Here is a 56,963-nt window from a genome sequence, read left to right on the forward strand (position 1 = left end):
CCACTGCTGCAAGCCGCCCTCAATCGAATCTTTGTCGGTGAGGGCCTTTTTGCTGTGTTTAGCCACCAGTTTGAAGTAGCCGTGCTCGGCGGGCTCAATGCGCCACACCTGGTTGTTGCCGCTGTAGTAGGTCCACAGGTTCAGGGGGGCGCCGTTGTTGGTGGCGCTGCCCAGTACTTCCAACACCTTGTTGTTGCCCGGTACCACCAAGCGGTAGAAACCGTTGCCAATGCTTTCGATGCGCCACTGCGGGGCCGCGTTACGGGCGGTTTTCACCGGGGCGGCCCCCACTACGGGCTGGTACGCGCGGCTGTTAGGGCGGCTAGGGTCTACCACTTCCAGCGGCTTGCGCGAGCTGCGCGAGGTGAGAATGTACACCGCCGCCTGCGACTCGGCGGGCAGCTCCACGGGCTTGCCGGGGGCTTCTTCTACCGCCGCCTGGGCCGTCTCGGGTTCGGTGGCGGCGGGCGCGGGCGTTGGCGTGGCGGGAGCCGGTTGGGCAACCGGTGCCGGCTGGGCGGCTACGGACGTCGGTTCGGCCGGTTTGGCCGCTACCGCCTTCGCCTGCTCTGGCTTGGGCGTGGCAGGTTTGGGGGTTTTCTTGCGGGGTTCCGGCTTGGGAGCGGCAGGCTGAGGAGTCGCGGCCACGGCTTTGGCCGGCTCTGCCGGGGTGGGCGTTGCCGGAGCTACCGGCGCGGGCGCTGCCGGGGCCGGAGTGGGCGCCGGGGTAGCCGCCGCTACCGGAGCCGGCGTAGCCGGTGCGCCCAGCGGGAAGAGGTAAGTTGTGGGAATAAGCTGCGCCGCCTGTCCGGGGGGCACCCACATCAACTGAAGCTGGGCGTCGCCTTCGGCGTCGGTGTACTCCAGGCGGATGGAGGTTTTTTCGCCCGCGGCCAAACCTACGCTGCCGCCGGCTACAAAGCCGCCTTTGCTGCCCTGCCAGGTATCGAGCACCTTTTTGCCGTTAATCCAGAGGCGCACTTCGTCGCCGGACTGGGCAATGAAGCGGTAGCTGCCTGTGCTGGGCGCAGCCAGCTGGCCTTCCCAGCGCACGGAGAAGTTATCGGCAGGCAAGCCGGCGGCGGGGGCGCCTTGCCCCCATTGAAAGTCAATGGCGGCGTCGACGCGGCGCAGGGCCGGCGCACCGGCCAGTGAGCCATTCGTGAAATAGCTACCGGAGAGGCCGTTGCCGGGCGTTTGAACGGGCAACTTGGCAACCGATACGCCAGCGGCTACCCGGCTCAGGCGAGCCTCGACCGGCAGCAGGGAAACAACCGGGGCGGCATCGGCCAACGTAGTGCCACCGGCCCCAAGGCCAGCAAGCAACGAGTAGAGTAGGAAGCTACGCACGGGACAAAAATTCGAAGTGATAGACCAAACGGCGGGCTGAATTTACAGTTTCTCCGCTAGCCAACCCAACCTCTAGCCGGTCCGCTTTCGAACACCGACGTTTTACCCAAGCAGTTCTTGCTATAGCCCAATTCTATTGTCTCTCAAGCTCCTCCATAATGTTGGACTTATGCGGTGCACTGCGTAGTATTGAAGATTATTAAGCCGGCGGCATCCGGATACTTCGCTATCGAATGACATTTTACACCCCCGGGCTGCACGTGCTGGCAACTTTCTCGGCCCCGGTGCAGCACCTGACCGATGCGGCCGCGTGCCGGCTTTTTTTCGATGAGCAAATTCAATACTTGGGCTTGGCCAAAGTGGGCGAAGCTTACCACACCTTTCCCAACAGCGGCTTTACGGCGGTGGTGGCTTTAACCGAGTCGCACCTGAGTATTCATACCTGGCCCGAGTACGGTCTGGCCACGTTCGATGTCTTTCTTTCGAACTACCAGCGCGACAACTCTGCCACGGTGCAACAGCTGTACGCGGCCACGCTGCGGTTTTTCGAAGCCCAGGAGCAAAGCAAAACCGAAGTACGCCGATGAGTACTGCCGCTCAGCCAGCGTTCCGGTCGGCGCAGTTTTACTGCCCGAAATGCGATGCTCCCATCACGTACTACGACCTCGACAACAGCGCTTACTACGCTTGCCCCGACTGCCGTACGTACTTTCAAAACCAGCATACCAGGCCACCCAAGCTTTTCGGCGAGTATGCTAAAGGGCCAGATTTTGTCCCCCAGCTACTCTCGTTGGGCGCTACCGGCACCTTGCCCGACGGCTTAACCTACCGCGTCATCGGCTATTCGGCCCGGCACGAGGCCAAGTCGGCGGTATACAAATGGGGCGAGTACCTGCTTTTCAGCCCGCCGGCCAGCTACGCCCAGCTGGCGGTGTTCGAAGGCCATTGGCTGCTCATCAAACCCACCGAGCAGCCGAATAATGTACTCAAAGCCAACACCGTAAACGCGCACGTGATGGACGCGGGTGTGCGCTTCGACATTTACAACCGCTACTCCCCACGCGTGCCCTATGCCGTGGGCGAGTTCGACTGGGACCTGCGGGCCGATGAAAAGCTTGACGTGGCCGAATTCATTGCGCCGCCGCTGATGCTGATTCAGGAGTACAGCCAGAGCACCAAAACCACCGAGTGGTACCGAGGTGAACACCTGGAGCCCGCGCAGGTAGCCGCGGCCTTCGGCCTCGATACGGAAGCGCTGCCGACCCGCGAGGGCGTGGGCGCCGTGCAGCCTGCGCCCGGCGAGTCGTACTGGCGGCCGCTGCTCAATTTCACACTCTTCATGGCTTTGCTGGTGGTGGCGGCGCAGCTTTTCGTCGGACTAATGCGCCCCAGCCAGCAATTACTGGCCGATTCCTACCGCACCCAACACGAGTCAACAGGCACTCCGGCCGAGCAGGGCGCCGTTATTATAACTCCTTCGTTTACCGTGAGCGGCCCGGCGGCCCTGGAAGTCAGCCTCAGCGGCGACGTAGACAATAATTGGATGGAGCTGCCCGTGGCGCTGGTAAACGAAGGCCAGGGACCCAGCTTCGAGTTTACCAAGGCCCTGGAGTATTACCACGGCTACGAAGACGGCGGCAGTTGGTCGGAGGGCAGCCCTTCCGATGAGGCCATGCTAAGCCGGGTGCCTTCGGGCCGCTACCACCTGAACATTTACCCGATTTCCGAGCGCGGGTTGTCGCACCTCGTTTCGGTGCGCGTCACGCAAAACCCCGCGCTGGTTTCCAACACCCTGCTGCTGGTAACGCTGCTGTTTGCCTATCCCGTAGCGCTGTACGTGTGGCGGTACTTCCACGAGCAGCAACGTTGGCAAAACAGCGACTACGGCCCCAGCAACGAGTAAAGTCCATCCGCTCTATGTTCGAACACATCCGAAAATTCCGCCTGTTCGCCGCCGTGGCTTTGCTGGCCCTGGGCGGTTTCGTGTGGGCCGGCCTCACGGGCACGCGCCTGCTCGGCGACGACAACGAAAGCACCGAAAACCTTAACGGCTACGGCGGCGCCCGCTCGGGCGGCGGCTCGGGCGTCCGCTACTACCACAAGTAACTTCTGCTCCATGGAATACCTCAACGCCAAGCTCATCGCGGCCTCGCTCATTTACTCGCTGCTGGGCATTTTCATCCTGTTCGTGTGCTTCTTCGTGTTCGATAAGCTGGCCCCGCGCACGTTGCGCCGCGAAATTCTGGAAGAGCACAACACCGCCTTTGCCATTGTGGCCGCCTCCTTCGTGCTGGCCGTGGCCCTGATCATCAGCTCGGCCATTCATGGCTAACGGCCCCACGGTGGCCGAGCGCCGCCCGCCCGCACCCGTCCGCCAGCCCGACCACCTGCCGGCTCTGCTGCTGGGCTCGGTATTCGTTATTGCCACCTGCGGGCTGATTTACGAGCTGATTGCCGGCACGCTGGCCTCCTACCTGCTCGGCGACTCGGTCATGCAGTTTTCCACCATCATCGGGGCCTACCTGTTCTCGATGGGCATCGGCTCGTGGCTGTCGCGTTTTCTCGATGCCCCGCTGCTCAAGTGGTTTATCCGGCTCGAAATTCTGGTGGGCATTGTGGGCGGCATCTCGGCGCCGCTGCTATTCGTGCTCTTCGAGTACGTCACTTCGTTCCGCCTGATTCTCTACGGGCTGGTGGGCCTCACCGGCATTTTGGTGGGGCTGGAAATTCCGCTGCTCATGCGGATTCTGGAGAACCGCTACGAATTCAAAGACCTCGTTTCGCGGGTGTTCACCTTCGATTACATCGGGGCACTGTTGGCTTCCCTTATTTTCCCGTTGGTGCTGGTGCCGCAGCTGGGCCTGATTCGCACCTCCTTGTTTTTTGGGGCGCTGAACGTGGCCGTGGCCGGTATCGTGCTGTATCGGTTCCGCGAAACCCGCCCCTACCGCCGCCGCTTTGCCGGCGTTATTGCGGCTACGCTGCTGGTGTTGGGCGCGGGGTTTGTGTACGCCGAGCGCATTCAGACCTACACCGAAACCATGGCCTTTCAGGACCAGGTTATCTACAGCAAAAGCACGCCCTACCAACGCATCGTGCTTACCAAGAATAACCGCGAGCTGCGGCTGTTTTTGAACGGCAACCTGCAGTTTAGCTCGGCCGATGAGTACCGCTACCACGAAGCCCTGGTGCACCCGGCCATGCAGGCCTTGCCCCGCGCCCGCCGCGCCCTCGTGCTGGGCGGCGGCGACGGACTGGCCGTGCGCGAGCTGCTGAAATACCCGCAGCTCCGGCAAATCCGGCTCGTCGACCTCGACCCCGGCATGACGCGCATTTTTCAGCAAAACGAGCTGCTGCTGGCCCTCAACAACCGCGCGCTACTGCACCCCAAGGTGGAGGTTATCAACGGCGACGCCTACCGCTGGGTGCGCGAGGACACTACCCGCTACGATTTGCTGGTAGTGGATTTTCCCGACCCCTCCAGTTACTCCATTGGCAAGCTGTACAGCACGGCATTTTACCGCGAGCTGGACAAGCTGCTGGCTCCCGGTGGGCTACTGGTGGTACAAAGCACCTCGCCGTACGTGGCGCGCCGCTCGTTCTGGTGCATCAACCACACCCTGGCCGCGGCGGGTTTCCACACCATCCCCTACCACCTGTACGTGCCCTCGTTTGGCGAGTGGGGCTACGTGCTAGCAGGCCGCAACGGCCACTGGCGCGGCGACGGGCCGCTGCCCAAAGACCTGCGCTACATCACCCCGGAGGTTATTCGCCAGATGCTGGTTTTCCCACCCGATATGGCCGAGCTTCCGACCGAGGTCAATCAGCTCAACAACCAGGCCTTGGTGCATTACTTCGAAGAGGATTGGGGGCCTTACACGCATTGACCACGGGCAAACCATGAGTAACCAGGAACCGAGCAAGGCTGGACCGTTCCGGCTGGGCCGCCGGGAGTTTGTCGCCCGTACCGGGGTGGGGCTGGCCGGCTTGCTGCTGAGCCCCGGCCTGCTGCCCTCCTGCGCGCCGGCGGCCTCGCGGGCTGCTGTTCCGGGCGGCATGCGCGGCGCGAACCACGCCGTGGGGCACCTGCTGCGCCAGCCTAGTAAGTTGCCCACACCGGCGCACACCGTCCAAACTGAAGTGCTAATTATCGGTGGTGGCGTAACCGGGCTGTCGGCTAAGCGCTGGCTGCACCGCCACGGCATAACCGATGTGCTGTTGGTGGAGCTCGACGAGCAGGTGGGTGGTAACGCTTCTTCGGGCCGAAACGAGGTATCGGCTTATCCGTGGGGCGCTCATTACCTCCCCATCCCCGACACTCGCAACCACGAGCTACTGGAGTTTCTGACCGAGGCCGGCGTAATTACCGGTACCAGCGAAGCAGGCCTGCCGGTCTACAACGAGTACTACCTCTGCCACGACCCCGAGGAACGGCTGCACATTCACGGCCATTGGCAGCAAGGCTTAGTGCCCAACCTGGGCGTACCGCCCGCCGACCTAGCGCAAATCGCCCGGTTTCTGGCGTTGGCGGAGCAATTTCGCCAAGCCCGAGGTGCTGACGGCCGCGACGCTTTTGCCATTCCCCTCGACCGTTCCTCCGCCGATCCGCAGTTTCGGCAGCTCGACGCGCTGTCGTTTGCCGACTACCTCACGGCGCAGGGATTTACCTCGCCCTACTTGCGCTGGTACCTCGACTACTGCTGCCGCGACGACTACGGTGCCCCCGCCACCCAAGTCTCGGCCTGGGCCGGCATCCACTATTTTGCCGGCCGCAAGGGCCAGGCCCACAACGCTGCCGCGGCCGATGTGCTAACCTGGCCCGAAGGCAACGGCTTTTTGGTTAACCACTTGCGCCGGCAAACGGCTGCGGGTATAAAGGCCGGTACCTTGGCCTACGGCTTACGCGAAACCACTGCTGGCGTGGAAGTCCTGACCTACGACGTGGCAACGAAGCAAACCACCCGCATCGAAGCCAAACGCGTGCTGCTGGCCACGCCGCACTTTGTTACGCAGCGCCTGCTGGCTGACGCGTGGCCGGAGGCGCCCAAGCTTAACGTATACCACGCGCCCTGGCTGATTGCCAACCTCACGGTAGCCGGTTTGCCGCAAGGACCGGGCGTACCGCTCTGCTGGGACAACGTGCAGTACGGCAGCGCTTCGCTGGGGTACATCAATGCCAACCACCAGAACCTCGGTTCCGACCTGGGCTCCAAGGTGATAACCTTCTACTGGCCGCTTTCCGAAGAAGCCCCCGATTTAGCCCGTCGGCGCGCTTACCAGACTTCTTACGAGGATTGGATGACGCAAATCCTGAGCGAGTTAGAAACCGCTCACCCCGGTATTAGCGCCCACTTGCAGCACGCGGAGGCGTGGGTGTGGGGCCACGGCATGGTAGCGCCCACGCCGGGCTACCTGTGGAACTCCGAACGCTTCTCCGCGGCCCAGCCCAGGCACGGAAAGCTGTTTTTCGCGCACACCGACCTGAGCGGGGTATCCATTTTCGAAGAGGCCTTTTACCAGGGAATCAGGGCTGCAAACGAAATTCTTGGTCAGTCCGCATGAGCCAACCCTGGATTCGTTCGGCCCGCTACGACGGGCTCTTCATTCTGGCGCCGCCTTTTCTGGCGTTGCTTGTGGTCATGCTTCTGCCCGCCTCGTTCCGCTCGTCGGCCAGCATGCCGTTGCTTGGCTGGGTGATGCTGGTGCTGCTCATCGATGTGAGCCACGTGTACAGCACCTTGTTCCGCACCTACCTCGACCCGCAACGGCGCCGACAGCGGTGGCTGCTGTTCTGGGTAGTGCCCGCGCTGTGCTACGCCGCCGGCGTGGCCTTGTACCTGGCCGGGGGCGGCTTGCTTTTCTGGCGGGTGCTGGCCTACCTCGCCGTTTTCCATTTCATCCGACAGCAATACGGCTTTCTGCGCCTATACGCCCGGCAAGAAGCGTCCACTTTCCGCTGGCTCGATACGGCCATCATTTATTACGCCACCATTTACCCCTTGCTGTACTGGCACTTCTCGCCGCCGCGCAACTTTAACTGGTTTATTGATGGCGACTTTGTGCGCCACGACTGGTCCGTGGGCCGCTACGTAGCCACGGGGCTGTACGTGCTGGTGCTGCTGCTTTACTTAGGCAAAGAAATTCACCTGTGGCTGCTTACCCGCAACGTCAACTGGCCCCGCAACCTGCTGGTCGTTGGCACGCTGGTGTCGTGGTATTTCGGCATCGTGTACTTCAACGGTGACCTGGCGTTTACCCTGCTCAACGTGGTGTCGCACGGCATTCCGTACCTGGCGCTGGTGTGGAGCAGCGGCCCCCAACGGCAACCCAATGGCAAGGCCGCGCGCCGTGGCGTGTGGGCCGGCCGCTACGGCTTGATGGTGTTTCTGGGTTTGGTGGTGGTGCTTGCTTACCTAGAGGAAGGCCTCTGGGACGGGTTGGTGTGGCGTGAGCATGCCTCCGTGTTCAGCTTTTTTCAGCTCCTGCCGCACGTAGCCGACTCTACCCTGCTGGCGTTGCTGATACCGCTGCTGGCCCTGCCCCAAGCTACGCACTACGTCCTCGACGGATTTATCTGGCGGCGCGCCGGCCAGGAGGCTCAAAAAGCGGCTCTGTAGATTCGATTGCCGCGCAGCCTAAACGCACCGCGGCCCGCTCTGCACTAGCAAAGCGGGCCGCGGTGTTACACTTTAAACCGTTGCTTACGCTGCGTCGTCCTCGGCGTACGCGGCGCCGGTGCCGGCCACGATGTTCTTTTCTACGATTTCGCGCGCCAGGTTCAGGTAACTGATCGAGCCTTTGCTTTCGGCGTCGTGCAGGATAACCGGAATGCCAAAGCTCGGTGACTCCGACAGCTTCACGTTGCGCGGAATAATGGTATCGAATACGAGCTGCTGGAAGTGTGTTTTCACTTCCTCCACCACTTGGTTGGAGAGACGCAGACGCACGTCGTACATCGTCAGCAGAATGCCTTCAATATCGAGAGCCGTGTTCAAGCGGCTCTGAATGATCTTAATGGTATTCAGCAGCTTGCCCAATCCTTCCAAAGCGAAGTACTCGCACTGCACCGGAATGATTACCGAGTTAGCGGCCGTGAGGGCGTTAACGGTAATCAGGCCCAACGACGGCGAACAGTCGATGATGATGAAGTCGTACTGCTCGGCAATGGGCGCCAGAGCCAGCTTCATCTTTTCCTCGCGGTTCGGCAGGTTGATCATCTCCACCTCGGCCCCCACTAGGTCGATGTGCGAAGGCATCAGGTCGAGGTGGGGCAGAATGTTGGTTTGCAGGATGATGTCCTGGGCGTTGATGCCGTCGACCATGCACTCGTAGATGCTGTGCTGGATGTCCTTCGGATCGAAGCCCACGCCGGAGGTGGCGTTGGCCTGCGGATCGGCATCTACCAGCAGGGTGCGGTATTCCAGCGCCGCCAACGAGGCCGCAAGGTTAATGGACGAGGTGGTTTTGCCCACGCCGCCTTTCTGGTTAGCTACCGCAATGATTTTGCCCATGTAGTCGCAGCTTGCCGGCGGGGAAACAGCCGCCGGTAGCGGTAAAGTTAATTACAAAGAAAGCGTTTGCCCGATTTTCATCAACACGAGCTCCTTGCCGGCCAACATGGCTTGGTCCATGGCCTTATCGTCGTCGACGGCAATGGGCGGGAACGTGTCGTAGTGCATGCCAATGATGCGGAAGCAATTCAGCCAGCTGGCGGCGGTCAGCGCATCGGCCACGCCCATGGTAAAATGGTCGCCGATGGGCAGCAGGGCTACATCTACGCTGTGCTGTTCGCCGATGAGCTTCATGTCGTAGCTCAGGGCCGTGTCGCCGGCAAAGTACAAGGTCTTGCCTTCCGATTCGATGATGAAACCGCCGGCCACGCCGCCGTACGAGCCGTCGGGCATGGAGCTGGAGTGCGCCGCCGGCACCATTTTCACGGTACCGAAGGGCAGGGCCACTTTGCCGCCTAGGTTCATCTTCAGGTCGGCCTTCAAGCCTTTGGCTTCAAACCAAGCTAGTACTTCGAACATGCCCACGAGCTGAGCTCCGGTGCGCTTGCCTATTTCCTCGGCGTCGGCTACATGGTCGCCGTGGCCGTGGCTGAGCAGGATGTAGTCGGCCTCGATTTTCTCTACGTCGATGTCCTTCGCCAACGGGTTGGGCCGAATAAACGGGTCGAAGAGCAAACGACTGCCGCCGGTTTCGAGCAGGAAGCAGGAATGGCCGTAATACGTGAGTTTCATAGAGGGCACAAAGCGGGTAAGAAGCCGGCGGAAGGCCGCGGATTTAGCCGTACTTTGCTACAAATATACACCTCTTTTGCCTTCCGCATGCCCCGCTTTTTGGCCTGTTTCGGGCCGTTTCAGGGTTATTTTGAACGTAACTCCTTGGCGCTTTTCTACTCTAGTCCCGTTAGCATCAGTGCCCACATTAGGGGTTTTGTTGCTTCTTCGAGCCGGGCTTCGGCCGCTTTATTTCAGCTTGCCTTGCTGTGCATTGCGCTTGTAGCAACAAGTTGCGGCAGTGCTGAAAAGCCCGCCGATGTGCGCCGCGTATTCCGTTACAACCAGCCCGAGGCACTGACTTCGCTTGACCCGGCCTTTGCCAACAAGCAGGCCAATATCTGGGCCGTAACCCAGCTCTACAACGGCCTCATCGAGCTCGACGATTCGCTACGCCCCGCGCCGGCCCTGGCCCGCCGCTACGACATATCGCCCGACGGCCTGCGCTACACCTTCGTGCTGCGTCCCGGCGTGCGTTTCCACGATTCGGAGGTATTTCTCGGGGGTAAAGGCCGCGAAGTAAAAGCCCAGGACGTGGTGTATTCCTTCCGGCGCCTGCTCGACAAGCCCACGGCCAGCCCCGGCGGCTGGATTTTCCGCGGCAAAGTCATCGAAAACGCTGCCGGCGAGCCAGCCGATACCGCCTTTGTGGCCGCCAACGACTCCACGGTGCGCATTTACCTCAAGGAGCCGTTTATTCCTTTCCTCGGAATTCTGACGATGCCCTACGCCTACGTGGTGCCGCGCGAAGCCGTGCAGCGTTACGGCAAGGACTTCCGCGAGCATCCGGTGGGCACCGGGCCTTTCGTGTTCAAGCGTTGGGACGAGGGCTCGGCCATTGTGTACCACCGCAACCCCGGCTACTGGCGCCGCGACGCCCAGGGCCAGCCCTTGCCCTACCTCGACGCGGTACTCATCAGCTTTATTACCGACCGCAAAACCGAGTTTTTGACCTTCCAGCAGGGCAAGCTCGATTTCCTCTCGGGCGTGCGCGAAGGCTCCCGCGACCTGATCATGAACCCCGATGGCACCGTGCGCGAAGACTTCGCGGGCCGGTTTCAGCTGCAGAAAGTACCGTACCTGAACACCGAATACCTCGGTTTCCAGCTCGACCCCAAGAACCTGCGCGGTGAGGCCAACCAGCCCGCTCTGCGTGATGTGCGGGTGCGGCAGGCGCTGAGCTACGGCGTAAACCGGGCCGAGTTACTGGCTTATTTCATCAATAACGTAGGCCGGCCGGGTACCTCCGGTTTCGTGCCGTCGTCTTTGCCTTCGTTCAGTGCCGAAGCGGTGCCGGGCTACACCTACCAGCCGGCCAAAGCCCGAGCCCTGCTGCGCGAAGCCGGTTACGGCCCAGGTAGTAAGCCGCTACGCCTGCGCCTGAGCACCGTGGCCGAGCGCAAGGAAATTTGCGAGTACCTGCAGAAAAAATGGGCTGAATTAGGCATTGAAGTGGCCATCGACGTGAACCAGGCCGCCGCGCACCAAGAGTTGGTAGATAACGGCCGTGCCGCCTTCTTCACCAAGTCGTGGCTCGGTGACTACCCCGATGCCGAGAACTACCTGGCCTTGTTTTACAGCCCGAACTTCAGCCCCGCCGGCCCCAATAAAACGCATTTCCGCAACGCTGCTTACGACAAGCTCTACGAACAGGCCAAGCTGGAGCGCAACGACCAACGCCGCTGGCAGCTGTACCAGGCCATGGACCGCTTGGTGGTAGCCGAGTCGCCCGTTATTTCGCTGTATTACGATGAAGTAGTGCGCCTCACCCAAAACAACGTGCGCGGCCTTACCCCCAACCCCATGAACCAGCTGGTGCTGGAACGCGTGCGCAAAGAGTAGTTTAGCCTAATTCATAAAACGCCAAACGGGCCGAAAGCAGCTGCTTTCGGCCCGTTTGGCGTTTACGGTGGTGGCAATGCCAGCCCTATTCTTTCGGCCCGCCACTCACGCGGGCTATTTCAAAGTCTATGAAGTTCAGCAAGCCCACTAGCTCGTCGGGGGCGCCATGCTCCACCTGCACGGTTTTGGCTTTGCGGCCGGCGCGGCTGATGGTCAAGATGGTAGAGGGCATATCGGTAGCGCCGTTCACGTACTGCGGAGCCATTTTACTGAAACCTATTTCGTCGACCTGACGCAGGATTTCAGCTACCGTAGCGGCCGGAATGCGCAGCTCGTGGGTGCCTTCCTTGGCTACGTTACGGTTGCCCACGTAGCGCACCCGGCCATCGGCCCAAATGGTGGCCTCATAATCGGGGCAGGGACCCAGGCAAGGCGTTTTGCGAAACACAATAACCGGTTCGTTGGAAACAGCTTCGCCTGCGGTTTCCAGGTTGGTGTTTTCTTCGGCCCGTACGCGGCCGGTGCGCATCGGTTTAATACCGCCGGTTACAAACGTCGCTGGCTGGGGCGAAGTATCCACCGCGCCGCCCATGGTCTGCTCGGCGTTCTTGATTACCTGGTCGCCTTTGATAACCTCCTTTACTCGGGGCGGTTCGGGCTTGTGCCCACCGGTTTCGTACTTCACTTCGCCGGATGAAGTACCCATTCCGCTACCGTTAGCTGGCTGGCCGTTGGTCCCGCTGGGGCCTTCGGCCGGGGTTTCCTGCTTTACCACCCGCACCGTACGCACCGGTGGCTCCGGTTTGTGCCCACCCGTTTCGTAGGTATCCTTGGGGGGCTTAATGCCGCCGGTGGGGTTTTGCCGAATGGGCGGCTCCGGCTTGTGTCCGCCGGTCTCGTAGGTATCCTTAGGAGGCTTTACGCCCCCGGTTTCCAGCGTGGGGTTTTGTTTGATGCCGCCAGTAGGGTTTTGCCGAATGGGCGGCTCGGGTTTGTGTCCACCCGTTTCGTAAACCGGTGGCTTGGTGGGGCCCGAGCCGGTGGGCGTTTCGGTGGGGAGCCGGGTACCGCCGTTGCCGGTGGGCGTACCCGACGGCGGACGGACGCCGCCCGTGCCCGTGGGCGCCTGACGAATGGGGCCGGAGGGCCCGTTACCAGGGCCTTGCTGCCAGCCGCCGTTGCCGGAGGTCCAGTCGCCACCGTAGCTGGGGCGCGGGCGGCGGGGCCCGTCGCCGGTAACGTAATAGTTCACGGTACAGGCCGAGAGCGAAGCGCCAAGCAGCGCGGCAGTCAGCAGAGAGGGTAAGTTTAGTCGCATGGCCGTAGGGAGAGAAGAGTCTGGCTCAGCAATTTCCAAAAAGCGGACCAATACCGCGAAAAGCAAATATTCTAGAACCAAAAAGCCTCCCGATGCGTGCACCGGGAGGCTTTAACTTACTGATCTTCAGACAAAAATTTATTTTTTCTTGGACTTCGGCTTAGCATCGGGTTGCTTCTTGGCTTCTACCTCGCGTTCCTGGGCCGCTTTCATGGCTTCGGCGAGGCGGGCCTGGAAACCGCCGGGTTTCTTGTCCTTGTTTTTCTCTTTGTTGGCCTGCAGCTGGGCGTGCAGCTTGTCTTCGTCGACGAAGGTGCGGGTAATGGCCTGCTGGGCAAAGGTCACGATGTTCGAGACGAAGTAGTACCAGGTCAGACCAGCCGGGTAATCGTTCAGCACGAAGAAGAAAATCAGCGGCATGAGGTAGCTGTAGAACTTCATCGGGCCCTGCATGGCGGCCGGGTTCATTTGGTTGCTCTGCCAGGTCATGAGCAGCGTGGAGGCCGTCATGAGCACCGTCATCAGGCTGATGTGGCTGCCCAGATACGGCACCGCAAACGGCAGGTGAATGGGCGAATCGTAGGTGCTCAGGTCTTTCGCCCACAGAAACGACTCGCCGCGCAGCTCAATGGCATTCGGGAAGAACTGGAACAAAGCCAGCAGCACCGGAATGGTAGCCAACATGGGAATACAGCCGGCCAGGGGGCTGGAGCCGGTGCTTTGGTAGAGCTTCATGGTTTCGCTCTGCACCTTCATCTGGTCGTCGCCGTACTTTTCCTTGATGGCATCTACCTCAGGTTTCAGCACCCGCATTTTGGCCTGGGCGAGGTACGATTTGTACACCAGCGGCCAGAACAGCAGCTTAATGAGGATTACCAGAATAACGATGATAATACCGTACGAGCTGATGAACTGCTCCAGAAACGAGAAGACCGGAATAACCAGAAACTGGTTTACGTAGCGGAACACGCCCCAGCCCAGGAACACGTTGCGTTCAAAGTTGGGCGCTACGTTCTTCAGCACCGAGAATTTGTTCGGGCCGAAGTAGTACTGCATCTGCATGCCGGTGGCCGATTGCGCTTCGGCCGTTGGGATTTGCACGGTGCTTTGCAGGGTCTTGATGAACGTGCTGTCTTCCAGACTTACGTTCGAGTTGAACTTGCCCTTGGTGAATTCCTTGCCGGCAATGAGGCCGGCCGTAAAGAAGTCGTGCTTGTGGCCAACCCATTTCACGGCGCCGGGCGCAATCTGCTCCTCGGGTTTGTCGCTGGCTTCGGCAATCGAGCCCAGGTCGTCCTCGGCTAGGTAATAGTTAATGGTCGAATGGTCGCGGTTCTGCTTGAAGCTCTGCTCGGTCTGGCGCACGCGGTCCAGCCAGTTCAAGGTGAGCGGCTCCTGGCCATTTACCAAGCCACTGAGGCCCACCAGCTTCAGGTTGTAGTCGATCTGGTAGCTGTTATCGAGCAGCGTGTAGGTCTGCTGGATTTGCTGACCGGGGGCCAGCTCGGCGGTGAAAGCCACACGCTGACCTTTCTTCTCGCCTTCGGCGACCGGCTGCACGCCCGACGAACGGAAGTTCAGGTCGGAGAGCTTCACCCGGCGACCGTCCTGCGCGGGCAGCAGCACATCGATGTGGCCGCTTTGCTTATCGAGCAGGTAAAACGGCTGGCCGAAAAACGTCTTCTCCTTGTTCAGCAACACCGCTTCGGGGCGGCCGCCGCGCGAAGACAGCGTAACGGTCAGGTTGTCGTTGCGCAGCTGCACGGTTTCGGCGGTGCCCTGGGCCGCGGCGGCAAACGCGCCCAGGTTGCGGGCCTGGGTGGCCGAATCGAGCGGAGCGGGCGTGGCCGCAGCGGCCGGCTTGGTAGCGGCAGCCGTGGTGGCGGGCTTAGCGGCTTGCTCTTTGGGCGGCTCCGGCTTAAAGAAAAACAGGTACGCCAGCAGCAGCGCCGAAATGAGCATTAGGCCCGTGGCCTGGTTCTTATCCATGAATGGATGGGTATTGAGTAAAAGGCAGTTAGAACCGCTCAGCGGATCGGCGCTGCCAAAACGAGGCGCAAAAGTACGTGGCAATCAGCCAACTGCCTACAACCGTTTTGAAGAGGCCTGAGGTTCCGCCTGTTACAACAACCGGGCGCACTCGGGTGGGTCTGTCAAATTGGCCGGGGCCGCGTTGTGCCTCCCCCACCCGGCCCCTACACCGCCGTTAGCTGTTTGTGGTGCTGAATAGCCGCCCGCACGAAGCGCACGAACAGCGGATGCGGGTTCTGCACGGTGCTTTTTAGCTCGGGGTGAAACTGGCCGGCCACAAACCACGGGTGGTTGGTCAGCTCAATCATTTCCACCAGGCCGGTGTCGGGGTTCACGCCCGAGGCCAGCATGCCGGCGTCCTCGAACTGCTTCAGGAACTCGTTGTTGAACTCGTAGCGGTGGCGGTGGCGCTCCTCAATGTGGTTGCGGCCGTAGGCTTTGGCCGCCTTGGAGCCCTTGCGCAGCTCGCAGGCGTAGGCCCCCAGGCGCATGGTGCCGCCCTTTTGGGTAATGCCCTTCTGCTCGGCCATCAGCCCAATAACCGGGTGCGGCGTTTGCGGGTCCATTTCGGTGGAGTTAGCGCCCTCCATGTGCAGCACGTTGCGGGCAAATTCCACCACGGCGCACTGCATGCCCAGGCAAATACCGAAGAAAGGAACGCCCTCTTCGCGCACGTACCGGATGGCGGCCAGCTTGCCCTCGAAGCCCCGCTCGCCGAAGCCGGGCGCTACCAGCACGCCATCGACGCCGTGCAGCAGCTGCCCCACATTTTCGGGCGAAATATGCTCCGACTGTATCATGCGCACCGACACCTTACACTCGTTCTGGGCCCCGGCATGTACGAAAGCTTCCAGAATGGACTTGTAGGCGTCGGGCAGCTCCACGTACTTGCCCACCAGGGCCACGGTCACTTCCTCGGTGGGGTTTTTCAGGCGGCCGAGGAAATCCTTCCAGGTTTCCAGGTCGGGAGCTGTACCGCCGCCGGTAAGCTTCATTTTCTTGATAACCCGCTCGTCCAAATGCTCTTTGAGCATGAGCAGCGGCACCGAGTAAATGCTGTCGGCATCGAGCGCCTCGATAACCGAATTCACCTTCACGTTGCAGAACAGCGCGATTTTGCGGCGCATATCGGCTGGGATGGGGTGCTCGGAGCGGCACACCAGAATGTCGGGCTGCAGGCCGGCCTCGCGCAGGTCGCGCACCGAGTGCTGGGTGGGCTTGGTTTTGAGTTCCTTGGCGGCGGCCAGGTAGGGCAGCAGCGTGAGGTGAATCACGAGCGAGTCATTCGGCGGCAGTTCCCAGCGCAGCTGGCGCACGGCCTCCACAAAGGGCAGGCTCTCGATGTCGCCAATACAGCCGCCGATTTCGGTGATGACCACGTCGAACTCGTCGTTCTGGCCCAGCAGCAGCATGCGCCGCTTGATTTCGTCGGTGATGTGGGGCACCACCTGCACCGTTTTGCCGAGGTAGGCGCCCTCGCGCTCCTTCCGAATCACGGCATCGTAGATGCGGCCGGTGGTTACGTTGTTGGCCTGCGAGGTGGGCACGTTCAGGAACCGCTCGTAGTGGCCCAGGTCGAGGTCGGTTTCGGCGCCGTCGTCGGTTACATAACACTCGCCGTGCTCGTAGGGATTGAGCGTGCCAGGGTCGATGTTGATGTAGGGGTCGAACTTCTGGATGGTGACCCGGAAGCCGCGGGCTTGCAAGAGCTTGGCCAGGGAGGCCGAAATGATGCCCTTGCCCAGCGAGGAGGTAACTCCGCCGGTAACAAAAATGAACTTGGCCGTTGCAGCCGGGGGGGTGAGGTTTCGGTCTGGCATAACGGGAAACAAAGGTAGGAGAAAAGGCGGGGGCGCCCGCTCCTTTTTCTGTTGCCCCGCAGGTTTTGGTAGTGCCGTTGCGTGGCTTGACGCTACGCAGGTTGCTGGGTAGCAGTAGCGACAATACAGCCAACGGTAGCTAGATTGCCGCTACTCACTTGCATACTAAGGACGGATTGTCGCTACTCCGCGCAGCTTATTGAGTAGCGACAATACGGATGTTACCAGTAATTGTATGACGACACGAACATTAATAATCATATCGACATTGACTGTTTTGTTTTTCAGTTCTTGCAAGTCGACACCAGACTTGACAGAGGACGAAGTTTATACTATCATAAACGAAATTATTGCAGACGACAGTTTATACATAGATAGAGTGTGCTGGAAATTTCAAGACTTGCAATTGACTGACGAATACAAGAAAGAATTCACACAAGACGACATTTCATTTATTACTGGACAAAGTTCGCAATTCAAGAACTTAAAGGTAAAACCCAATAAATTAAAGTGGTATAAAAGACGCAGCAAGACATTTGAATTTACAACAGTTGACACAGTTTGCGACCAAGGAATTTTACACCATATTTCTTTCCCTCTTATTTCAGCGGACAGACAAAAAGTAATAATAGAATTTCAAGAAGACTGCAATTGTATGTTAGGTGGACAAGGTGGTAAAGACTTATACGAGAAACAAAATGGACATTGGGTTCGGACAAAAGGGTTTGACCATTGGATAAGCGAAAACAAAAAATGGAAAGACGAAAAACAACTACTGGTAACAGCACATTTGCAATAGGCGGGGTTTCGTTCTCCGCAGAAAGTTTTGTGGTTACAGAAAGTTTTTATCTTCGAATAAAGTTTTGTGGTGAAAAGCCCGCCCATCGCAAATCTGCAAACCGTTAGCGGTAATTATAATGAAACTTCAACCTTGTATATTTTTATCTATGGCTTTAGGCGTTTTTAGTTGCAATTATAAAAGTAACTCGACGGACAATCCCAAGCCCAAAATGAAAATCCTATTTGAGGTTATACCAGAAGACTATGAAAGAAACTTGTATTCTGTCGAGTGGAAAGATACTTTAGGGCAATCAGAAGGTTATCAGAAAAGCAACCTAATCAAGCGACCCAAAGAAGTTTGGTGTGTGATAACCAATGACCGTAAAGACACCTTAGGTTATTATCAAGGACTTAGCACGGCACAGACATTCGCGAGCTTTCAATCCAAGGACACAATTGTGACTTTAAATTTTATGACTGGATTGAATTTCTTTACAGACAAATTTGCCAACGAACAAAGTATGGTAGACTATGAGAAAACAGCCCGTGACTATTCAATGGATAATAAATTACCAATCCATTTTGAACCGATTCAAATAAATTTAAAGAGTGACTTGCGAAAAAAAATTGACATAGAACTTAAAGAGAAATAACTACCGCTAACATTGCATTGGCAATATGGCGGGGTGAAGAATATATTCTCAGCTTTTTGTTCGCTTTTGAGCTTTGGTTTCGGCAGACAGATAACGCTGAGCATTAGAATAAACAATGAGCTTCTGTATCTTTAATCAGCAGCGGCAACCGGCTGACTGAATACAGAATACCGCCACATCGCCAATGCTTCAACGTTAGGCATAATAGTAAGACACCCGAAATTATGAGAGATATTCTAAATCAACTTGAACATTTAATGTATGGATATAATTATCAAGTGACATTTGGAATTGACATTTTTGAAAATTGTACCAACCTTGACGAATTTCAAATCAACCTGAAAAAAAGATTTCCTGACTCTAGACCAGAAATTGCAAATCTTATTCCGTTTAATGTTGAAGAATTCTGGGACGAAATAAATTTTGGTCTAAGCTACAGAGGCGACAGCACCGCTGGTTTGACACTGGACGAAAAGAAAAATGAGAAGTTGGAAAAATTACAACTTGCTTACAAAGACTTTCTTAGACAATTCATCAATGAAAATACAAAAATCTTTAGCTACCCTGACGAAGAAGGAATACCAGGCTATCCTGTATATTGGGATTATAGATTTGTAATGCAAACTGACAACGACAAATGCTTATTTATTTATGGTTCATCCTCAGACTGACAGAACCACTATGCCTAACAGCACATTTGCAATAGGCGGGGTTTTGTGCTCCGCAGACAGTTTAGTGGTAGCCGAAAGTTTTGTGCTCCGTATCAACATTAGTGGTAAAAAGCCCGCCCATCGCAAATCTGCCAAACGCTATCCGCTACTTTTGATAATAATGCAATGGCGCGAGTTCTTCGCAGCGTAACTCGTGCCTATTCTCTGATACTGTTCCAACGGCAACCAGACACCGTGCCGCACAAGTGCCATCGTTTGAGCCGGCCATAAGAGCCGCACGGCCTGACACGAGTAACATTATGCCCGTGCCACGCTCTACTAAACCATTTACAGATTACCATTCCGTTTTGTAGACTACCCCGTTTGCACAGCAATCAAAGTCTACACATATTGTAGACTTCACGAAAGCATCAGCAAAATAAGTCTACACTGTGCCGCGCCCTCCCCTATCCTCCGATACCGCCGTAGCGGCCCTGCGGGACTACTTTGGCTTCACGCAGCTTGACGTAGCCGCTTGGCTGGGTGTCAGCAAAGCCCAGGCCGGCCACCTGGAAACCGGCCGGCGCGGCCTCAGCGAAGCCGCCGCCAAAGCCCTGGCCCCGCTGCTGCGGCACTTGCCACCGGCCCAGCCCGCCGCCTCGCCCCCGCCCGCCGCCGCCGGGCCCGCGCTGGCTCTGGCACCGCCCGAGGCCGCCCCGCTCGCGGCCCGCCTCGACTATTGCCAGCACCACGCCCGCCGCCTGCGCCGCGCCTTGCGCCCCCTGCAAGCCCAGGCCACCCTGGCCGCCCGTTGGGCCGCGCTGCTACCGGCCATCCGGGCCGAGCTACCGCCCGACCCCGGCCCCGCCGCCGCGCCCAACCCGGCCACCCACTGGCCGGCGTGGCTCAGCTGGCAGCGCCACCGCTGGCTAGCCCAGCGCCCCACCGCCCTGCCGCCCCACCTGAGCGCCCGTTACCACCTGCTGCGCCTGCAAGCCGAAGCCCTGGAAACCGAAGCCGCCGCGTTGCGGGCCCTGCTGCCGCCCACGGCCTCTTGAAGCGGGCGGGCAGCGAGCCGAGCCCGTGAGGCCGCTCCTGCTCCGCCATCCCCGCCTCGCAAAAAAGGTGCGGCGGGCAGCACGGCGCATAATATTCATTCTATCCTATACGTTCTGGGTCCACTCTTTATTATCCACCATTTATCCCCGTTTGTCCATCATGGCATACGACGTTAACACCCTCAAAGACCGGGCGCAGTGCCTGGAAGCCAAAGCCAGTCTGGAAGCCGAAATCGACGGCTACCAGAACCGCGACCAGAACCTGGCCTACCAGGACCGCCGCGAAGACCGCGCCGGCGCCTCGGCCGCCTCGCGCCTGGCCACGGCCACCGACCGCGTGAATTACCTCACCGAGCAGCTGGCCCGCCCCGACCTCGCGGCCGCCGACCGGCAGCGCTACGACGACCAGCTGCTGACGGCCAATTACCAGAAAGCCCGCCTGACCAACCGCACGGCCAACAGCGGCGGCACCGCCGCCTTCCTGGCCGACGTGGACGCCGACCAGGTCGACGCGCAAGTGGCGCTGCTCACCGGAGCCATTGCCGCGGTGCAAGCCCGCCACGACGCGTTGCCGGCTTAGGCACCGTTGACTTGCCTGCACAGAGCCCCCGGCCATGGCGGCCGGGGGCTCTTTTTTGTTGGTGAATACACGGGAGAACGGCATCGGTCACTCCGCACGGCACCAGCTCTACACCAAGCGGCCTTGCGTTGCCCTTGGCTGCTGTGCTACCCGTTGTTCCACGGCTGGTGGATGTGCAGTGCACAGCCGGCAAGACTGCCGCATCAACGGGCTCGTGCGCAGCACCGCATAGCCTGCGCCAACAGCTAACCCGGCGGCAGGAGTTGTTTACCGCGGTTTTAAACTATGATTTTGTTTATAATTTATTTAATAGTTATTTCACGCCATGCAATTGAAAACTGCATACACCACACCCATATATGGTGGTGGCATCCCACTCTTCCTTTTACCCTGCCGCCTATGAAACTCGCTACGCTACTCCTGTTACTACTTTTCTCGGCCACCACGCTACCGGCCAGAGCGGCATTATCCGACGATACCACCAAGCCCAATCCCAAAAAAGAGACCAAGGAACAGAAAGAGGTTAAGCCTGAGAAAACACGCGTCCGGCTGTTTGCACCCCGTAAAAAAGAGCTGTCTTACGTTCGGGCCATGCGACGCAACGAAGTGCTGCGCTAGCGGCTTCGGGCATAACAGAGCCAGTTTTTCAGGCGGTGCCGTAGCAACGTTTCCCGCATTGAACACTGGCTTAAGCGCCGCACAATCACGCAAGGGTCCAATAACTACAGAAGCCCCCGGTCGCAGTGACCGGGGGCTTCTGTGTGAGGGAGCCAAAGTAAGACCAGATGCTTACCGCTTACGGGCTAACCAGGTTAATGCTGACGTTGAAGTACGGCGCGTTGGCCAGGTCGTTGGTAAACCGCTCCGGGTCGTCGCCGGTCGGGTTCTGGTTGTCGAAGGCATTGAAGCGCCAGTTGTAGCGCAGGCCGGCCTGGGCCGACAGCCACACGAAACCTGCCAGCTGCCGCTCGTAGGTAATGCGGGGCTTTAGCTCGCCGCGGCGCAGGTACAAATCGCGCCCGTTCACGGCCCCGAGGTAGTAGGCGTTGCCCTCAATCTCGTAGCCCAGCATCAATAGCGACGTGGTGCCAAAGCTGCGGCGCAGGTTCACGCGGGCCGGAAAGATGGCCTCCACGCCCCATTTCGGGCTGAAAGTGCGGTTGTAGAATACCACCGGAATGTGCAGCAGCTGGCCGGCGCGGTAGGTGCGCGTTACGCCCAGGCCCCACATGAAATTGTCGGAACGCTTCCAGCCGAAAATACCCGTGCCGCTGTAGGTCACGGCTTTGCCGCTCACGTCGTCGAGGTTGCGGTAGTTGCCGTTGAGGTCGGCGTTGGCCTGCACAATCAGGAAGTGCTTCTCGTTAAAGGGCTTGAAGGCGGTGGCGTTAAAGCCCGTGGAGCGCAACCCCCGGTTGAGGGCTCGGAACTGCGCCGACCGCTCGGGGTTGGCAATCCGGACGCCGGTGTTCCAGTACGTGAGGCCGAGGTTCAGAATGAAGTTAGAGCGCGAAATAACCGGTGCATTCACGCCCAGGCGCACCCCGCCGAAGCGGTTTACCGGCTGCGTAATGGCGGTGGCCGGCGCCGGATCGGCAACCCCGGTATGGGGGCCGGTGGAGGTAATATCGAACGACGGCTGGAACTCGTAGCCCACCGAAATCAGCTTGGTGGGGCTTAGGTAAAGCACCTTCTGGGTGGCGTAAGCCTGTGCCTTTTTGTCGTCGGCGTCGCCGAACTCGCCGAAGTCCAGGGAATCGGCGGGCGTGGTTTGAGCCAATGCCGGTACTGACGCGGTTAACGCCAGGGCCAGCGCGAGGAGGGGAAATACAGGTTTGTTCATGCGCGGCCTAGCCCTTCTTTACCTGCCGTTTCCATACATCGGTGCGGCCGAAGAGCGACACGCCGATGAAGCCCCGCACTTCGAGGGTATTGGCATCGATGAGCTTCATTTCGCAGGAGTAGTCGTTGCCCGTTTTGGGGTCGTACACGTTGCCCGAGTCCCAGGTGTTTTCGCCGGCATACACAAAGTCGCGCAGGTTTTCGAGGCCTTTCAGGGGGCGTTTGCGCAGCTTTTCTTCGGGGTTGTTCACATCGGTGCGGGGAGTGCCGTCGGGGTTGTTCGCCACTTTTAGCCACACCACCCGGCCGTAGTACTTGTCGCCCTTTTTGTAAATCTGGACCATGCCGGTGCCTTCACCATTTTTCCAGACGCCCAGCACGTCGTCGGGGTTCTTGGCCAGCGCCCAAGAGAGGGTGGTGCCCAACAGCAGGGCGACCAGCAAGATGTGTTTCAACCAGTTCATGGATTCACTTTTTGAGTGGGGATTTGGCATAAAACTATTCCAATAAGCCCTCAAATAAAAGTATTGCTATCATAAATTTTGACTGAGCTATGATTCCCGCGCTTTTCCAGAAGCCGCGAAGCCGGAGGTTTTCACATGCGTTACTCGGCCGGCGCGCCGTAGCTTAGGCGTCTGATGCGTCGCCTGTTTCTCATAGTTGCCGGTTTGGCCCTGCGCGCAGCCGTTGCCACGGCCCAAACCACCCCGCCTACCGCGCCTCCTCCCCTGCCCGCCGCGCCCACCGATTGGCTGCTGCGCGAGCTGGAGGCTTCGCCCGTGCTGCGCCAGCACCACGCTGGCCTGCAGCTCACCGATGTGGCCACCGGCCAAAACCTGCTGAGCTGGCACGCCGAGCAGTATTTCACGCCGGCCAGCACCCACAAGCTGCTCACGCTTTACGCGGCCCTGCGCATGCTGCCCGATTCGGTACCCAGTCTGCACTACCTCATCCGCGGCGACACGCTGCTGGTGCGCGGTACCGGCGACCCTACCCTGCTCCACGGCGACGTGCCTTCGGCCCGGGCTTATACCTTTATGCAGCGCTGGCCGGGGCCGCTGGTGCTCTGCTCCACGCCGTACGCCGAGCCGGTTTTTGGTCCCGGCTGGACCTGGGACGATTTCCCCTACTACTTCCAGCCCGAGCGCGGCACCTTCCCCATTTACGGCCACACCGTGCGCTTTTACGCCCGCCAGCCCGGCCGCGCCCCGGTAGTACAGCCCCGCACTTTCCGGCCCTTAGTGCAGGCCGCGCCACCCGGCGCCACCAGCCCCGACCACGTACGGCGCGAAGTGGAAGCCAACCGCTACACGTGGTTTCCTTCCCCAAAAGCCTGGGTTGATGAAAGCCCGTTCCGCACCAGCCCCGAGCTGCTGCTCGCGCTGCTGCGCGACACCCTGCACCGCGACGTGCAGCCCGGCCGCTGGCAATTGCGGCCCGGTGAGCAGCCGCGCACCCTCCACGGCCTGCCCATCGATTCGCTGCTGCGCCGCACCATTCGCGTGAGCGACAACCTGCTGGCCGAACAGCTGCTGCTGCTCTGCTCGGCTCAGCTCGGCCACGATTCGCTTAGTGCGGGCCGCGTTATCCGGCACGTGCGCCGCCAAGGCTGGCTGCGCGGCCTGCCCGACTCCACAGCATGGGTGGACGGCTCGGGCCTGTCGCGCCTGAACCTGACTACGCCGCGCAACCAAGTGGCACTGCTGCTCAAGCTGCATCAACTGGTGCCCGAGCCGCGGTTGCTGAGCCTGCTGGCGGCTGGTGGCGGGCAAGGCACGTTGCGGCGCGCGTTTCGGCCGCTCGATAAAAAGCCGTGGCTGTGGGGCAAAACCGGCACGCTCTCGAACAACCACAACCTGTGCGGCTTCGTGCGCACCAAGGCGGGTCACCTGCTGGCGTTCAGCTTTATGAACAACAACCACTTGGCCGAAAGCCCCGTCATTAGGCGCGAAATGGAACGGCTGCTAACACTGGTGCGGGAACAGTTGTAGGCGTTGGAAACCGTGCGGCAGCGTCTCGTTCTGGGAATACCCGGGTCTTGCTCATTTCAAGCTTGGGCTGGCTGGCGCGCAAAATGTTCCACGCACAATTAATTACTAATCAGTCGTTTTCAACACACACACCCGAAGGTTCCACAAAAAAAGTAGGCGTTTTCCCGCCGCTTTCCCCTATTTTTGGTTTCCAGTCGGCCCTAATTTGGCCGGCGGGTTCCCGAGCGAGTATGTCTGAGAAGCACGAAGAGAAAACCTCCCCGACGCCGTTGCCGAAGCGCCGCGTGGGTGGCCTGGGTCGCGGGTTGAATGCCCTCATCGAAGGAAGCTACGAGAAGAAGGGCGAACGGCTGGTGCCGCACCCCGTCAACTCGGTGGGTTTGATTCCGGTGGAGCAAATTGAAGCCAACCCCTACCAGCCCCGTACCCATTTCGACCAGGATGCCCTGCAGGAACTGGCCGAGAGCATCCGGATTCAGGGCATTATTCAGCCCGTAACGCTGCGCCAGGTGGGCCCAGCCGCCTACCAGCTGATTTCGGGGGAACGGCGTTTGCAGGCCTCCAAGCTGGCCGGCCTGGAAACCATTCCGGCTTACATCCGCAAAGCCGACGACCAGCAAATGCTGGAAATGGCGCTGATTGAGAACATTCAGCGCGAAAACCTGAACGCCATTGAAATTGCCCTTAGCTACCAGCGTTTGGTGAGCGAGTGTAATTTGAAGCAGGAAGAGTTGGGCGACCGGGTAGGCAAAAACCGCTCGACGGTAACCAACTACCTGCGCCTGCTGAAGCTGCCGCCCGCCATCCAGATTGGCCTGCGCGACTCGCTGATTTCCATGGGCCACGCCCGCGCTCTGCTGAGCGTGGAAGACGGCGGCCACCAGCTGAACCTGTTTGAGCGCATTGTGGCCGAGGACATGTCGGTGCGGCGCGTGGAGCAGTTGGTACGCCAAGGCGTGGCACCGGCCGCCAAGCCCGCGGCCGGCAACCAGCCCCAGGACGAGCAGCTGCCCGTGCCGCCGGCCGAAATCAAGCGGGCCGAGCGCCACTTGTCCGACCGGTTTGGCTCGCGCGTGCAAGTGAAGCCCACGGCTCAGGGACGCGGCGAAATCCGCATTGCCTTTGACTCGGCCGAGGATATGCACCGCATCCTGAACATACTGCAGCCGGCTTAGTCCGTGTTGGGGTAGCCTATGAGCAACGTTCGTTTCGTAAGCCTTGCCCTGCATCGGGCGGCCCCACTGCTGGTAGCGGTGGGGCTGCTGCTTTTCCCGGCCGGCGCATTGCAGGCCCAAACCGTTACCGCCGGGCCCGACTCGGTGCAGGTAGCCGCAGCCGCTGCAGCCAAAACCGATTCGTTGCGGCGCACGGAACGCCTGTTCGGCTTTCGCATGACGCGGCCGGCCAAATCGGCCACCTTATCCCTGCTGTTGCCCGGCGCCGGCCAGATTTACAACCGCAAGTACTGGAAGTTGCCGCTGGTGTACGGTGCTTTAGGCGCTACCATTTACGGCGAGCTGTTTTACCTCGACCTTTATAAGGAATTCAGGGCGGGGTACCTGATTCGGCTGGACCGGCAGCAAGCGGAGAAACGGATTCCCGTTGACCAAGCCGCAGTAGCTTCTTTCATTGACCGGGGCGAACGTTCCGGCAATCCGGCGCTGTATCCTCAAACGCCCGAAGGCGACAGGCGCCAGCAAACACAATTCAGCCGCTACCGCAACCGGCGCGACGTGTTTGTAGCCTACGTTGCCGTGGCGTACGGCATGCAGGTGGTGGATGCGCTGGTAGACGGCCACCTGCACGATTTCGACGTGGGTGACAACCTCAGCCTGCGTTACTCGCCCCAGCTAATGCTGCCCGGCATGGGCGCTCCGCCCACCCTGGGCATGGCTTTTACCCTCACGCTGCACTCGCCAGCAGCCCCGGCCCTGCGCCGGTAATTTCTGACGTTTTTCCTCGCTATGAAGATTTTGCTGATCGGATACGGTAAAATGGGCCGTACCATCGAAGCCCAGGCCCTGAGCCGCGGCCACCAGATTGCCGGTATCATCGACCCCTCTCACCCCGACGTACAGCTCACCGATTTTGGTCCGCAGAACGCCGATGTGGCCATAGAGTTTACCCACCCCGATGCGGCTTTTGCCAACGTAACGGCCTGCCTGCGCCAGGGGCTGCCGGTGGTATGCGGCTCCACGGGCTGGCTGCACCGCTTTCCCGAAGCCCGCGAGCTGTGTCAGGAAACCGGCGGCTCGTTGTTTTACGCCTCGAATTACAGTGTAGGCGTGAATCTGTTCTTTCACTTCAACGAGTACATCGCAGCCAAAATGCACCAGTTTGGGGGCTACGATGTGCAGGTGCGCGAAATTCACCACGTTCACAAGGTGGACCAGCCCAGTGGCACGGCCCTCACCGTGGCCGATGGCATTTTGCGCCACTACCCCAACAAAAAGACCTGGCGCAACGACATGGCGCAGTCGGAGCAGGAACTGGCTATTATCTCCGAGCGGTCGGGCGAGGTTGTGGGCACCCACATCGTTACCTACACCTCGGCGGCCGACAACCTGGAGCTCAAGCACGAGGCGTTGTCACGCGAGGGGTTCGGGCACGGCGCCGTGCTGGCCGCCGAATGGCTGCCCAGCCACAAGGGCGTGTTTGGCATGAAAGACCTGCTGGGCCTGTAATTTTGGGTGATGCGTGCGCAGTGAGCGAGCAGGGCCGGTTTACATTTTCCGACGCCTGTGCGTTGAAATTCAGTTCGACCCCGTATCCTTGCTGCCTACTTACCAGTGGTGGCCTGGGCCATGAAAGCCGCTCATTTTCTCCTGCGTGACGCGTCACCCGTCACCTCATTACCTCACTACCGCCGATGGCAGTTACTTTCTGGAAGAAAAAACAAGCTGACCAACCACCCAAGCCCAAGAGCTTTTGGCGCGAGTGGGGCGACGCTATTCTGTTTGCGGTGGTGGCCGCCACGCTCATTCGCTGGGCCACGTTTGAAGCGTACACCATTCCCACGCCCTCCATGGAGCATTCCTTGCTGGTGGGCGACTACCTATTCGTGAGCAAGTTGCATTACGGCCCGCGTACGCCCCAAACCCCGCTGCAAGTGCCGCTTACCCACCAAACCATGTGGGGCACTAACATAGCCAGCTACTCCGACGCCATTCAGCTGCCGTCGTACCGTTTGCCTGGCTTTTCGGAGGTAAAGCGCAACGACGTGGTGGTGTTTAACGTGCCCTTCGAGAGCCAGCACCCCGCCGATTTGCGCACGAACTACATCAAGCGCTGCGTGGCCGTGGCTGGCGACGTGCTGGAAGTACGCAACCAGCAGGTGTACGTGAATGGTCAAGTGAACCCCACGCCGCCCGAGTCGCAAACCCGTTACTACCTGGACGTGCCTCAGCCCAACGACGAGCTGAAGACGGCCTTTAAACAGTACAACGTGGTGAGCTACGGCGAGGCCGAAGGCTTGCCCACACCCAACCCCAATTTCCCCTCCCCCACCTACGTGGTGGACATGACGGCTACCGCGGCGGCCTTCTTCAAGCAGCAGCCCTACGTGCGTACCCTGGTTCGGGAGGACTCGGAGCCCGGTAAAGCCGAGCTGGACGTATTCCCCAACAACCCCGATTACCCGCACAGCAACCCCACCAACGTGGTAAACTGGAACCGCGACAATTACGGCCCGCTGCAGCTACCCAAGAAAGGCCAGACGGTGCAACTCACACCGCAAAACGTGCCCATCTACCAGAAAATCATCCAGCGCTACGAGCACAACGAGGGCATTACGGTACAGGGCAACCAGATTCTACAGAACGGCAAGCCGCTCACCAGCTATACCTTCAAGCAGAACTACTACTTCATGATGGGCGACAACCGCCACGACTCTCTGGACTCGCGCTACTGGGGTTTCGTACCCGAAGACCACATTGTGGGCAAAGCAGTGCTCATCTGGATGTCGGTGGACCCGAACGCGTCGTTCCTGAGCAAAATCCGCTGGAACCGCCTGTTCCACACCATCGACTAAGACCACGGATTTTTCGGATTCGACGGATTGAACGGATTTTGTGGACGCCCACGTGGTGCCACCGCTCTAGGCGGTGGCACCACTTTTTTTTAAGCCACCGGTACCCCAAGGTCACCCCACGCCCACTCCGCGCCGCGCAAACCCACGCCAGCTACAAAAACCGGGTAAGCCGTCGAATCCGAAAAATCCGTGATTACCAGTTGATGCCGGGCAGGCCGTGCTCCTGCAAATACGCGTTGGTTTTGCTGAACGGCCGTGAGCCGAAAAAGCCTTTATCGGCGGCGTAAGGCGAGGGGTGCGCGGCTTTCAGAATCAGGTGCTTGCGCTGGTCAATCAGCTCGGCTTTTTTCTGGGCATAAGCGCCCCAGAGGATGAATACTACATGCTCTTTTTCCTCCGAAATTTTTCGGATGACAGCATCGGTAAATTCTTCCCAGCCCTTTTTCTGGTGCGAGCCAGGCGTAGCAGCCCGGACCGTGAGCGTGGCATTCAATAGTAGCACCCCCTGCTGGGCCCACCGGTCGAGGTTGCCGTCGGGTGGGCGGGGCGTGCCCAGGTCGCTTTCCAGCTCCTTGAATACGTTGATAAGCGAAGGGGGGCTGCGCACCCCGTGTTGCACCGAAAACGCAAGGCCGTGAGCCTGGCCGCGGCCGTGGTAGGGGTCCTGGCCCAGGATAACCACTTTCACCTGCTCGAAGGGGCAGGCGTCGAAAGCGTGAAAAATCTGGGTGCCGGCCGGGTACACCGTTTGGGTGGCGTACTCTTCCTTCACAAACGCAATAAGCTGCTGAAAGTAGGGCTTTTCGAACTCGGGCTGCAACACCTTGCGCCAGCTTTCTTCTATCTTTACCGACATACCTGCGTGGTTTTTGGAGGTCGTGAAACAAGGGCTAAACGTAGCCCGCTAGCGTACGTAAACCAAAACCCAAAGGCTACTGTTAGCCTCAGAGTACTTTCCTTCCCCGCCGCTACTTCCAGCCGTCATGAATTCGACCACCACGCAAGGCGTTACGGTCAGCGTTTCGACCAGCTATTTGCCCGACTACTCCAGCCCCCAGCAGGAGCATTTCGTTTTCGCCTATAAAATTGACATTCGCAACCACAGCGAGTACACCGTGAAGCTGTTACGCCGCCACTGGCACATTCACGACGCCAACGGCGTGGTGCGCGAGGTAGAAGGCGAAGGCGTGGTAGGCCAGCAACCCACCCTGGAGCCCGGCGACGCCCACCAGTACGTATCGGGCTGTAACCTGAAAACGGGCATCGGCAAGATGCGCGGCACCTACCTGATGGAGCGCGTGGTGGACGGTCGCACTTTTGAGGTCAACATTCCGGAGTTTACCCTGGTAGTGCCTTTCCGGCTGAATTAGCCCCTGCTTTTTTAACGCGCAACGCCCGCCCAAAGAATTACTTCGGGCGGGCGTTGCGCGTAGTGGCACCTGCATTGCCTGGCTTCGTGCGTACCTTGCCAGCCAGTTCCCACCCGTTTTTTGTTACCTCCTTGCTTCAACAGGCACTGCGCTTTGTTCGGTTCTGGCTTCGGTCGGGGAATGCACACGGGCTGCATTCCCCGTTTGTTTTTGGCCTCTATACCGATGTGGTACTGCACACCGGTACCTATTACGCCTTTGCCGCCGTGGAGCAGCGCCGCCACGCCCTGCGCCAGGACCGGCGACGCCTGCGCATTACCGATTTCGGTGCCGGCTCGCAAACAGGCGCCGGCAACGAGCGGGAAATCCGCGCCGTGGCCCGTTCTGCTGCTAAACCGGCCCGGCTGGCGCAGCTATTGTTTCGGTTGGTAAACCGCTTCCAACCCACCACTATTCTGGAGTTGGGTACATCGTTGGGCCTTACCACGGCTTATTTAGCCGCGGCATCGTCTAAAGCCCGGGTGTTTACGCTGGAAGGCTGCCCGCAAACGGCCGCCATAGCGCGCGAAACCTTGCAGCACATGCAGCTCAGCAACGTGCACCTCACCGAGGGTAACTTCGATGAGACGCTGCCGCAAGTACTGCAAGAGCTGCCCGGCAAGCTCGATTTTGCTTTCTTCGACGGCAACCACCGCTACGAACCCACGGTGCGCTATTTCGAGCAGTGCCTCCCCTACCGCACCGATGATTCCCTGTTCATCTTCGATGACATTCACTGGTCGGGGGAAATGGAGCAGGCTTGGGCCACTATTAAAGCTCACCCCGAGGTGCGGCTGACCATCGACTTGTTCTTTATCGGCCTGGTGTTCTTCCGCAAAAGCCAGCCCAAACAGCATTTCACCTTGCGCATTGAAGCCCGCGGTTTGGGCGTGTAGCATTAGGCCCGTTTGCTTAAACACACGTCATCCTGAGCGCAGCGAAGGACCTTATCACGCATGAACAAGTTGTTCTTCTGTGATAAGGTCCTTCGCTGCGCTCAGGATGACGGCTAATTGCTAAACTAACGGCTACTACTACCGCACGGCCTCACGTACCCGCGTCAGCTTTTCGAGCAGGGTTTGCAGCCGGTCCAGCTGCAACATGTTGGCGCCGTCGGATAAGGCCGTGGCGGGCGTGGGGTGCGTTTCGATGAACAGGCCGTCGGCGCCCACGGCAATGGCGGCTTTGGCAATGGTTTCGATGAGCTGGGGCTGCCCGCCGGTTACGCCGCTGCTTTGGTTGGGCTGCTGCAGGGAGTGCGTCACATCCATCACCACGGGCACGCCGAAAGCGCGCATGGTGGGCAGGTTGCGAAAGTCAACGACCAGATCGGAGTAGCCGAAAGAGTTGCCGCGGTCGGTGAGAATGACGTGCGGGTTGCCCGACTGCTGCACCTTGTCCACGGCAAACTGCATGGACTCACCCGAGAGAAACTGGCCCTTCTTCACGTTCACCACCTTGCCGGTTTGGGCGGCGGCCACCAGCAATTCGGTTTGGCGACACAGGAAGGCGGGAATCTGCAGTACGTCCACGTATTCGGCAGCCAAAGCCGCTTCGCTCGATTCGTGGATGTCGGTTACCGTGGGCACGCCTATTTCGCGGCCTACCTTCTGCAGGATGCGCAGGGCGGTTTCATCGCCGATGCCGGTGAAGGAATCCAGGCGGCTGCGGTTGGCTTTGCGGTACGAACCTTTAAAGATGTAGGGGATTTGCAGCCGGTCGCAGATGGTGCGCACCTGCTCGGCAATGCGCAGGGCCATGTCTTCGCCTTCGATAACGCAAGGGCCAGCCATCAGAAAGAACTGGCCGGAGTTAGCGTGGCGGAAATTGGGCAATGCGGTGGTGAGGTTTTCTAGCATGACGGGGCGCCGGTTGGCGGTGAACAACGAAAGGCCAAGCGTGGCTATTAAAGGGATTTGCGCTGCAAACAAATAAACAGCTCCCGGTCTTGGCGGGGCTTTATGGAATTATGGGCCGTGTCGAAATGCACGAAATCAAAGTACGGCTCAAAGTAGGCCCGGTACTCCTCGCGGGTGCCGCCAAAGGGCGGCTCCTGGGGGTTACCGAAACTTGTTTCGAACAACAAGCCCACCAGCTTACTGCCGGGCCGAAGCAAATGAGCGCACTGCTGGGCATAAGCGGGGCGCTGACTGGGATTGAGGGCGCAGAAGAAGGTTTGCTCCACGATGAGGTCGTAGGCCGGCTCCATGGCAAAGAAATCCTGCAGCAGTAGATGCTCCGCAGGAAAATCGGGCACGCGCTGTTGCAGGGCAGTTAAGGCCTCGGGAGCAATGTCGGAAACGACCACATTGGGCCACCCTTGGCGGTGCAGCCACTCGGCTTCGTAGGCCCTGCCGGCACCGGGAATCAGGATGCGACGTTGGTCAGGCTCACCGAGTTGCGCGAAGTACGCGCGCAGCGGTTCCGTGATGGTGCCCACGTCCCAAGCGTCGCGGCCGGCGTGGTAGCGGGCAGTCCAGTAAGCGGCATCGAAGGGTATAGAATCCATACAGAAAGCGGTGCAAGCAGGCAGCAAAAAGTTGCCCGGGGATAATATCCGTCTATTTTTGCCGTAAAGGTAACGTCGTGGCCGTACCAGAAGCGGCCCGGCTTCAATTCACTTTTCCCCGTTGCAATGGAACAAGAGCAGGCCCCCGAACGCCGCAATAACAACCGCGTCTTGCTGATAGTAGCGCTGTTTCTCGTGCTGCTGGGCATCAACGGCATTCTGTTTTACATGAACCAACAGAAAGCCAAGCAGAACGAGCAACTCACCACCGACATTAAGGCCAAAGACGTTAAGCTTGAAGAGCAAATCAAGCAATACGAAACCCTGAAAGGCGATTTTGAGCGTCAAAGCCAGGAACTGCAGGGCATGGGCCTAGCCAACGACTCGCTCGAAGCCAAGATTGCCAGCATTAACGCCGATTTGTTAAAGCTGCGCTCCTTCCGCGCCGGCTCGTTCTCCATTGCCGATCAGAAACGCTTTCAGCAGCGCGCTTCGAACTTTGAGCGGCAACTGCGCCAGAAAGACGAGGAAATTGCGCAGCTGAAGAAAGACAACGAAACGCTCTTCACCGAGACGCAAACCCTGAAGGACCGTCAGAACCGCCTCAGCGACACGCTGACGACCGTAGCCCGCTCGAACCAGGAACTGAGCGAGAAAGTAGCCATTGCCTCGCGCCTGCAGGCCGAGAACATTCGCATTGCCGTTATCAACCGCCGCAATAAGGAGGATGACGACGACGACAACGAGTTCCGCGCCAGAAAGGTGGACAAGGTTAAAGTAACCTTCAACCTGAGCCGCAACGACGTAGCGCCCAAGGAAACCAAGCAGATTGTGATGCGCCTGCTGGAGCCCGATGGCTCGGCCCTCTACAACTTGAGCACCGGCGGTGGCACGTTTATCAGCGAAGGCAACGAAGCCTTTTACACCGCCAAGCAGGAGGTGGTGTTCGACAACACCCGCCAGCCCGTGCAGTTTGTGTACGCCAAAGGCGCCGAGTACAAGCCCGGTGCACATACCGTGGAACTGTACGCCGATGGCTACATGATCGGTAAAACCAGCTTTACCCTGAAATAGCCGACCGTTCTGGAGGCCAACGGCCTCCGCAAAAAAGCCCCGCCAGATAAATCTGGCGGGGCTTTTTATTTGGGCTCGACTTGCTAGGCCGGTTGCTTATGGGCTTTGCTCAGGCTGGCTTCGAACTCCTCCAGCTTGCGAATGGTAGCCCCAATATTCTCGGTGAAGATGGTAATAACCGAGCCTTCCCGGGCCGTTTGCAGCACGTGGTCGATGGCATCCATTTCCCGCTCGATATAGGTGATGGGCAGGTCGGGCTTGTCGGCGGTAAGCCCAGCGCGCATCAGGCGTTCAATTTCCTCGGCGGTTTTGCCGCGTAGGTCTTTATCCTGGCGCAGTATCACTTCGTCGAAAATGCGACCGGCTTCGCGGGCAAAGGCCAAGGTGTCCTCGTCGCGCCGGTCACCTAAGCCCGATACGATACCCACCTTGTGCGTGGCGGGCGTGGCATCGAGGAACTCACCGAATTTCTGGATGCCGTGGGTGTTATGGGCGTAATCGACGATGACCTCGAAGTCGGGAAACTTGAAGAGGTTCATGCGGCCGGGCGTTTTGGCTGCCGAGGGCACGTAGGTGCGTAACGCCGTTTTGATGTCGTCCTTGTCGAAGCCGTAGCAGTAGCAAGCCAGGGCCGCCGCCAGCACGTTTTCGATGTTGAAACGTGCCCGTCCGCCAAAGGTCACCGGCATTTCGGCAGCCCGGTCGATGCGCAACTTGTAGCTGTTCTTGAAAATAGTGACGTAGCCATCCTCGTATACGGCGGCTACCCCACCCTGCTCCACGTGTTCCTGAATGCGCGGGCTGTTTTCGTCCATGCTGAACAGGGCCACGCGGCAGTCCACGGTGTGGCGCATTTCGTAAGTCAGGTCGTTATCGGCGTTGAGCACGGCCCAGCCGCTTTTGCGAACCGTGCGGGGCAGCACACCCTTCACTTGGGCCATTTCCTCCACGGTGTGAATGTCGCGCAGGCCCAGGTGGTCGGCGGCTACGTTGGTTACCACGGCCACGTCGCAGGAATGAAAGCCGAGGCCCGAGCGCAGCAAACCACCACGGGCTACTTCAAGCACGGCAAAGTTCACGGTCGGGTCTTTCAGCACAAACTCCGCCGACACCATGCCGGTGCAGTCGCCTGCTTCCAACTGCTTGCCTTGAATGTAAATGCCGTTGGTGCTGGTGTTGCCCACTTTGTAGCCTTTGGCAGCCACAATGTGCGCCAGCAGGCCGGTGGTCGTGGTTTTACCGTTCGTGCCCGTTACGGCAAAAATGGGGATTCGGGCCGGGCAGTTGTCGGGGAACAGCATATCCACCACCGGCGCGGCCACGTTACGCGGCAGGCCATCGGCAGGCGAAATGTGCATGCGGAAACCCGGCGCCGCATTTACCTCAATTACGGCCCCACGGGCCTCATTCAGCGGAATGGCAATGTCGGTAGTCAATACATCGATGCCGCAGATGTCGAGCCCGATGATGCCGGCCACGCGCTCGGCCATAAGCACGTTATAGGGGTCCACCAAATCGGTTACATCGGTAGCCGTGCCGCCGGTGCTGATGTTGGCGGTGCTCTTCAGGTAGAGAATTTCGCCTTCGGGCAGCACCGATTTTGGCGTTAGCTCCCGGGCTTTCAGGATTTGGTTGGTGTGCTTGTCAATTTTGATTTGGGTAAGCACTTTTTCGTGGCCCACACCACGGCGCGGGTCCTCGTTTACCTTGTCGATTAGCTGCTGAATGGTGCTTACGCCGTCGCCGGTTACGGCAGCCGGGGTGCGCTTGGCGGCCGCTACCAGCTTGCCGTTAATTACCAACAGGCGGAAGTCGAAGCCCTCGATGAACTGCTCTACAATAACTGCCCGCGAATACTCCTGCGCGGCCTTCAAGCCAGCTAAGGCCTCTTTCCAGCTGTTCAGGTTAATGCCCGCGCCCTTGCCGTGGTTGCCATCCAGCGGCTTGGTCACGATGGGGAAACCCAGTTCTTCTATGGCTTCGCGGAGTTCCTCGGGGCTGTATACCGTAGTGCCTTTGGGCACGGGCACGCCGGCGTTGGCCAGCATGGCTTTCGTGCGGTTTTTGTTACCGGCTATTTCCACCCCGGCGTGCGAGGTGTAGCTGGTGGTGGTAGCCCAAATGCGCTTCTGGTTAACGCCATACCCCAGTTGGATGACGTTGCTGTTCTTCAGTTGGATGTAGGGAATACCGCGGGAAGCCGCCTCCGCCACAATGCTGTACGTGCTCGGGCCAATGAACTCCTGTTCCCGAATATCGTGCAGCTTGTCTACCGTGCCTTTAAGGTCGTATTTCTGTTTGGCAACCAGCGCATTCAGTAGCTCAACGGCCGATTCTACGGCTACGCGGCCGGCCCGTTCCTCCTGGTACTCCAGCAGCACCATCTCGTGGTTGGGCTCGTGGGCGGGCATGGATTTACCCCAGCGCACCGGCATGCCGGCCATGCGCTGCAGTTCCACGGCTACGTGCTGAATTACGTGGCCCCATGGTTCGCCGTCGGTAAGCTGCTCCTCCGTAAGCGGCGGACGTTTGGCCGTTTCGCGGGGGTCTTTGCTGCGGGGTTGGGCCAGCGTGGGCATCAGCTTCAGCAAGCGCCCGGCCAGTCCCGGCACGGAATTGCTCCAGGTATCGGCCAGATCTTCCAGGTTCACTTTCGCCACGATCAGCTTGGGATGCTTCACGGACCAGTAACTGGGCCCACGCATGGTGCGGAGGTCGATAATTTGCATAAAACAGGAAGTTGAGAGAAGGAGTATCTGGCCGCTTGTACGCGTAGTTTAAATGTAGGGATATTGTCCGGTTGGGCACGAATTATAGCTATTACCCAGCGCCGGCGTAGTAGGTATTGATACCGTAGTGGTTGAAGCAGCAACGATTCTTGAAGCCACAACCAAAAGTCGGAACGATGTTGTACCTTTGGGGTACCAAAAACTATTCTTTCGGCACCCTACTGGCTCCGGCCGGTGGGGTGTTTTTGGTTTTAACGCCAGTAAGGTTACCTTACTCGTTGTACCACTTGGTAAGCTCTCATGGCTTCTGAAATTGTTGACCTTTTTGTGCAGGCTATGCGCACGCACATGGATCAGAGCCTGCAAGCCACTCCCGATACGCATGCGGTTTTACTGCGCCGGCTGTTGCCCGTGGTGGACGCTATTTTAGTGTACGAGCCCTACACCATTGTACCCGTTAAGGTAACCTGGGCCGACGCGGTGGCCCTGGAAGCCCGCTGGCGCAACGGCCGTTCCTTAACGGTAGCTACTCGCTGCGACGATGCCTCGCCCGACTCCCGCCTCACCCTTTTCAAATACAACGAGGTGAGCATGTCCGTCTCTGTATCGCACGAGCAGCTCTTGCCTTCCGTAGACCTCTGCCTGCGCAAAGCCACCAGCCAGGCCACCGACTTTTTCTCTTAATACCAACGGACGCCTCCTCTGCCCCGATACCTCCGGCCAGATGTAAAGCAGAACGCCCCATAGCTATTGAAGCTACGGGGCGTTTCCGTTGGAGGTGACGAGCGGATTCGAACCGCTGTAGGAGGTTTTGCAGACCTCTACCTAGCCTCTCGGTCACGTCACCAGATTAGGCCTTGGGGCCGCAAACATACAGCTTCCTTTCGCTTTTGCCAAAACAAAACCCTGCGGCATGCCCCATCTAGGTGGTAAGGCGTTGGCATTGTGCAGGAAATATCGTTGGCAAAAAGCTTCTTTAACAAAAAGCCCCCGACCAAACGGCCGGGGGCTCCTGTTGCTAAAAGTTAGAAGCTCGGCGAATTACGCTTTGTCTTCCTTCTTCTCGTCAGCCTTGTCGTCCGACGAAGTCAGGTCCTTCACCTTGTCGGTGATGGTGTCTACTACATCGCCAGCCACCTCTTTCGCTTTTTCGAAAGCGGCCGAGTGCGTGGCAGCTTCTACTACGTCGCCGGCAACTTCCTTAGCCTTGTCGATAGCGGCCGAAGCAGCACCGGTTACAGCGGCAATGATGCCACCTTCCGAAGCTTCTTCCGTGGCTTCGTCGGCTTTGCCAGCCTTCGGAGCACGGTCGGTCAACTTCTGCTCGGCATCGGCGCGCTCCGTGCCCATCAGCTTGTCGCGCAGGGCGCTCAAAGCGTCGAGGTCACCGAGGGTCGACTTCTCAGCGGTCTGGTTTTTCTTCAGGTCGCTGATTTTGCCTTCGCCAGCGGCACCGGCAGCACCAGCGGCCGGCTTCTTCTTGGCGAACTTCGAAGCGCGGTTGCCTTCTTCCTCTTGCTGGCTGAAGGTACCCGTGTGCGACAGCACGATGCGACGGTCGTCTTTCGAGAATTCAACCACTTTGAAGTCGAGCGACTCGCCTACTTCCGGCTGCGAACCATCCTCCTTGGTCAACGACTTCGGGTAAGCGAAACCTTCGATGCCGTACGGCAGCTCCAGTACGGCACCACGGTCCGATTTCTCGGTGATGGTAGCGCGGTGGGTCGAGCCGGCGGTGAATACCGTCTGGAACGTATCCCAGGGGTTTTCCTCCAGCTGCTTGTGGCCCAGGGCCAGGCGGCGGTTCTGCACGTCCAGTTCGAGAACCAGCACGTCCAGACGGTCACCAACCTTCACCATTTCCGAAGGATGCTTCACCTTCTTGGTCCACGACAGGTCCGACACGTGCACGAGGCCGTCAACACCTTCTTCCAGTTCTACGAACAGGCCGAAGTTGGTCAGGTTACGCACGAGGCCGTTGTGCTTGGTGCCCACGGCGTACTTAGCGGCAAATTCGCCACGGGTCCAGGGGTCTTCGCTCAACTGCTTGATGCCAAGGCTCATCTTGCGGTCTTCGCGGTCGAGGGTCAGAATCTGCGCCTCTACTACGTCGCCCTGCTTGATGAAGTCCTGCGGGTTGCGCAGGTGCTGGCTCCACGACATTTCCGAAACGTGGATCAGGCCTTCTACGCCAGGTACGATTTCCATGAACGCACCGTAGTCGGCCACGTTCACGATGCGACCCTGCACTTTCGAGCCGGGCTGCAGGTCCTGGGGCAGCGAATCCCATGGGTGCGGGGTCAGCTGCTTCAGGCCCAACGAAATACGCTTCTTGGCTTCGTCGAAGTCCAGAACAACCACGTTGAGTTTCTGGTCGAGCTGCAACACTTCGCTCGGGTGGGCAATGCGGCCCCACGAGATGTCGGTGATGTGCAGCAGGCCGTCTACGCCGCCGAGGTCGATGAACACGCCGAAGTTGGTCATGTTCTTGATAACGCCCTCCAGGATCTGGCCTTTCTCCAGGTTGTTGAGGATGGCTTCGCGCTGCTTCTCGAGGTCTTTCTCGATCAGGACTTTGTGCGAAACTACCACGTTGTCGAAAGCGGCGTTGATTTTCACCACTTTCACTTCCATACGACGACCCACGTAGATGTCGAAGTCGCGGATGGGCTTCACGTCGATCTGCGAGCCGGGCAGGAAGGCTTCTACGCCGTCCAGTTCCATGATCAGCCCGCCCTTGGTGCGGCGCTTAACCACGCCTTCCAGGATGTTATCGAACTCCAGGGCATCGTAGATGGCCTTCCAAGCTTGCTTGATCTTGGCCTTCTTGCGCGAGAGGATCAGCTGACCGTTCGCGTCTTCCTGGTCTTCGATGAATACTTCTACTTCGTCACCGGGCTTGAGGTCGGCGAGGTCGCGGAATTCCGAGCGCGGAACCAGACCATCCGACTTAAAGCCGATGTTCACGATTACGTCGCGTTCGTTAACCGACACAACCGTGCCTTTTACAACCTGCTCCTCCTCTACCGTGGTGAGGGTGCCTGCGTACATTTCTTCGAGACGGGCACGCTCCTCTTTCGAGTAGTTACCGCCGAAGCTGTTGGCTTCGAGGTTGTCCCAATCGAAGTTGTCTTGCAAATCTGCCATGATATTCTGCAGCGGCCCTGAATGTACACGTCCGGTGCAGGGCCCACCTCCGGAACGCGTTTTTTATTGATTACCAGCGCCGAAGCCCCGGGTCCGCCACCTTGGCGGGCCGCAAAGATAAGGGTTTGGGCTGAGGAAAGGAAGAGCGCGGTAAGGGCTTTACCGAACGGCCCTGTACTTCTCCGCCAAGCACCTGAGTCCTTCGGCACAAAGGGCTAAATCACGGTCTTGCAAGCGGGTTGCTTCTAGAGCGGCGTTCAGCGCGTGTAGATTCAGCAATGCCGTTAGCCTGCTCGTATCCTGCGCGGCAATGGCCGCTGCCGCTTCTTGCTTATCCTGTTGCCAACAGTCTGCCTCAACTACCTTGGTTATTCGGCCATAAAAACGATTCCAGAATGAGTTGGCCGCTTTTTCGGTGTGCCGACGTGAACTGTGTTCCTGGAGCCAGTCGTACAGCATGGACAGCCTTTCCACATCGTTTTGCTCGATCATAATGATAAACTTATCCGCGACTGCCGTTATGCTGAAATTCCAGCCACACCAAAAGCTTGGAGTATGCGGGCTGTGTAAACTGGTCAAAAAAATTCGTCTGGCAAATTCAAATACTCATCGGGAGAAGCAAATGCTTCATCCCCCGAAAAAGCAAATCTCATCTTTGCGCAGTACAGAGCACTACAACTTGTCCGTTGCTTGCCTAGTACACTTCAGCTCATTCTTTCCACACCCACACCCAGGTTATGAGCTACATCAAAACGGGCCAGGATGCCCAAGGCAACGACGTAAACATCTTTTATCAAGACTGGGGCCAGGGTGACCCGGTAGTACTCATCCACGGCTGGCCCGCCGACCACCAAATGTGGGAGCATCAGTCGCATGCGTTGGCGCATTACGGCAAGCGCGCTATTGCCTACGACCGCCGCGGCTTCGGCAAGTCGGACAAGCCGTGGGGCAAATACGATTACGACACGCTGGCTGCTGACCTTAATGCCATACTGGAAGGCCTGAACCTGCAGAACGTAACGCTGGTAGGCTTTTCAATGGGCGGCGGCGAAGTAGCTCGCTACATGAGCAAATACGGCGGCGCCCGCGTGAGCAAAGTGGCGTTGGTCGCGGCGGTAACGCCGTACCTGCTGAAAACCGACGACAACCCCGACGGCGTGCCGAAGGAAGAATTCGACAAGATGGTGGAAGGCCTGCGCAAAGACCGCCCCGACTTCCTCCAGAGCTTCGGCAAGAAGTTCTACGGCGTGGGCGTAATGAGCCATCCTGTAAGCCAGGCCACGCTGGACTGGATGCAGATGCTGTGCCTGCAAGGCTCACCGCATGCTACCGAAGAGTGCGTGCGGGCATTCAGCGAAACCGATTTTCGGCAGGATGTAAAGAGCATCAACGTGCCCACGCTCATCATTCACGGCAGTAAGGACGAGACTGTGCCGATCAAATCCAGCGGCGACCATACAGCCAAACTGCTGCCACAAGCAACCTACATTACTTACGACGGCGAGCCGCACGGCCTCTTCGCTACTGCCGATGGCAAAGACCGACTGACCAAAGACTTGCTCAGCTTCATTGGCGGTTCTACAGTTCCTTCCCCAGCCACTGCCGACGCTTCGGGTAGCTACCAGGGACAATAAAAACCTTACATATCGAAACGCAAAGAGGCCCCGGCTGCGCAGCCGGGGCCTCTTTGCGTTTCGATTTAGGCTGTTCGCTGCTTACGCGGCGCGGCCCATCTGGCGTAGGAAGGCTACGTGCGAGGCAATGGCGTAACGCATACGGGGAAATTCGTTGTAAGTCACGTTGAACTCCTGGCAGGCCTGCTTGATGATTTTGCTGAGGGCCGGGTAATGCACGTGCGAAATCTTCGGGAACAAGTGGTGCTCTACCTGGAAGTTCAGGCCGCCCAGCAGCCACGTTACCACCTTGTTATTAGTGGCGAAATTGGCCGTGGTCTTGATCTGGTGAATGGCCCACTCGTCTTCCAGCTTGTTGGTGGTGGCGTGGGGAATCGGAAATTCGGCTTCTTCTACGGTGTGAGCCAACTGGAATACCAGGCTCAGCGAGAAGCCGGCCACGGTGGCAAAAATCAGGAAGCCGATGATCCAGCTGGTAAAGCCCACCATGTAAATGGGCAGGGCCACGAACAAACCGGCGTAGAGCAGCTTAAAGCCCCAGAACACCAGTTGGTCGCTCATTTCCATTTTCTTAATGGGCACCGTGCCGATAGAGCCTTTGAAATACTTCTGGTAATCCATGATGGTAATCCAAGCCAGGTACAGCATGGAGTAAAGAAACCAGAAGTAGTAATGCTGGTAGCGGTGAAGTTTGTAGCGCTTTTGGGTAGCACTCAGACGCATCCAGGGTTGCACGTCAATGTCGTCGTCTACGCCGTCGATGTTGGTGTACATGTGGTGGATGAGGTTGTGCTTCATATTCCACATGAAAGAGTTGCCGCCCATTACGTTTAGCGAAAACGCCGCGGCCTGGTTCAGCCATTTGTGCTGCGAAAACGAGCCGTGGGCACCATCGTGCATCACGTTAAAGCCGATGGCCGCGCCTACGCCACCCATCAGAATGCACTCCAACACAGCCCAGATGGCGGGCGGCGTGAAGAACACTAAGTGAATGTAGAGGCCTACCAAGCCCGCAGTAAGCAAGGCAGCTTTGGTAAACAGGGTGGCGTTGCCGGTCGTCGGCTTGCCAGTTTCTTCGAAGTAAGCGCCTATGCGGCGCTTGAGTTCGGCGTGAAAGGATTCGGCCTGCTTAACGGCGGCAAACTTGGGTACTGACATGCAATAAGGGAAAACAAACGGGGCGCAAAGGTAGAAACACTTTGCGCCCCGCTGGAGGTGTAGTTTCAGAGTATTTCGAGGGCAACCTGTCTAGTACAACATACGCAGCCGAGCTTCGTTCGGTCGCGGACCGAAATAAAAAAACAGCAAGGCTACGGGGGCCCTGCTGTCGTCAGTTGAGATACGCGTGCCACGTATGGTCGATGGTGCCAGCCGAAAGCTTGAGAAAACCGGCCAACGTGGGTTTTTTGGGCTTTTGCCTGACGGTGAGGCCAGCTTCCTCGGGGGTTCGGTGGCCCTTAGAATGGTTGCAGCGGGCGCAGGCGGTAAGCAAATTAGCCCAGCTCGAGTCGCCGCCGCGGGAACGGGGCAGCACGTGGTCGAGGGTCAGATTTTTGGTAGAGCCGCAGTACTGGCACTCGAAATGGTCGCGCTTCATCACGTTGTGGCGGCTCAGGGCAATGCCTTTGTAGGGCACGCGCACGTAGCGCTGCAAGCGAATGATGCTGGGCCTGGGGTAAGCCCGCGACACGGTGCGCAGAAATGCACCTTCCTTGTTCGCTACTAATTCGGCTTTGTCGAGGTACAGGAGCACGAAAGCTTTCTGCACGCTGCAAAGGGTAATGGCGGAGTAGTCGCCATTCAACACGAGCACTTTCTGATCCATACGGGCGGGGCGTAAGCAACCGGAACTAGCGGTAAGCTAGCTGATTCCGGCTGTTTACGCAACTGCGAAGCCCTAGGGTTGGTTCACCGATTTCGTGTCCGGCGGCTGGTTCTTTTTCCGCATGAGCCGGGCGCCGGCTATAAAAGCCGGACCGGGCATCAGCTAAGGTATTGGCACCACAACTTGGAGCCGTAGCACAACGCTATTCCGAAGCAGCTGTATTCCCTCTGCCTTACTCCGGGAGCAGGCGCTTAATGAGGCGCAGCTTATGGGTGTACTTCTGGCGCTGGCGGTTGTAAATGCCGTTGTGGTCGAGGGGGTCGATGCGGACTTCGCCGCTGGCGTGGAGGATCTGCTGGTCGTCGAGCAGCATGCCCACGTGTACAATGTTGCCCTCGGCGTTATCGAAGAAAGCCAGGTCGCCGGGCTGGGTTTGGGCCACGAAGTGCACGGGGCGGCCGTGGTCGATTTGCTGGCGTGCGTCGCGCGGGAGCTGCTGGCCAATGAGGCCATAAAGCTGCTGCATGAGGCCCGAGCAATCGATACCGAACAAGGTTTTGCCGCCCCACAAGTACGGCGACTTCAGAAACAGCTGCCCGGCTTTTACCAGCAGCGCCTGTCGCTTGTCGGTGGGGCCGTGCAGGCCGTGGCCGTTCAGCGGGTTGGTAGCGGCGCCGTTGTAGAAGTAGGTTTCGGAACCCAGACGCAGGCTCATGCCATCGAAAAACGGCAGGCGGGCGCCAATGCTGATGGGAATGCGCACATCCGTATTGCTCACGATTTGCACCAGATCGAGGCTGCGCGGGTGGTCCTGGGCGCTCCAGTCGGCCAGGTATTCGGCCGAAACGGGCAGGTGCTGCTTGGCGTCGATCCAGCCCACGTACTGATCGGCGGCGAGGCGCACCTGCAGCCAGTTGCCCTGCGCAAGCAAAATGCTGTAGCACTCGCCAAAAATCAGCTGGGTGACGATTTCGGCTTTATCGGTGGGTTCGGCGCGCACCGGCACGACGCTTAGGGCGCAAATTCCGTGTTCCAAGGGGTGTAAGCTAGGATAAATCAGGCTGCAAGGTACGCAAGGACAGTGGCGCAAACGTACTCTTGTTGGCGTGCAGTGCTGCTCCGTATTTCTCTTCTGCAGCGAGGGAATTTGCTGACTTCACGGATCAGCACGCTGGACGTTGCGACATTTCCCGGCCTAAGAGGCAGGAAGGGCCAGGGAAATAACGTCAGCAATGATTATCAACCACCCCCGTTGCCGCTTTAGCGGCAACATCCCCTCCTCATCTGAGGAGGGGATGTTGGTAATTCTAGTATTGGGCGCGGTCCATTTCGCGTTTCTGGTCCTTGGCTTTAATGTCTTCGCGCTTATCGAAGAGCTTTTTACCCTTGGCCAAAGCTATTTCCACCTTGGCGAAGCCCCGCTCGCTGATGAACATGCGGGTGGGGATAATGGTGAGGCCCTGCTCCTGGCTTTTGTCGTGGAGCTGGCGCATCTCCTTTTTGGTGAGCAGCAACTGGCGCGGACGCGTAGGCTCGTGGTTGTTATAGGTGCCGAGCGTGTACTGGGCAATGGTTACGCCGTGCAGCCAAAGCGTCCCATTCGAGTTGAAGACGCAGTAACCCTCGGTGATGTTAGCGTTGCCCACGCGCAGGCTCTTGATTTCGGTGCCCACGAGCACCATGCCGGCGGTGTACTTAACGAGGAACGAGTATTCGTAGCCGGCGCGGCGGTTCTGGATGTTGACGTTACGCGGGGCGGTTTCTTTGGCTTTGGCCATGGGTTCGGGAGTGGCAGCGGAAGGCTACATACGCAGATGCGGGCCTTGCTGACTGGGTTTTCGGGTAGGCTAGTTGAGCCGGGGCGTGACGGTACGTAATTCCGCAAACCGGGCTTCCAGCTTCTGCTTGTTTACGATGCGCTGGCCGGTGCGGCCGGTAGCCACCAGCCGCTCGCCCACGCGGGCTTCTACGATGCAGGTTAGCTCGCGGCCGGCTAGGGAGGCAAAGGTAGCAGTCAGGAGCACGGTTTCACCCGCGAAGGCGGGCGCGTGGTGCTGCACCTGCAGCATGGTCCCGATGCCCTCCTCCCCTGCTTCGCGCATTTGCAGCACGAACAGGCGGCCAGCCCACTCCATTTCGCGGGCCAGGGCGAAGGTGCTGAGTACCGGGTGCACGAGGCCGCCGCCGGCTTCGAAAGCGGCAAAGTCGGCGGGCACGACGGTGTAGCGGTGGGTTTGCTGGTCACCGGGTCGGAAGGGGTTGGTCATATTCTCAGTTCGTCCTGCTGAGCGAGGTCGAAGCAGCTCTACCGCTTCGTTGGGCAGGAGCTGGTCATTCCTTCGGCTCATTTCACTTCCTTTTTGATTTTGGCACCAAAGACAATACAATGACTTCCTCCGCCAATAACTCCGTCGGCATTTCATCATAGGAATCGAAGTGAGCTTTGATCAAGCTGCCTTGTTCTTCAAACCATAGCTCCTCTATCACATTCTGAGCACGGAAACGGGCAAAGGACATTTCCTGTATCCCGGTGAACTGAATTTCTATTAAACAATCGGTAGCGTCCTGATGCACATTCCGGGTGGCCCACGCCTTGTAGGGGTCAATGACGAAGGTGACGGAATAGCGTCCGGTTACATGTGTTTCAAAAATGACTTTGACGATTTCAGCCCCGTGAAATACGGGCCAATAGCCGAAATGCTGATGTAAAATTTCCGAGTTTACAACGCGGTTCATAGCTGGGTAATCTTCATCTGTCAGCATTTATCAAGTATAAAATGAGCAAAACTCTTTTAACCAATTAACGATGAGTCAAGGAAGCGGTAGAAATACTTGGCTTACGCCTTCCTTTGGTTCGGCTGCGCTCAACATGACCGTTCTTCTCTCGTAGCCCATTACCCCAACTTCAGCCGCGGATCCGGACTCGCCAGCTGCGTGGCAAAATCCCCCGCCTCGTACTGAAAATGGGCGGCCATGGCAATCATGCCGGCGTTATCGGTGCAGTACTGGAAGGCGGGAATGAATACCTGCCAGCCCAGCTCGTCGGCCAGGCGTTGCAGCTCGGCGCGCAGGCCGGAATTGGCCGCTACGCCGCCGGCAATGGCAATTTGCGTGAGACCGTGTTCCTGCACGGCGCGGCGCAGCTGGCGCATCAGGGTTTGAATGATGGTATGCTGGATGCTGGCGCAGAGGTCGGGCAGGTTTTCCGGGATGAACTGCGGGTTTTGCTGGGTTTGCTGACGCAGGAAGTACATAACGGCGGTTTTCACGCCGCTGAAGGAGAAGTCGTAGCCGGGCATCTGGTTCACGGGGAACGGGAAGTGCAGCGGGTTGCCCTGCTGGGCCAGCTTATCGAGGCGGGGGCCGCCGGGGTACGGCAGGCCGAGCAGCTTGGCGGTTTTGTCGAAGGCTTCGCCGGCGGCGTCGTCCATGGTCTGGCCAATGATTCCCATGTCCAGAGCGCTGCGCACAATTACCAGCTGGGTATGGCCGCCGCTTACCGTGAGGCACAGAAACGGGAAGGCCGGGCGCGGCTCCTCAATGAAGTGCGCCAGAATGTGTGCCCGCATGTGATTCACGCCGATGAGCGGTTTGCCCAGGGCCAGCGCAAAACTTTTGGCGAACATGCCGCCCACTAATAAGGAGCCCAGCAGGCCGGGGCCTTGGGTAAACGCCACGGCGTCGAGGTCGTTTTTAGCGACGCCGGCTTGCTGAAGCGCGGCTTGCACCACCGGCAGCAAATGCTGCTGATGCGCCCGCGAGGCCAATTCGGGCACCACGCCGCCGTATTGTTCGTGAACTTGCTGGCCGGCCACCACATTGGCCAGAATCTTGCCCCCGGCCATAATGGCGGCGCCCGTGTCGTCGCACGACGATTCAATGGCGAGAATCAGCGGATGCTTTGCGGGGTATTCCATTGGTTTTGAAGTTGACTTGCGCGTCGAAGTGCGGGCAGTTAGCTTTTTTTGCAGAAATTCCGTCGTTCCAGTATGTACAGGCATCCTGTGAAGCGGCGTTTACGTCTTGCTGCTGGGCCGATTGCCGTTGGCCCAACCGTTTTCCTTCCCTCCCGACAACCGCGTGCAAGTTATAAAGGCCATTCTGAAGGTGTTGCTAGGGCTGCTGGTCCTGCTCGGCTTGGTGCTGGGCGCGGCGGTGCTGGCGTTGCGCGTTCCGGCCGTACAAACGAGCGTAGCGCGCAAAACGGCCGCTATTTTGTCGGAGAAGTTAGGCCACGAGGTAACCATTGGCCGGGTGGATGTTCGGCCTTTCACCCGCGTGGTGCTCGACCAGGTGCACGTGCTGGACCGGGCCGGCAACGAGCTGTTCCACATCGGGCGTACCGAGGCCGACATCAGTGTTTTCTCCATTTTTTCGCCCAACAAGCTCTACATCAGCAAAGCTACGCTCACCGAGCCGCGCTTTGCTTTGATTACCTACGCCAACCAGCCCGATTCTACTAACCTCACGCAGTTTATAGGGGCGGTTAAAAAACTCATCGGCGCCCCCGATACCACCGCTACCAAGAAGCCCTTCGATTTCAAGATTGAAGCCGTGGACCTGCGTAATGCCCGGTTCGTGCTCGATCGACAAAACGTGCGCAAGGAGCCGTACTACGGCAAATTCATGGATTACGCGCACATGGACATCGACAGCATCTACGCCAATCTGTCGGAAATCTGGTTTCGCGGCGACACTGTGCACGCCCGCATTGCCGACATGCGCGCCGTGGACCGACCCTCGAAAACCCGCCTGCGGGAGTTGTCGGCAGACATGACCTACGCTTCCAAATTCTGGGAATTCGACCAGCTGGATTTGCACGTGGGCCGCAGCCACCTCAGCAACTACCTGAAGTTCGAGTACCAGCACTTCCTAAACTTTACCGATTTCAACGATTCGGTGAAGGTTACGGCGCGCCTGAAACCGAGCCGCGTGTACTCCGACGACATTGCCCAGTTTGCGCCGCAGCTGGAAGGCTGGAACGAACAGGTGCTCATATCGGGCGAGGCGAAGGGCTACGTGCGCAATTTCGCAGCGAAAAACCTAGACGTGCGCTACAGCAACGGCGGCACCCGCATCATTGGCAACATCTCTGCCGAGGGCCTGCCCGAGTGGAAGGAAACCTTTGCCGAACTGCGCCTGCGCCCCGGCACCGTACTGAACCCCAAAGACCTGCAGCCCATTCTGCCGGCCAGCGTGTACCCGTATTTTCAGCGCCTCGGCACGGTGCAGCTGAACGGACAGTTCCTGGGCTTTTACAATGACTTTGTGGCCAACGGCGACTTCCGCACCAAGCTCGGCAACCTCACGTCCGACGTTAACCTGAAGTTCAAGAACGACGCCCGCTTTTCCAGCTACGCGGGTACGGTACGCACCAGCAACTTCCAGCTGGGCAAGCTCATCGGCGACGAATCGGTGGTGCGCGACGTGGCTGTGAACGGCCGTATTCAGGGCCAAGGCTTCACGCCCGAAGGCGCCCGCGCCCGCATGACGGCCACCATTCCGCACATTTGGGTGAAGGGTTACCGCTACCAGAACATTCAGGTAACGGACGGGCAACTCAGCAAACAGTCTTTCGACGGCAACGTGCGTGTGAACGACCCCAACCTGCAGGTTACCGGCGAGGGCACCATCAGTTTCGGTCGCCAACAGGCTTTCGACGTGGTGGCCGACGTACGCCGTGCCAACCTGCAGGCGCTGGGCATTCTGAACCGGCCGGTGAGCATTTCCACCCAGGCCAACGTGAAGTTTCAGGGCCTTACGCTGGACGCGCTGCTGGGCCGCATTCACCTGCGCGACACCCGCCTAACGGTGCAAAACCGCACCGTGCAGCTCGATACCCTCGATTTGCTGGCCACCCGCCGCAACGGCGAGCGGCTGCTGGCCGTGCGCTCCGATGCCTTTAACCTGCGCGCGGCGGGCAACTTTGAATTCACCCGCGTGATTTCCGACGTGCAGCAGCTGGCCGACGAGTACCTGCTGAACTTCCAGGGCGACGCCGCCGCCACGGCCGCGTACTACCGCCGCAAGCGCCGCCAAACCGTTACCGATTACAGCATTGCCCTGAACCTGTATCTGAAGCGCCCGAACCCGCTGATTCACGTGTTCATGCCGCAGCTCACCGTTAGCGACTCCACCCGCATTGAGGGCTCGTTCCGCAACGGCAACACATCCATTCTCAACTTGAGCGGCACTGTAGCCCGCGTGCAGTACGACAGCATTCGGGCCGACAACGCGGCCTTCGACTTGCTTACCTCCAAGCTCCCTTACTCGCCCGAGGTGCTGGCGCAGGCCAGCGTTACCAGCACGCGGCAGCGCCTGCCGGGCCTGGGTGCCACCGAGCAGTTTTACGTGGAAGGCGTGTGGGACCAGGACAAAATCAACTTCTCGTCGTCGTTGGCCCAAACCGGCACCACCAACCGCGCCCAGATCAACGGCGCCTTGGATTTCCTGCCCGGTGCCGTACAAATCGTCTTTCGCCAATCGGGCGTGAACCTGCTGGGCCGCGACTGGACCATTGCCCAGGACAACGCCATTACCATTCGGGGCGGCGGCCACGAAATCGACGTGCAGAACTTTACCCTTTCGAACGGCGCGCAGCAGGTAAGCGCCGTGGGTCAGGTGTCGGAGGATCCTTCGCGCACGCTGCACCTGCAAGTGAAAGACCTGGAGCTGGCAACCCTTACCAGCCTTACCCGCCAAAACATGACCGGCCGCGTGAATGCCGTGGGCGACGTGCGCGGCGTATTCGGCCAGCTCGTGGCTTCGGCCCGCCTCACGGTCGACTCTTTGTTCTTCGATAAGGTGCTAATTGGCAACGTCACGGGCGTCTCGGACTGGGACAACCGGGCCAGCCGCCTAGGCGTTAACCTGAACGTGGAGCGCGACCGGCTTAACGTGCTGAGCGTGGCTGGCACCATTGCACCCGGCGCGGCGCAGGACCAACTGAATTTGACCGGCGTGTTAAACGACGCACCCATTAAGCTGGCCGAGCCTTTCTTGGCCGGCGTACTTAAAAACCTGGGCGGCACCGGGCGCGGTACCTTGCGCCTGACGGGCAAATTCGCGGCTCCCAGCCTACGCGGCGAAGTAGCGGTGCGCAACGGGCAGCTCACGTTTGCCTATCTGAACACGGTGTACACTTTTGAGGACCGCATTCGGTTTTTTGAGGACCGCATGGTGTTCCGCAACATCCGTCTGCGCGACGTGCTGGGCAACTCCGGCACCCTTGACGGCTCTATTTACCACGAAGGCTTCTCCAACATGCGCCTGGCTCTGAAAGCCAATTTCCGACGCATGCAGGTGCTCAACACCACTCGCCGCGACAACGAGCTGTACTTCGGCACGGCCTTCGCCACCGGCGAAGCCACCGTAAGCGGCCTCACCGACAACCTCGTGGTGAACGTGCGTGCCCGCAGCGAAGCCGGCACCCGCCTCTCCTTGCCCCTCGATAACGCCGCCACCGCTACGCAGGCCAACTACATCCGGTTTGTGAACCGCAATCCGGCTTTGCAGGACACCACGGCCGCCGTCACCGGGCCCGTGCGACCTAAAGTCGACCTATCGGGAATCCTGCTCAATTGCATCTTCGATGTGACGCAGGACGCCTACATGGAGGTGATTCTGGATGAAAATACCGGCGACGTAATTCGCGGTACAGCGGCCGGGCAGCTGCGCCTGAACATTGACACGCGCGGCGACTTCAACATGTACGGCCAGCTGGAAATTGTGCGCGGCGCGTACAATTTTACCCTGCAGGGGCTCGTAAACAAGGAATTTCAGGTGCGACCCGGTGGTACGCTTACTTGGAACGGCAGCCCCCTCGACGGCCAAATGGACGTAACGGCTACCTACACCCAACGCACGCCGCTGGCGCCCATTCTACTGCAACCCACCGACGGCGTCACCAGCACGGGGTACGAAAATGCCACGGCCTCGGTCACGGCCATCATGCACCTGACCGGGGAAATGTTGCTGCCCCGCATTCAGCTGGGCCTGGAGTTTAACGATGCGCCGTCGGCGCTGGAGGCGGAACTAACCTCCTTTCTGTCGAGTATTCGAAACGACGAGCAGGAGCTGAACCGGCAGGTATTCTCGCTGCTGCTGTTCCGACAGCTGTCCACCGTGGGCGGCTTCGGCAACTCGGCCTTGAGCGGCGGCGGCACCGTGCAGAACAGCCTGGGCCAGATTCTCTCCACGCAGCTGGGCCTGCTCACCTCGCAAATCAATCAGAACCTGGAAATCAACTTTAACCTCGACGGAGTAACGGCTGAGGAGTTGCAGCGCCTGCAGGTGCGGCTTAGCTACAGCCTGCTGGAAGGCCGCCTGCGCTTTACCCGGCAGGGCGGCATCAGCAACAACGCTTATAACGACAACCCCACCGGCGCCGCGCAAACGTCGTTGGTAGGCGACCTGAGCCTGGAGTACTTCCTGCGGAAAGACGGACGCTTCCGAGTGCGCCTGCGCTACGAAACTACCCCCCGCGACCTGGGCCTGCAAAACCAGCAGCGGGCCGGCGTCAGCTTTGTGCATACCGAGCAGTTCGACTCCCTCACCGAGCTGTTTGCCCGTAAGCGTCCGCGCCGCCGCGAGGAAGCCGCCCGCAAAGCCCGCGAGCAGCTCACCATCGACGACGACCCGCGCACGGCGCTCTAATCGTTGCTCATTTAACAGCTATCAGCAATCAGCCGGGTGGTGACGCGTAGCCAAGTGCTACCCCGCCCGCCAGAGGTCGACTTGATCAATGTTAAATGATCAATGATAATTGACCTTACCTTTGCCCTTCGATGCCCCAATTCCGCCCCACCCGTAAGAAGAAGCTTGGCAGTTATCCGCACACCATGGTGGTGTTCAGCATTACGCTGGCGCTGCTGGTTATTGGCTTGTTCGGAATGCTGCTGGTGCACGCGCACAAGCTTTCGGAAGCGGTAAAGGAAAACCTGGAAGTGCAGGTGTACCTGGAGCGCAACCTGCCCGAAACCCAACTGCTGGCCCTGCAACGCACGTTCGCCCAGAAACCCTACGTGGCATTTAAGGACAACCAGCCCCAGGTGCGTTTCCTCTCGAAGGAAGAAGGGGCGCAGGAATTCGTACAGCTCACCGGCGACGATTTTCAGCAGTTTTTGGGCGACAACCCCCTGCGCGACGCCTATATTCTGAAAATTAACTCCGAGTACGCCGACGTAAACCAACTGCGCGCCGTGAACAAGGATTTGAAGCAGCTGCCAGGAGTGTTCGAGGTAACATCGGTAGAGGAGAACTTCATTGCCGACGTGAACAGCAACCTGCGCCGCATTAGCCTGGTGCTGCTGGGTTTTGCCCTGCTGCTCACCACGGTGGTCGTTATCCTGATCAACAACACCATTCGGCTGGCGCTGTTCTCGCAGCGTTTTCTCATTCGCTCCATGCAGCTGGTGGGGGCTACGTCGTGGTTTATTCAGCGCCCGTTTTTGCGCCGCGCTACCTGGCAAGGCTTGGCCAGTGGCGTATTAGCCAGCCTTATTCTGCTGGCGCTACTGCAATGGTCGTACCTGCAAATCAGCGAAATACGGCTGCTGCGCGACGAGCGGCTGGTGGGTGCCGTGCTGGTAGCACTGGTGGTGCTGGGCGGCGTTATTGGTTTTTTCAGCTCGTACCGGGCCGTACGCAAATACCTTCGGATGTCGCTCGATGATTTGTATTGATCGGCACGGACCGGGCAACGCCCGCGCCGCCGTCGGCATCTGACTACTGCTCCTGTTACCTTCGTTCAGCTCTTCGGCTGTTTTACCGCAGCCCATAACGCTTCTTTACTTATGCAACCCACTCGCTTCGCTTTCGGGCCACGCAATTACCGGCTGATGTTTATTGGCTTGGGCGTACTGGCCGCTGGTTTCATTGCCATGTCGCTCGACACGGCCGATTACGGCGAAGGTTTCCTGGGCCTCACCGTGGGTCCATTGCTGTTACTGGCCGGCTTTATCATCGAGTTCTTCGCCATTATGGCCCGCTCGGGCAACGCCGATGCGGCCCCTAGCGCCCCCGCCTCGGGCCAGCCTTTAACGGGTGCGCCCGTTGCCGGGCCGGCAGCCACGCCGCCGGCTACGCCCACCCAACCTACCTTCCAGCGCCGCTAGCCGATGAGTTATTGGCACGCGTTTTTGCTGGCAATTGTAGAGGGCCTTACCGAGTTTTTGCCCGTTTCCAGCACCGGGCACATGATTATTGCTTCGGCATTGGTTGGCATCGAGCCCACGCCCTTCACCAAACTGTATAGCGTAGTTATTCAGCTCGGCGCAATTGCATCGGTGTTCGTGGTGTACTGGCGCCGTTTTTTTCAGAGCGTTAATTTTTACCTGAAGCTTATCGTAGGCTCCCTGCCCGTCATCGTAGTGGGCCTCGCCCTCGACGATTTTATCGATCAGCTGTTGGGCTCGGTGGCGGTTATTGCCACGGCGCTGCTGCTGGGCGGCATTGTGCTAACCTTCATCGATAAGTGGCTGCCCCAAACCCCGAGCGAGGAAGGCGGCCACCCCGTAACCACGCCCAGCTACCGGCAGTCGTTCATCATTGGGGTGTTTCAGTGCCTGGCGGTGCTGCTGCCCGGTACCAGCCGTTCGGCCGCTACCATTATCGGGGGCCTTACCCAGCGGCTCACCCGGCAGTCGGCCGCCGAGTTTTCGTTTTTCCTGGCTTTGCCCGCCATGGCCGGCGCCACGGTGCTGAAGGTGTACAAGAACTTTCACCTGATTCGGACCGAGGACATCAAAATCATTCTGTTCGGCAACGCCGTGGCGTTTATCGTGGCCTTGCTGGCCATTCGGCTGTTCGTGGGCTTTGTGTCGCGCTATGGTTTCCGCGTCTTTGGCATTTACCGCATCATCGTGGGCGGCATTCTGCTCCTGATGCTGGCTTTGGGCATTGATTTGCGCCTGATATGAACCCCAATTCGCCCAACAAGCACCCGCAACCCGAAGCCGACCCCGGCGAAGTACTGCTGGTAGACAAACCCCTGACGTGGACTTCGTTTGACGTGGTGCGGAAGGTAAAGAACACGCTGCGGCCCAAAAAAATCGGGCACGCCGGCACCCTCGATCCGCTGGCTACCGGCCTGCTCGTTCTCTGCACCGGCCGCCAAACCAAGAGCATCGACCAGATTCAGGCCCAGGAGAAGGAGTATACCGGCATTTTCCGGCTGGGCCAAACCACGCCCTCGTACGACCTCGAGACCGAAGTTGGCGAAGAAAAGCCCTGGCAGCACCTAACGCCGGCCGACTTGCAGGCCGCCGCCGCCCGGCTCACGGGCCGCATTGAGCAGACGCCGCCGCTGTTTTCGGCCGTGAAAATCAACGGGGAACGGGCCTACGAAGTAGCGCGCCGCGGCGACACGGCCGAAATCAAAAGCAAGCTGGTCGACATCAAAGCCTTCGAGCTGCCTGAAGTCCACGGGGCCGACGTGCATTTTCGCATCGTGTGCTCAAAGGGCACCTACGTGCGCAGCCTCGCCCGCGACTTTGGCGAGTTGATCGGCTGCGGCGCCCACCTCACCAAGCTCGTGCGTACCCGCATTGGGGAGTACCGCCTGGAAAACGCCCTGACAATGGCCGACATCGAAGCCCGCCGCTCGCCCCGCCCCGAAGGCGAAGCCGAACGGCCGCGCCGCGTGCGGGAACCACGGCCCGAAACCCGCGCCGGCCTGCGAAACTTTGAGGCGTCGCGGCCGGAGTCATCCGCCACCGAATAGATCCATTGCTCGTCGTATGCGCTTCGTTTGCTTGCTGTGGGTGTTGCTTTGGGGGCTGAACGGCCCGGCACGTGCCCAAACCCCGGCGCTGCCCGCCAACCCCACAGACCCGCACAAGGCGAAGTTTTTCACGTACGACGTCGCGAATTTTTGGCGCGCCTACGATGCGTGGCGCGCTGGCCAGCCCGGCAACCCGTTCGCGGAGCTATATGTGAAGCTCGCCAGCCCTGGCGCAAAGATTCTGCTCGAGAAAAGCGACCTTGCCCATCCCGATTCGCTGCTACGGGTGGTGCAGCGCCGCAGCGCCGATTACGAGCGGGTACGCGCCGCCAGCCTGCGCATGGGCGCAGCCATTCCCGAATGCCGCAAGAGTTACGCGGCGCTGAAGAAGCTGTACCCAGCCGCCACGTTCCCGCCCGTCTACTTCGCCATCGGGGGCTTTTTGGTGGGCGGCAATGCCGTGCCCGCCGCGCAGATTATTGGGGCGGAGATGAACGAACCGGCCAATATTCCGCCCTTGGTAGCCCACGAACTGATTCACGTGCAGCAACACATACCGTACACGTATAAAATTCTGCTGGAGCAGTGTATCATCGAAGGCAGCGCAGACTTTCTGGCCGAATTGATTTCGGGTAAACCGGCGGGCGGAGCAGCTTACGATTACGCCCGCGGCCGCGAAAAGCAACTCTGGCAAGAGTTTGAGCGCGACCAGAACCTGGGCGAAAACGACAGCTTCGCCCTGTGGCTCTACGGCGGCGAGCGGCCCGCTGGTCGCCCCGCCGATTTGGGCTACGTCATTGGCTACCAAATCACAAAAGCCTACTACGATGGCGCCTCCGACAAGCGCCAGGCCGTATACGATATCCTGCACATCCAAGATTGCCGCGAATTTTTGCGCCGAAGCGGCTACGCCGCGCGGTTCAAGTAATCCCTCCTTTCCGTTTCTCTCTCCGCCCATGCAAGTTGTCCGTGACCCCGCCGCGTTTCCGCGCCTGACCAATGCCGTGGTGACCAGCGGCACCTTCGACGGCGTGCACGTGGGGCACCAGCGCATTTTGCACCGCTTGCAGGAAGTGGCCCGGCAGTCGGGCGGGCCCAGCGTGGTTATTACTTACTGGCCGCACCCGCGCCTTGTGCTGGCCCCGCCGCCCTCCCACCCCGAGCCGCTGCAGCTGCACTTGCTGAACACACTGGAGGAGCGCATTGCCAAGCTCGAATCGTACGGGGTTGACTACCTGCTCATCGTACCCTTCACCCGCGAATTCGCCGAATGGACTTCGGAGCAGTACATCCGCGAGCTGCTCTTGCAAACCGTGGGCACCGGCAAGCTGGTGATTGGCTACGACCACCGCTTCGGCAAAAACCGCGAAGGCGGCTTCGATTACCTGCGCGACCATGCCAGTGAGTATGGGCTGGAAGTAGAGGAAATTCCGCGCGAAGACGTGGACGCCGTGGGCGTAAGCAGCACCCGCATCCGCCGCGCCCTGGAAGCCGGCGACGTAGCCACCGCCAACCGCTACCTCGGCTATAATTACCCCTTCACCGGCACCGTGGTGCGCGGCAAGCAACTGGGCCGCACCATTGGGTTTCCCACTGCTAACATGCAGCAGGAAGACGGAATGAAGCTGGTGCCAGGCCGGGGCGTTTACGCCGTAATGGCCACCACGGCCGCCGGCACCCACCACCAGGCCATGCTCAACATTGGCGTGCGGCCTACGGTGGGCGGTAGCCTCGCCCAAACCGTGGAGGCCCACCTGCTCGACTTCGACGGCGACCTGTACGACCAGCCGCTGACTGTAGAATTCATTGCCCGCCTGCGCGACGAGCAGAAGTTTAACGGCCTCGACGAACTGAAAGCCCAGCTGGCCAAAGACGCCGACGCCGCCCGGCAGCATTTGGTGGGCGGCTAAAGCCCGAACCACCGAAGTACCGTGGCTTGACTACTTTGCTGCTGATATGCGGCATTGCTATTTTACAAATCGGGAATTAAAGCGGTGGCTGCTCACGTGGGCCATCGGCTTGCTGGTGGCCCTGTCGGCCACGGCTCAGACTGGTGTGGTGAGCGGAGTGGCCCGCGACTCGGTAACCCGGGCGCCTTTACCCTTCGCGAGTGTATTTCTGGCCAACACCACCCGCGGCACCGTCACCGACGAGGCCGGGCGTTTCACTCTCCCCGGCGTGCCGGTGGGCTCCTACGATGTGGTGGTGTCGTACCTGGGGTACCGCCTCACGCGCCAGAGCATTTTCGTAACCGCCGAGCCGCTCGCGGTGACCTTGCTGGCCGCGCCCATCAGCAACCAGCTGGCCGGCGTTACCATTCGCCCGCGACCGAGCCGGCCCGAGGACTACCGCCGTTTTGTGAGTCTGTTTCTCGGCAACTCGGCGTTTTCCAAGCAATGCCGGATACGCAACCCCAAAGCGGCCCGCGTGGACTACGACGCTCAGGCCAACGAGCTAACGGCAGAGGCACTGGGCTACCTGCAAGTCGACAACATGGCCCTGGGGTACCGCATTCGGTTTCACGGGTTGCACTTTCAGATGAACTTCGGCCAGCAGGTGCTTACGTACTATGCTTGGCCGGTATTCGAAGAGTTACCCACGAAGAATGCTGCCCAACGCGCCAAATGGGCCGCAAACCGGCAGGCTGCCTACGCCGGCTCGCTCACCCACTTTTTGCGCAGCGTGCG

General features: G+C 59.2%; 53 protein-coding genes and 1 tRNA gene (2 of these 54 cut by a window edge). 32 read left to right on the forward strand and 22 right to left on the reverse strand.

The features are described 5' to 3' along the window. Positions 1-1,350 carry the 5' portion of a PA14 domain-containing protein gene (locus ABD903_RS03385; protein ID WP_345221410.1) on the reverse strand. The gene continues 399 nt to the left of window position 1, outside the view, so only the first 1,350 of its 1,749 coding nucleotides appear in the window; it begins with the start codon at positions 1,348-1,350; the stop codon falls past the left edge of the window. Positions 1,351-1,583: 233 nt separating this feature from the next. Between ABD903_RS03385 and ABD903_RS03390 the strand changes: the two genes are divergently transcribed. The 7 genes from ABD903_RS03390 to ABD903_RS03420 are packed head-to-tail and all read left to right on the forward strand — an operon-like array spanning position 1,584 to position 7,967. Further along, positions 1,584-1,937 (forward strand): S-adenosylmethionine decarboxylase family protein, encoded by a 354-nt coding sequence (locus tag ABD903_RS03390; protein ID WP_345221412.1) that lies wholly within the window; start codon positions 1,584-1,586, stop codon positions 1,935-1,937. After that, on the forward strand, positions 1,934-3,253 hold the full coding sequence (locus ABD903_RS03395; protein WP_345221414.1) for a DUF4178 domain-containing protein: 1,320 nt from the start codon (positions 1,934-1,936) through the stop codon (positions 3,251-3,253). Before ABD903_RS03390 ends, ABD903_RS03395 begins: the two co-directional genes overlap by 4 nt. A gap of 14 nt (positions 3,254-3,267) precedes the next feature. After that, complete coding sequence (locus ABD903_RS03400) at positions 3,268-3,456, forward strand: hypothetical protein (protein ID WP_345221416.1); 189 nt, start codon at positions 3,268-3,270, stop codon at positions 3,454-3,456. Positions 3,457-3,466: 10 nt separating this feature from the next. After that, the gene (locus ABD903_RS03405; protein WP_345221417.1) at positions 3,467-3,682 is read left to right on the forward strand and encodes a DUF350 domain-containing protein; all 216 of its coding nucleotides are present in this window, start codon (positions 3,467-3,469) and stop codon (positions 3,680-3,682) included. Next, complete coding sequence (locus tag ABD903_RS03410; RefSeq protein ID WP_345221419.1) at positions 3,675-5,237, forward strand: polyamine aminopropyltransferase; 1,563 nt, start codon at positions 3,675-3,677, stop codon at positions 5,235-5,237. Before ABD903_RS03405 ends, ABD903_RS03410 begins: the two co-directional genes overlap by 8 nt. Positions 5,238-5,250: 13 nt before the next feature. Next, positions 5,251-6,912, forward strand: a complete 1,662-nt coding sequence (locus ABD903_RS03415) for an FAD-dependent oxidoreductase (RefSeq protein ID WP_345221421.1) — start codon at positions 5,251-5,253, stop codon at positions 6,910-6,912. Continuing rightward, the gene (locus ABD903_RS03420; protein ID WP_345221422.1) at positions 6,909-7,967 is read left to right on the forward strand and encodes a hypothetical protein; all 1,059 of its coding nucleotides are present in this window, start codon (positions 6,909-6,911) and stop codon (positions 7,965-7,967) included. Before ABD903_RS03415 ends, ABD903_RS03420 begins: the two co-directional genes overlap by 4 nt. Before the next feature lie 84 nt (positions 7,968-8,051). Here the strand turns inward: ABD903_RS03420 and ABD903_RS03425 are convergent, their stop codons facing one another. Further along, positions 8,052-8,861, reverse strand: a complete 810-nt coding sequence (locus ABD903_RS03425; protein ID WP_345221424.1) for a ParA family protein — start codon at positions 8,859-8,861, stop codon at positions 8,052-8,054. 51 nt (positions 8,862-8,912) lie between these two features. Continuing rightward, a complete protein-coding gene (locus ABD903_RS03430) occupies positions 8,913-9,593 on the reverse strand; it encodes a metal-dependent hydrolase (protein ID WP_345221425.1) in 681 nt (226 codons plus the stop codon). 300 nt (positions 9,594-9,893) lie between these two features. Between ABD903_RS03430 and ABD903_RS03435 the strand changes: the two genes are divergently transcribed. Further along, positions 9,894-11,474, forward strand: a complete 1,581-nt coding sequence (locus ABD903_RS03435) for an ABC transporter substrate-binding protein (RefSeq protein ID WP_345221426.1) — start codon at positions 9,894-9,896, stop codon at positions 11,472-11,474. Positions 11,475-11,559: 85 nt separating this feature from the next. On the opposite strand, the gene ABD903_RS03440 is transcribed toward ABD903_RS03435, so the two are convergent. The 3 genes from ABD903_RS03440 to pyrG all read right to left on the reverse strand — a co-directional run bounded on the left by ABD903_RS03440 (position 11,560) and on the right by pyrG (position 16,643). Next, a complete protein-coding gene (locus ABD903_RS03440) occupies positions 11,560-12,792 on the reverse strand; it encodes a DUF6438 domain-containing protein (RefSeq protein ID WP_345221427.1) in 1,233 nt (410 codons plus the stop codon). Positions 12,793-12,930: 138 nt separating this feature from the next. Further along, positions 12,931-14,781: a membrane protein insertase YidC gene (gene yidC, locus ABD903_RS03445; protein WP_345221429.1), complete on the reverse strand. Its 1,851-nt coding sequence runs from the start codon at positions 14,779-14,781 to the stop codon at positions 12,931-12,933. 206 nt (positions 14,782-14,987) lie between these two features. Continuing rightward, on the reverse strand, positions 14,988-16,643 hold the full coding sequence (gene pyrG, locus ABD903_RS03450; protein ID WP_345221430.1) for a CTP synthase: 1,656 nt from the start codon (positions 16,641-16,643) through the stop codon (positions 14,988-14,990). Positions 16,644-16,878: 235 nt separating this feature from the next. Here pyrG and ABD903_RS03455 point away from each other — a divergent pair, with 235 nt between their 5' ends. From ABD903_RS03455 to ABD903_RS03480, 6 genes are all read left to right on the forward strand, one after another. Further along, entirely contained in the window at positions 16,879-17,442 is a 564-nt protein-coding gene (locus ABD903_RS03455; RefSeq protein WP_345221432.1) for a hypothetical protein, read from the forward strand. Positions 17,443-17,590: 148 nt separating this feature from the next. Next, the gene (locus tag ABD903_RS03460) at positions 17,591-18,076 is read left to right on the forward strand and encodes a hypothetical protein (protein WP_345221434.1); all 486 of its coding nucleotides are present in this window, start codon (positions 17,591-17,593) and stop codon (positions 18,074-18,076) included. A 224-nt stretch (positions 18,077-18,300) separates the two neighbouring features. Next, positions 18,301-18,747: a hypothetical protein gene (locus ABD903_RS03465; protein ID WP_345221435.1), complete on the forward strand. Its 447-nt coding sequence runs from the start codon at positions 18,301-18,303 to the stop codon at positions 18,745-18,747. Positions 18,748-19,178: 431 nt separating this feature from the next. After that, entirely contained in the window at positions 19,179-19,784 is a 606-nt protein-coding gene (locus ABD903_RS03470) for a helix-turn-helix domain-containing protein (protein ID WP_345221437.1), read from the forward strand. A 160-nt stretch (positions 19,785-19,944) separates the two neighbouring features. Continuing rightward, positions 19,945-20,364: a hypothetical protein gene (locus ABD903_RS03475; protein ID WP_345221439.1), complete on the forward strand. Its 420-nt coding sequence runs from the start codon at positions 19,945-19,947 to the stop codon at positions 20,362-20,364. Between the two features lie 399 nt (positions 20,365-20,763). Further along, positions 20,764-20,982, forward strand: coding sequence for a hypothetical protein (locus ABD903_RS03480; protein WP_345221441.1), 219 nt, complete (start codon positions 20,764-20,766; stop codon positions 20,980-20,982). 178 nt (positions 20,983-21,160) lie between these two features. Here the strand turns inward: ABD903_RS03480 and ABD903_RS03485 are convergent, their stop codons facing one another. Then, complete coding sequence (locus tag ABD903_RS03485) at positions 21,161-22,207, reverse strand: DUF6268 family outer membrane beta-barrel protein (protein WP_345221443.1); 1,047 nt, start codon at positions 22,205-22,207, stop codon at positions 21,161-21,163. 7 nt (positions 22,208-22,214) lie between these two features. Beyond that, on the reverse strand, positions 22,215-22,670 hold the full coding sequence (locus ABD903_RS03490) for a DUF2147 domain-containing protein (protein ID WP_345221445.1): 456 nt from the start codon (positions 22,668-22,670) through the stop codon (positions 22,215-22,217). A 174-nt stretch (positions 22,671-22,844) separates the two neighbouring features. Here ABD903_RS03490 and ABD903_RS03495 point away from each other — a divergent pair, with 174 nt between their 5' ends. The 5 genes from ABD903_RS03495 (at position 22,845) to lepB (ending at position 28,227) form a co-directional block, all read left to right on the forward strand. Continuing rightward, positions 22,845-24,197: a D-alanyl-D-alanine carboxypeptidase gene (locus ABD903_RS03495; protein ID WP_345221447.1), complete on the forward strand. Its 1,353-nt coding sequence runs from the start codon at positions 22,845-22,847 to the stop codon at positions 24,195-24,197. A gap of 230 nt (positions 24,198-24,427) precedes the next feature. Beyond that, positions 24,428-25,372: a ParB/RepB/Spo0J family partition protein gene (locus tag ABD903_RS03500; RefSeq protein WP_345221449.1), complete on the forward strand. Its 945-nt coding sequence runs from the start codon at positions 24,428-24,430 to the stop codon at positions 25,370-25,372. A gap of 18 nt (positions 25,373-25,390) precedes the next feature. Continuing rightward, positions 25,391-26,140, forward strand: a complete 750-nt coding sequence (locus ABD903_RS03505; RefSeq protein ID WP_345221451.1) for a DUF5683 domain-containing protein — start codon at positions 25,391-25,393, stop codon at positions 26,138-26,140. 21 nt (positions 26,141-26,161) lie between these two features. Beyond that, positions 26,162-26,881 carry a 4-hydroxy-tetrahydrodipicolinate reductase gene (gene dapB, locus ABD903_RS03510; RefSeq protein WP_345221453.1) on the forward strand — a complete coding sequence of 240 codons (720 nt, stop codon included), beginning with the start codon at positions 26,162-26,164 and terminating at the stop codon, positions 26,879-26,881. 185 nt (positions 26,882-27,066) lie between these two features. After that, on the forward strand, positions 27,067-28,227 hold the full coding sequence (gene lepB / locus ABD903_RS03515; RefSeq protein ID WP_345221455.1) for a signal peptidase I: 1,161 nt from the start codon (positions 27,067-27,069) through the stop codon (positions 28,225-28,227). 193 nt (positions 28,228-28,420) lie between these two features. Here the strand turns inward: lepB and ABD903_RS03520 are convergent, their stop codons facing one another. Continuing rightward, positions 28,421-29,083: a uracil-DNA glycosylase gene (locus tag ABD903_RS03520; RefSeq protein ID WP_345221456.1), complete on the reverse strand. Its 663-nt coding sequence runs from the start codon at positions 29,081-29,083 to the stop codon at positions 28,421-28,423. 127 nt (positions 29,084-29,210) lie between these two features. On the opposite strand from ABD903_RS03520, the gene apaG reads away from it, so the two are divergent. Then, positions 29,211-29,597: a Co2+/Mg2+ efflux protein ApaG gene (gene apaG, locus ABD903_RS03525; protein WP_345221458.1), complete on the forward strand. Its 387-nt coding sequence runs from the start codon at positions 29,211-29,213 to the stop codon at positions 29,595-29,597. Between the two features lie 227 nt (positions 29,598-29,824). Next, positions 29,825-30,532 carry an O-methyltransferase gene (locus ABD903_RS03530; protein ID WP_345221460.1) on the forward strand — a complete coding sequence of 236 codons (708 nt, stop codon included), beginning with the start codon at positions 29,825-29,827 and terminating at the stop codon, positions 30,530-30,532. A gap of 138 nt (positions 30,533-30,670) precedes the next feature. Here the strand turns inward: ABD903_RS03530 and kdsA are convergent, their stop codons facing one another. After that, entirely contained in the window at positions 30,671-31,495 is an 825-nt protein-coding gene (kdsA, locus tag ABD903_RS03535) for a 3-deoxy-8-phosphooctulonate synthase (RefSeq protein ID WP_345221462.1), read from the reverse strand. Between the two features lie 47 nt (positions 31,496-31,542). Continuing rightward, the gene (locus tag ABD903_RS03540; RefSeq protein WP_345221464.1) at positions 31,543-32,145 is read right to left on the reverse strand and encodes a methyltransferase domain-containing protein; all 603 of its coding nucleotides are present in this window, start codon (positions 32,143-32,145) and stop codon (positions 31,543-31,545) included. A gap of 126 nt (positions 32,146-32,271) precedes the next feature. Between ABD903_RS03540 and ABD903_RS03545 the strand changes: the two genes are divergently transcribed. Then, on the forward strand, positions 32,272-33,219 hold the full coding sequence (locus tag ABD903_RS03545) for a hypothetical protein (RefSeq protein WP_345221465.1): 948 nt from the start codon (positions 32,272-32,274) through the stop codon (positions 33,217-33,219). 83 nt (positions 33,220-33,302) lie between these two features. On the opposite strand, the gene cphA is transcribed toward ABD903_RS03545, so the two are convergent. Then, on the reverse strand, positions 33,303-35,948 hold the full coding sequence (gene cphA, locus ABD903_RS03550) for a cyanophycin synthetase (RefSeq protein ID WP_345221467.1): 2,646 nt from the start codon (positions 35,946-35,948) through the stop codon (positions 33,303-33,305). 300 nt (positions 35,949-36,248) lie between these two features. Between cphA and ABD903_RS03555 the strand changes: the two genes are divergently transcribed. Then, positions 36,249-36,632 carry a hypothetical protein gene (locus tag ABD903_RS03555; RefSeq protein ID WP_345221469.1) on the forward strand — a complete coding sequence of 128 codons (384 nt, stop codon included), beginning with the start codon at positions 36,249-36,251 and terminating at the stop codon, positions 36,630-36,632. An 89-nt stretch (positions 36,633-36,721) separates the two neighbouring features. Here the strand turns inward: ABD903_RS03555 and ABD903_RS03560 are convergent. The 3 genes from ABD903_RS03560 to ABD903_RS03570 form a co-directional block, all read right to left on the reverse strand. Then, positions 36,722-36,795: transfer RNA gene (locus tag ABD903_RS03560), tRNA-Cys, on the reverse strand. A gap of 194 nt (positions 36,796-36,989) precedes the next feature. Then, positions 36,990-39,095, reverse strand: coding sequence for a 30S ribosomal protein S1 (gene rpsA, locus ABD903_RS03565; RefSeq protein WP_345221471.1), 2,106 nt, complete (start codon positions 39,093-39,095; stop codon positions 36,990-36,992). 159 nt (positions 39,096-39,254) lie between these two features. After that, positions 39,255-39,587: a hypothetical protein gene (locus ABD903_RS03570; protein ID WP_345221472.1), complete on the reverse strand. Its 333-nt coding sequence runs from the start codon at positions 39,585-39,587 to the stop codon at positions 39,255-39,257. Positions 39,588-39,832: 245 nt separating this feature from the next. Between ABD903_RS03570 and ABD903_RS03575 the strand changes: the two genes are divergently transcribed. Further along, entirely contained in the window at positions 39,833-40,729 is an 897-nt protein-coding gene (locus ABD903_RS03575; RefSeq protein WP_345221474.1) for an alpha/beta fold hydrolase, read from the forward strand. Positions 40,730-40,810: 81 nt separating this feature from the next. On the opposite strand, the gene ABD903_RS03580 is transcribed toward ABD903_RS03575, so the two are convergent. The 7 genes from ABD903_RS03580 to tsaD all read right to left on the reverse strand — a co-directional run bounded on the left by ABD903_RS03580 (position 40,811) and on the right by tsaD (position 46,471). Beyond that, positions 40,811-41,887, reverse strand: a complete 1,077-nt coding sequence (locus tag ABD903_RS03580; protein ID WP_345221476.1) for a fatty acid desaturase family protein — start codon at positions 41,885-41,887, stop codon at positions 40,811-40,813. A gap of 172 nt (positions 41,888-42,059) precedes the next feature. Continuing rightward, positions 42,060-42,554: an HNH endonuclease gene (locus tag ABD903_RS03585; RefSeq protein ID WP_345221478.1), complete on the reverse strand. Its 495-nt coding sequence runs from the start codon at positions 42,552-42,554 to the stop codon at positions 42,060-42,062. A 232-nt stretch (positions 42,555-42,786) separates the two neighbouring features. After that, on the reverse strand, positions 42,787-43,590 hold the full coding sequence (locus ABD903_RS03590) for a C40 family peptidase (RefSeq protein ID WP_345221480.1): 804 nt from the start codon (positions 43,588-43,590) through the stop codon (positions 42,787-42,789). Between the two features lie 271 nt (positions 43,591-43,861). Then, on the reverse strand, positions 43,862-44,332 hold the full coding sequence (gene smpB / locus ABD903_RS03595; protein ID WP_345221481.1) for an SsrA-binding protein SmpB: 471 nt from the start codon (positions 44,330-44,332) through the stop codon (positions 43,862-43,864). Between the two features lie 69 nt (positions 44,333-44,401). After that, positions 44,402-44,821, reverse strand: a complete 420-nt coding sequence (locus tag ABD903_RS03600; protein ID WP_345221483.1) for a thioesterase family protein — start codon at positions 44,819-44,821, stop codon at positions 44,402-44,404. An 82-nt stretch (positions 44,822-44,903) separates the two neighbouring features. After that, positions 44,904-45,317 carry an Imm50 family immunity protein gene (locus tag ABD903_RS03605; protein ID WP_345221485.1) on the reverse strand — a complete coding sequence of 138 codons (414 nt, stop codon included), beginning with the start codon at positions 45,315-45,317 and terminating at the stop codon, positions 44,904-44,906. 131 nt (positions 45,318-45,448) lie between these two features. Continuing rightward, positions 45,449-46,471 (reverse strand): tRNA (adenosine(37)-N6)-threonylcarbamoyltransferase complex transferase subunit TsaD, encoded by a 1,023-nt coding sequence (tsaD, locus tag ABD903_RS03610; protein ID WP_345221487.1) that lies wholly within the window; start codon positions 46,469-46,471, stop codon positions 45,449-45,451. A 163-nt stretch (positions 46,472-46,634) separates the two neighbouring features. Between tsaD and ABD903_RS03615 the strand changes: the two genes are divergently transcribed. The 8 genes from ABD903_RS03615 to ABD903_RS03650 form a co-directional block, all read left to right on the forward strand. Then, positions 46,635-51,209, forward strand: coding sequence for a translocation/assembly module TamB domain-containing protein (locus tag ABD903_RS03615; protein ID WP_345221489.1), 4,575 nt, complete (start codon positions 46,635-46,637; stop codon positions 51,207-51,209). A gap of 131 nt (positions 51,210-51,340) precedes the next feature. Continuing rightward, complete coding sequence (locus ABD903_RS03620; protein WP_345221490.1) at positions 51,341-52,237, forward strand: cell division protein FtsX; 897 nt, start codon at positions 51,341-51,343, stop codon at positions 52,235-52,237. 111 nt (positions 52,238-52,348) lie between these two features. Then, complete coding sequence (locus ABD903_RS03625) at positions 52,349-52,669, forward strand: DUF3098 domain-containing protein (RefSeq protein ID WP_345221492.1); 321 nt, start codon at positions 52,349-52,351, stop codon at positions 52,667-52,669. A gap of 3 nt (positions 52,670-52,672) precedes the next feature. After that, on the forward strand, positions 52,673-53,473 hold the full coding sequence (locus ABD903_RS03630; RefSeq protein ID WP_345221494.1) for an undecaprenyl-diphosphate phosphatase: 801 nt from the start codon (positions 52,673-52,675) through the stop codon (positions 53,471-53,473). After that, on the forward strand, positions 53,470-54,276 hold the full coding sequence (truB, locus tag ABD903_RS03635) for a tRNA pseudouridine(55) synthase TruB (protein ID WP_345221496.1): 807 nt from the start codon (positions 53,470-53,472) through the stop codon (positions 54,274-54,276). The genes ABD903_RS03630 and truB overlap by 4 nt, the downstream gene beginning before the upstream one ends. A gap of 16 nt (positions 54,277-54,292) precedes the next feature. Then, positions 54,293-55,204 (forward strand): DUF2268 domain-containing putative Zn-dependent protease, encoded by a 912-nt coding sequence (locus ABD903_RS03640; protein ID WP_345221498.1) that lies wholly within the window; start codon positions 54,293-54,295, stop codon positions 55,202-55,204. 28 nt (positions 55,205-55,232) lie between these two features. Then, positions 55,233-56,186 carry a bifunctional riboflavin kinase/FAD synthetase gene (locus ABD903_RS03645; protein ID WP_345221501.1) on the forward strand — a complete coding sequence of 318 codons (954 nt, stop codon included), beginning with the start codon at positions 55,233-55,235 and terminating at the stop codon, positions 56,184-56,186. Positions 56,187-56,232: 46 nt separating this feature from the next. Then, on the forward strand, positions 56,233-56,963 hold the 5' portion of the coding sequence (locus ABD903_RS03650) for a carboxypeptidase-like regulatory domain-containing protein (RefSeq protein ID WP_345221503.1). The gene runs 535 nt beyond the window's last position; 731 of the gene's 1,266 nt are visible here — the first part of the coding sequence; it begins with the start codon at positions 56,233-56,235; its stop codon lies beyond the right edge, outside the window.

The sequence above is a fragment of the Hymenobacter koreensis genome (genome assembly GCF_039541855.1).
GTDB classification, from domain to species: domain Bacteria; phylum Bacteroidota; class Bacteroidia; order Cytophagales; family Hymenobacteraceae; genus Solirubrum; species Solirubrum koreensis.

Coding starts and splice junctions, on each gene's coding strand:
- ABD903_RS03390 (WP_345221412.1), top strand. CDS start 1,584: ATGACATTTTACACCCCCGGGCTGCACGTGCTGGCAACTTTCTCGGCC.
- ABD903_RS03395 (WP_345221414.1), top strand. CDS start 1,934: ATGAGTACTGCCGCTCAGCCAGCGTTCCGGTCGGCGCAGTTTTACTGC.
- ABD903_RS03400 (WP_345221416.1), top strand. CDS start 3,268: ATGTTCGAACACATCCGAAAATTCCGCCTGTTCGCCGCCGTGGCTTTG.
- ABD903_RS03405 (WP_345221417.1), top strand. CDS start 3,467: ATGGAATACCTCAACGCCAAGCTCATCGCGGCCTCGCTCATTTACTCG.
- ABD903_RS03410 (WP_345221419.1), top strand. CDS start 3,675: ATGGCTAACGGCCCCACGGTGGCCGAGCGCCGCCCGCCCGCACCCGTC.
- ABD903_RS03415 (WP_345221421.1), top strand. CDS start 5,251: ATGAGTAACCAGGAACCGAGCAAGGCTGGACCGTTCCGGCTGGGCCGC.
- ABD903_RS03420 (WP_345221422.1), top strand. CDS start 6,909: ATGAGCCAACCCTGGATTCGTTCGGCCCGCTACGACGGGCTCTTCATT.
- ABD903_RS03425 (WP_345221424.1), bottom strand. CDS start 8,861: ATGGGCAAAATCATTGCGGTAGCTAACCAGAAAGGCGGCGTGGGCAAA.
- ABD903_RS03430 (WP_345221425.1), bottom strand. CDS start 9,593: ATGAAACTCACGTATTACGGCCATTCCTGCTTCCTGCTCGAAACCGGC.
- ABD903_RS03440 (WP_345221427.1), bottom strand. CDS start 12,792: ATGCGACTAAACTTACCCTCTCTGCTGACTGCCGCGCTGCTTGGCGCT.
- yidC (WP_345221429.1), bottom strand. CDS start 14,781: ATGGATAAGAACCAGGCCACGGGCCTAATGCTCATTTCGGCGCTGCTG.
- pyrG (WP_345221430.1), bottom strand. CDS start 16,643: ATGCCAGACCGAAACCTCACCCCCCCGGCTGCAACGGCCAAGTTCATT.
- ABD903_RS03455 (WP_345221432.1), top strand. CDS start 16,879: ATGACGACACGAACATTAATAATCATATCGACATTGACTGTTTTGTTT.
- ABD903_RS03460 (WP_345221434.1), top strand. CDS start 17,591: ATGGCTTTAGGCGTTTTTAGTTGCAATTATAAAAGTAACTCGACGGAC.
- ABD903_RS03465 (WP_345221435.1), top strand. CDS start 18,301: ATGAGAGATATTCTAAATCAACTTGAACATTTAATGTATGGATATAAT.
- ABD903_RS03475 (WP_345221439.1), top strand. CDS start 19,945: ATGGCATACGACGTTAACACCCTCAAAGACCGGGCGCAGTGCCTGGAA.
- ABD903_RS03480 (WP_345221441.1), top strand. CDS start 20,764: ATGAAACTCGCTACGCTACTCCTGTTACTACTTTTCTCGGCCACCACG.
- ABD903_RS03485 (WP_345221443.1), bottom strand. CDS start 22,207: ATGAACAAACCTGTATTTCCCCTCCTCGCGCTGGCCCTGGCGTTAACC.
- ABD903_RS03490 (WP_345221445.1), bottom strand. CDS start 22,670: ATGAACTGGTTGAAACACATCTTGCTGGTCGCCCTGCTGTTGGGCACC.
- ABD903_RS03495 (WP_345221447.1), top strand. CDS start 22,845: ATGCGTCGCCTGTTTCTCATAGTTGCCGGTTTGGCCCTGCGCGCAGCC.
- ABD903_RS03500 (WP_345221449.1), top strand. CDS start 24,428: ATGTCTGAGAAGCACGAAGAGAAAACCTCCCCGACGCCGTTGCCGAAG.
- ABD903_RS03505 (WP_345221451.1), top strand. CDS start 25,391: ATGAGCAACGTTCGTTTCGTAAGCCTTGCCCTGCATCGGGCGGCCCCA.
- dapB (WP_345221453.1), top strand. CDS start 26,162: ATGAAGATTTTGCTGATCGGATACGGTAAAATGGGCCGTACCATCGAA.
- lepB (WP_345221455.1), top strand. CDS start 27,067: ATGGCAGTTACTTTCTGGAAGAAAAAACAAGCTGACCAACCACCCAAG.
- ABD903_RS03520 (WP_345221456.1), bottom strand. CDS start 29,083: ATGTCGGTAAAGATAGAAGAAAGCTGGCGCAAGGTGTTGCAGCCCGAG.
- apaG (WP_345221458.1), top strand. CDS start 29,211: ATGAATTCGACCACCACGCAAGGCGTTACGGTCAGCGTTTCGACCAGC.
- kdsA (WP_345221462.1), bottom strand. CDS start 31,495: ATGCTAGAAAACCTCACCACCGCATTGCCCAATTTCCGCCACGCTAAC.
- ABD903_RS03540 (WP_345221464.1), bottom strand. CDS start 32,145: ATGGATTCTATACCCTTCGATGCCGCTTACTGGACTGCCCGCTACCAC.
- ABD903_RS03545 (WP_345221465.1), top strand. CDS start 32,272: ATGGAACAAGAGCAGGCCCCCGAACGCCGCAATAACAACCGCGTCTTG.
- cphA (WP_345221467.1), bottom strand. CDS start 35,948: ATGCAAATTATCGACCTCCGCACCATGCGTGGGCCCAGTTACTGGTCC.
- ABD903_RS03555 (WP_345221469.1), top strand. CDS start 36,249: ATGGCTTCTGAAATTGTTGACCTTTTTGTGCAGGCTATGCGCACGCAC.
- rpsA (WP_345221471.1), bottom strand. CDS start 39,095: ATGGCAGATTTGCAAGACAACTTCGATTGGGACAACCTCGAAGCCAAC.
- ABD903_RS03570 (WP_345221472.1), bottom strand. CDS start 39,587: ATGATCGAGCAAAACGATGTGGAAAGGCTGTCCATGCTGTACGACTGG.
- ABD903_RS03575 (WP_345221474.1), top strand. CDS start 39,833: ATGAGCTACATCAAAACGGGCCAGGATGCCCAAGGCAACGACGTAAAC.
- ABD903_RS03580 (WP_345221476.1), bottom strand. CDS start 41,887: ATGTCAGTACCCAAGTTTGCCGCCGTTAAGCAGGCCGAATCCTTTCAC.
- ABD903_RS03585 (WP_345221478.1), bottom strand. CDS start 42,554: ATGGATCAGAAAGTGCTCGTGTTGAATGGCGACTACTCCGCCATTACC.
- smpB (WP_345221481.1), bottom strand. CDS start 44,332: ATGGCCAAAGCCAAAGAAACCGCCCCGCGTAACGTCAACATCCAGAAC.
- ABD903_RS03600 (WP_345221483.1), bottom strand. CDS start 44,821: ATGACCAACCCCTTCCGACCCGGTGACCAGCAAACCCACCGCTACACC.
- ABD903_RS03605 (WP_345221485.1), bottom strand. CDS start 45,317: ATGCTGACAGATGAAGATTACCCAGCTATGAACCGCGTTGTAAACTCG.
- tsaD (WP_345221487.1), bottom strand. CDS start 46,471: ATGGAATACCCCGCAAAGCATCCGCTGATTCTCGCCATTGAATCGTCG.
- ABD903_RS03620 (WP_345221490.1), top strand. CDS start 51,341: ATGCCCCAATTCCGCCCCACCCGTAAGAAGAAGCTTGGCAGTTATCCG.
- ABD903_RS03625 (WP_345221492.1), top strand. CDS start 52,349: ATGCAACCCACTCGCTTCGCTTTCGGGCCACGCAATTACCGGCTGATG.
- ABD903_RS03630 (WP_345221494.1), top strand. CDS start 52,673: ATGAGTTATTGGCACGCGTTTTTGCTGGCAATTGTAGAGGGCCTTACC.
- truB (WP_345221496.1), top strand. CDS start 53,470: ATGAACCCCAATTCGCCCAACAAGCACCCGCAACCCGAAGCCGACCCC.
- ABD903_RS03640 (WP_345221498.1), top strand. CDS start 54,293: ATGCGCTTCGTTTGCTTGCTGTGGGTGTTGCTTTGGGGGCTGAACGGC.
- ABD903_RS03645 (WP_345221501.1), top strand. CDS start 55,233: ATGCAAGTTGTCCGTGACCCCGCCGCGTTTCCGCGCCTGACCAATGCC.